Source organism: Streptomyces sp. NPDC006476 (genome assembly GCF_040612015.1).
Taxonomy (GTDB): Bacteria; Actinomycetota; Actinomycetes; order Streptomycetales; family Streptomycetaceae; genus Streptomyces; species Streptomyces griseorubiginosus_B.
Map to the genome: position 1 here is coordinate 1 of NZ_JBEXPK010000036.1, position 54,489 is coordinate 54,489.

General features: G+C 72.1%; 57 protein-coding genes (1 of these 57 only partly in view). 32 read left to right on the forward strand and 25 right to left on the reverse strand.

Annotated features, from left to right (window positions below):
- Window positions 1-164 precede the first annotated feature (164 nt).
- Window positions 165-1,193, reverse strand: coding sequence for an SDR family oxidoreductase (locus ABZZ74_RS33005; RefSeq protein ID WP_356771235.1), 1,029 nt, complete (start codon window positions 1,191-1,193; stop codon window positions 165-167).
- Window positions 1,194-1,331: 138 nt separating this feature from the next.
- Here ABZZ74_RS33005 and ABZZ74_RS33010 point away from each other — a divergent pair, with 138 nt between their 5' ends.
- A complete protein-coding gene (locus tag ABZZ74_RS33010; RefSeq protein WP_356771237.1) occupies window positions 1,332-2,162 on the forward strand; it encodes an alpha/beta hydrolase in 831 nt (276 codons plus the stop codon).
- Window positions 2,163-2,199: 37 nt separating this feature from the next.
- Complete coding sequence (locus tag ABZZ74_RS33015) at window positions 2,200-2,856, forward strand: M15 family metallopeptidase (protein ID WP_356771239.1); 657 nt, start codon at window positions 2,200-2,202, stop codon at window positions 2,854-2,856.
- Here ABZZ74_RS33015 and ABZZ74_RS33020 read toward each other — a convergent pair.
- From ABZZ74_RS33020 to ABZZ74_RS33035, 4 genes are all read right to left on the reverse strand, one after another.
- Window positions 2,853-3,815 carry an SDR family NAD(P)-dependent oxidoreductase gene (locus tag ABZZ74_RS33020; RefSeq protein ID WP_356771241.1) on the reverse strand — a complete coding sequence of 321 codons (963 nt, stop codon included), beginning with the start codon at window positions 3,813-3,815 and terminating at the stop codon, window positions 2,853-2,855. The two genes, ABZZ74_RS33015 and ABZZ74_RS33020, sit on opposite strands and share 4 nt — an antisense overlap.
- Before the next feature lie 285 nt (window positions 3,816-4,100).
- Entirely contained in the window at window positions 4,101-5,264 is a 1,164-nt protein-coding gene (locus tag ABZZ74_RS33025; protein ID WP_356771243.1) for an aromatic acid exporter family protein, read from the reverse strand.
- An 85-nt stretch (window positions 5,265-5,349) separates the two neighbouring features.
- Window positions 5,350-6,006, reverse strand: a complete 657-nt coding sequence (locus ABZZ74_RS33030; RefSeq protein ID WP_356771245.1) for an HAD family hydrolase — start codon at window positions 6,004-6,006, stop codon at window positions 5,350-5,352.
- Between the two features lie 37 nt (window positions 6,007-6,043).
- A complete protein-coding gene (locus tag ABZZ74_RS33035) occupies window positions 6,044-7,084 on the reverse strand; it encodes a PHP domain-containing protein (protein WP_356771247.1) in 1,041 nt (346 codons plus the stop codon).
- Window positions 7,085-7,184: 100 nt separating this feature from the next.
- On the opposite strand from ABZZ74_RS33035, the gene ABZZ74_RS33040 reads away from it, so the two are divergent.
- The 3 genes from ABZZ74_RS33040 to ABZZ74_RS33050 are packed head-to-tail and all read left to right on the forward strand — an operon-like array spanning window position 7,185 to window position 9,304.
- On the forward strand, window positions 7,185-7,988 hold the full coding sequence (locus ABZZ74_RS33040; RefSeq protein ID WP_356771249.1) for an SDR family oxidoreductase: 804 nt from the start codon (window positions 7,185-7,187) through the stop codon (window positions 7,986-7,988).
- A gap of 10 nt (window positions 7,989-7,998) precedes the next feature.
- Window positions 7,999-9,021: a DNA topoisomerase IB gene (locus ABZZ74_RS33045; protein ID WP_356771251.1), complete on the forward strand. Its 1,023-nt coding sequence runs from the start codon at window positions 7,999-8,001 to the stop codon at window positions 9,019-9,021.
- Window positions 9,022-9,058: 37 nt separating this feature from the next.
- Entirely contained in the window at window positions 9,059-9,304 is a 246-nt protein-coding gene (locus tag ABZZ74_RS33050; RefSeq protein WP_356771253.1) for a hypothetical protein, read from the forward strand.
- 9 nt (window positions 9,305-9,313) lie between these two features.
- On the opposite strand, the gene ABZZ74_RS33055 is transcribed toward ABZZ74_RS33050, so the two are convergent.
- Window positions 9,314-10,540: a lectin gene (locus ABZZ74_RS33055; RefSeq protein ID WP_356771255.1), complete on the reverse strand. Its 1,227-nt coding sequence runs from the start codon at window positions 10,538-10,540 to the stop codon at window positions 9,314-9,316.
- A gap of 138 nt (window positions 10,541-10,678) precedes the next feature.
- Window positions 10,679-11,362 (reverse strand): VanZ family protein, encoded by a 684-nt coding sequence (locus ABZZ74_RS33060; RefSeq protein ID WP_356771256.1) that lies wholly within the window; start codon window positions 11,360-11,362, stop codon window positions 10,679-10,681.
- A gap of 246 nt (window positions 11,363-11,608) precedes the next feature.
- On the opposite strand from ABZZ74_RS33060, the gene ABZZ74_RS33065 reads away from it, so the two are divergent.
- Genes ABZZ74_RS33065 through ABZZ74_RS33090 form a run of 6 tightly spaced genes read left to right on the forward strand, consistent with a single transcriptional unit; the run spans window position 11,609 to window position 15,346 of the window.
- On the forward strand, window positions 11,609-11,791 hold the full coding sequence (locus ABZZ74_RS33065; RefSeq protein WP_356771258.1) for a hypothetical protein: 183 nt from the start codon (window positions 11,609-11,611) through the stop codon (window positions 11,789-11,791).
- Window positions 11,788-12,240 carry an MrpF/PhaF family protein gene (locus ABZZ74_RS33070; RefSeq protein WP_356771260.1) on the forward strand — a complete coding sequence of 151 codons (453 nt, stop codon included), beginning with the start codon at window positions 11,788-11,790 and terminating at the stop codon, window positions 12,238-12,240. Before ABZZ74_RS33065 ends, ABZZ74_RS33070 begins: the two co-directional genes overlap by 4 nt.
- Complete coding sequence (locus ABZZ74_RS33075) at window positions 12,233-12,493, forward strand: hydrogenase subunit MbhD domain-containing protein (protein WP_356771262.1); 261 nt, start codon at window positions 12,233-12,235, stop codon at window positions 12,491-12,493. Before ABZZ74_RS33070 ends, ABZZ74_RS33075 begins: the two co-directional genes overlap by 8 nt.
- Window positions 12,490-13,230, forward strand: a complete 741-nt coding sequence (locus ABZZ74_RS33080; protein ID WP_356771264.1) for an MnhB domain-containing protein — start codon at window positions 12,490-12,492, stop codon at window positions 13,228-13,230. Before ABZZ74_RS33075 ends, ABZZ74_RS33080 begins: the two co-directional genes overlap by 4 nt.
- A gap of 8 nt (window positions 13,231-13,238) precedes the next feature.
- Complete coding sequence (locus ABZZ74_RS33085) at window positions 13,239-13,586, forward strand: sodium:proton antiporter (protein ID WP_356771392.1); 348 nt, start codon at window positions 13,239-13,241, stop codon at window positions 13,584-13,586.
- Window positions 13,586-15,346 carry a complex I subunit 5 family protein gene (locus ABZZ74_RS33090; RefSeq protein ID WP_356771266.1) on the forward strand — a complete coding sequence of 587 codons (1,761 nt, stop codon included), beginning with the start codon at window positions 13,586-13,588 and terminating at the stop codon, window positions 15,344-15,346. The genes ABZZ74_RS33085 and ABZZ74_RS33090 overlap by 1 nt, the downstream gene beginning before the upstream one ends.
- Here the strand turns inward: ABZZ74_RS33090 and ABZZ74_RS33095 are convergent, their stop codons facing one another.
- Window positions 15,347-16,009: a DUF4230 domain-containing protein gene (locus tag ABZZ74_RS33095; RefSeq protein WP_356771268.1), complete on the reverse strand. Its 663-nt coding sequence runs from the start codon at window positions 16,007-16,009 to the stop codon at window positions 15,347-15,349.
- Window positions 16,010-16,156: 147 nt separating this feature from the next.
- Between ABZZ74_RS33095 and ABZZ74_RS33100 the strand changes: the two genes are divergently transcribed.
- Window positions 16,157-17,347: a cytochrome P450 gene (locus tag ABZZ74_RS33100; protein ID WP_356771270.1), complete on the forward strand. Its 1,191-nt coding sequence runs from the start codon at window positions 16,157-16,159 to the stop codon at window positions 17,345-17,347.
- A gap of 237 nt (window positions 17,348-17,584) precedes the next feature.
- Here the strand turns inward: ABZZ74_RS33100 and otr(A) are convergent, their stop codons facing one another.
- Complete coding sequence (otr(A), locus tag ABZZ74_RS33105) at window positions 17,585-19,447, reverse strand: tetracycline resistance ribosomal protection protein Otr(A) (RefSeq protein ID WP_356771272.1); 1,863 nt, start codon at window positions 19,445-19,447, stop codon at window positions 17,585-17,587.
- A gap of 208 nt (window positions 19,448-19,655) precedes the next feature.
- Between otr(A) and ABZZ74_RS33110 the strand changes: the two genes are divergently transcribed.
- Together ABZZ74_RS33110 and tuf are read left to right on the forward strand one after the other, a co-directional pair.
- A complete protein-coding gene (locus ABZZ74_RS33110) occupies window positions 19,656-20,609 on the forward strand; it encodes a ribose-phosphate pyrophosphokinase (protein ID WP_133043604.1) in 954 nt (317 codons plus the stop codon).
- A gap of 55 nt (window positions 20,610-20,664) precedes the next feature.
- Window positions 20,665-21,858 (forward strand): elongation factor Tu, encoded by a 1,194-nt coding sequence (gene tuf / locus ABZZ74_RS33115; RefSeq protein ID WP_356771274.1) that lies wholly within the window; start codon window positions 20,665-20,667, stop codon window positions 21,856-21,858.
- Between the two features lie 20 nt (window positions 21,859-21,878).
- On the opposite strand, the gene ABZZ74_RS33120 is transcribed toward tuf, so the two are convergent.
- Complete coding sequence (locus ABZZ74_RS33120) at window positions 21,879-22,259, reverse strand: anti-sigma factor antagonist (protein WP_356771276.1); 381 nt, start codon at window positions 22,257-22,259, stop codon at window positions 21,879-21,881.
- A gap of 159 nt (window positions 22,260-22,418) precedes the next feature.
- A complete protein-coding gene (locus ABZZ74_RS33125; protein ID WP_356771278.1) occupies window positions 22,419-22,856 on the reverse strand; it encodes a MarR family transcriptional regulator in 438 nt (145 codons plus the stop codon).
- A 103-nt stretch (window positions 22,857-22,959) separates the two neighbouring features.
- On the opposite strand from ABZZ74_RS33125, the gene ABZZ74_RS33130 reads away from it, so the two are divergent.
- Both ABZZ74_RS33130 and ABZZ74_RS33135 read left to right on the forward strand, forming a co-directional pair.
- Complete coding sequence (locus tag ABZZ74_RS33130) at window positions 22,960-24,414, forward strand: aldehyde dehydrogenase family protein (protein ID WP_356771280.1); 1,455 nt, start codon at window positions 22,960-22,962, stop codon at window positions 24,412-24,414.
- Window positions 24,415-24,453: 39 nt separating this feature from the next.
- A complete protein-coding gene (locus ABZZ74_RS33135; protein WP_356771282.1) occupies window positions 24,454-25,560 on the forward strand; it encodes an NAD(P)-dependent alcohol dehydrogenase in 1,107 nt (368 codons plus the stop codon).
- A gap of 34 nt (window positions 25,561-25,594) precedes the next feature.
- Here ABZZ74_RS33135 and ABZZ74_RS33140 read toward each other — a convergent pair whose 3' ends face one another.
- The gene (locus ABZZ74_RS33140) at window positions 25,595-26,545 is read right to left on the reverse strand and encodes an NADP-dependent oxidoreductase (RefSeq protein ID WP_356771284.1); all 951 of its coding nucleotides are present in this window, start codon (window positions 26,543-26,545) and stop codon (window positions 25,595-25,597) included.
- Between the two features lie 71 nt (window positions 26,546-26,616).
- On the opposite strand from ABZZ74_RS33140, the gene ABZZ74_RS33145 reads away from it, so the two are divergent.
- Window positions 26,617-27,579: a helix-turn-helix domain-containing protein gene (locus ABZZ74_RS33145; protein WP_356771286.1), complete on the forward strand. Its 963-nt coding sequence runs from the start codon at window positions 26,617-26,619 to the stop codon at window positions 27,577-27,579.
- A gap of 54 nt (window positions 27,580-27,633) precedes the next feature.
- On the opposite strand, the gene ABZZ74_RS33150 is transcribed toward ABZZ74_RS33145, so the two are convergent.
- Genes ABZZ74_RS33150 through ABZZ74_RS33160 form a run of 3 tightly spaced genes read right to left on the reverse strand, consistent with a single transcriptional unit; the run spans window position 27,634 to window position 28,761 of the window.
- The gene (locus ABZZ74_RS33150; RefSeq protein ID WP_356771288.1) at window positions 27,634-28,197 is read right to left on the reverse strand and encodes a TetR/AcrR family transcriptional regulator; all 564 of its coding nucleotides are present in this window, start codon (window positions 28,195-28,197) and stop codon (window positions 27,634-27,636) included.
- On the reverse strand, window positions 28,194-28,556 hold the full coding sequence (locus tag ABZZ74_RS33155; RefSeq protein WP_240859411.1) for a DUF1304 domain-containing protein: 363 nt from the start codon (window positions 28,554-28,556) through the stop codon (window positions 28,194-28,196). Before ABZZ74_RS33155 ends, ABZZ74_RS33150 begins: the two co-directional genes overlap by 4 nt.
- Before the next feature lie 46 nt (window positions 28,557-28,602).
- On the reverse strand, window positions 28,603-28,761 hold the full coding sequence (locus ABZZ74_RS33160) for a helix-turn-helix domain-containing protein (protein ID WP_356771290.1): 159 nt from the start codon (window positions 28,759-28,761) through the stop codon (window positions 28,603-28,605).
- A gap of 67 nt (window positions 28,762-28,828) precedes the next feature.
- Between ABZZ74_RS33160 and ABZZ74_RS33165 the strand changes: the two genes are divergently transcribed.
- The 3 genes from ABZZ74_RS33165 (at window position 28,829) to ABZZ74_RS33175 (ending at window position 29,968) form a co-directional block, all read left to right on the forward strand.
- A complete protein-coding gene (locus ABZZ74_RS33165; protein ID WP_356771292.1) occupies window positions 28,829-29,002 on the forward strand; it encodes a hypothetical protein in 174 nt (57 codons plus the stop codon).
- Window positions 29,003-29,030: 28 nt separating this feature from the next.
- Window positions 29,031-29,495, forward strand: a complete 465-nt coding sequence (locus tag ABZZ74_RS33170; RefSeq protein ID WP_356771294.1) for a pyridoxamine 5'-phosphate oxidase family protein — start codon at window positions 29,031-29,033, stop codon at window positions 29,493-29,495.
- 80 nt (window positions 29,496-29,575) lie between these two features.
- Entirely contained in the window at window positions 29,576-29,968 is a 393-nt protein-coding gene (locus tag ABZZ74_RS33175) for a VOC family protein (protein ID WP_356771296.1), read from the forward strand.
- Between the two features lie 15 nt (window positions 29,969-29,983).
- On the opposite strand, the gene ABZZ74_RS33180 is transcribed toward ABZZ74_RS33175, so the two are convergent.
- Together ABZZ74_RS33180 and ABZZ74_RS33185 are read right to left on the reverse strand one after the other, a co-directional pair.
- Complete coding sequence (locus ABZZ74_RS33180) at window positions 29,984-30,286, reverse strand: DUF4235 domain-containing protein (RefSeq protein ID WP_133043615.1); 303 nt, start codon at window positions 30,284-30,286, stop codon at window positions 29,984-29,986.
- A 17-nt stretch (window positions 30,287-30,303) separates the two neighbouring features.
- Window positions 30,304-31,314, reverse strand: coding sequence for a glutathione S-transferase C-terminal domain-containing protein (locus ABZZ74_RS33185; protein ID WP_356771299.1), 1,011 nt, complete (start codon window positions 31,312-31,314; stop codon window positions 30,304-30,306).
- 98 nt (window positions 31,315-31,412) lie between these two features.
- Between ABZZ74_RS33185 and ABZZ74_RS33190 the strand changes: the two genes are divergently transcribed.
- Window positions 31,413-32,381, forward strand: coding sequence for a cation diffusion facilitator family transporter (locus ABZZ74_RS33190; protein ID WP_356771301.1), 969 nt, complete (start codon window positions 31,413-31,415; stop codon window positions 32,379-32,381).
- Between the two features lie 100 nt (window positions 32,382-32,481).
- Here the strand turns inward: ABZZ74_RS33190 and ABZZ74_RS33195 are convergent, their stop codons facing one another.
- A complete protein-coding gene (locus ABZZ74_RS33195) occupies window positions 32,482-32,934 on the reverse strand; it encodes a nitroreductase family deazaflavin-dependent oxidoreductase (RefSeq protein WP_356771303.1) in 453 nt (150 codons plus the stop codon).
- A 177-nt stretch (window positions 32,935-33,111) separates the two neighbouring features.
- Between ABZZ74_RS33195 and ABZZ74_RS33200 the strand changes: the two genes are divergently transcribed.
- The 3 genes from ABZZ74_RS33200 to ABZZ74_RS33210 all read left to right on the forward strand — a co-directional run bounded on the left by ABZZ74_RS33200 (window position 33,112) and on the right by ABZZ74_RS33210 (window position 35,116).
- Entirely contained in the window at window positions 33,112-33,531 is a 420-nt protein-coding gene (locus ABZZ74_RS33200) for a nuclear transport factor 2 family protein (protein ID WP_356771305.1), read from the forward strand.
- A gap of 165 nt (window positions 33,532-33,696) precedes the next feature.
- Window positions 33,697-34,896, forward strand: a complete 1,200-nt coding sequence (locus ABZZ74_RS33205) for a cytochrome P450 (RefSeq protein WP_356771307.1) — start codon at window positions 33,697-33,699, stop codon at window positions 34,894-34,896.
- Window positions 34,897-34,909: 13 nt separating this feature from the next.
- Complete coding sequence (locus tag ABZZ74_RS33210) at window positions 34,910-35,116, forward strand: ferredoxin (protein ID WP_356771309.1); 207 nt, start codon at window positions 34,910-34,912, stop codon at window positions 35,114-35,116.
- A gap of 3 nt (window positions 35,117-35,119) precedes the next feature.
- Here ABZZ74_RS33210 and ABZZ74_RS33215 read toward each other — a convergent pair whose 3' ends face one another.
- Window positions 35,120-35,671, reverse strand: coding sequence for a TetR/AcrR family transcriptional regulator (locus ABZZ74_RS33215; RefSeq protein WP_356771394.1), 552 nt, complete (start codon window positions 35,669-35,671; stop codon window positions 35,120-35,122).
- A 134-nt stretch (window positions 35,672-35,805) separates the two neighbouring features.
- Here ABZZ74_RS33215 and ABZZ74_RS33220 point away from each other — a divergent pair, with 134 nt between their 5' ends.
- The 3 genes from ABZZ74_RS33220 (at window position 35,806) to ABZZ74_RS33230 (ending at window position 37,916) form a co-directional block, all read left to right on the forward strand.
- Complete coding sequence (locus tag ABZZ74_RS33220) at window positions 35,806-36,267, forward strand: nuclear transport factor 2 family protein (RefSeq protein WP_356771311.1); 462 nt, start codon at window positions 35,806-35,808, stop codon at window positions 36,265-36,267.
- A 72-nt stretch (window positions 36,268-36,339) separates the two neighbouring features.
- Window positions 36,340-36,873, forward strand: coding sequence for a flavoprotein (locus ABZZ74_RS33225; RefSeq protein ID WP_356771313.1), 534 nt, complete (start codon window positions 36,340-36,342; stop codon window positions 36,871-36,873).
- 71 nt (window positions 36,874-36,944) lie between these two features.
- Window positions 36,945-37,916, forward strand: coding sequence for an aldo/keto reductase (locus tag ABZZ74_RS33230; protein ID WP_356771315.1), 972 nt, complete (start codon window positions 36,945-36,947; stop codon window positions 37,914-37,916).
- Between the two features lie 29 nt (window positions 37,917-37,945).
- Here the strand turns inward: ABZZ74_RS33230 and ABZZ74_RS33235 are convergent, their stop codons facing one another.
- Entirely contained in the window at window positions 37,946-38,764 is an 819-nt protein-coding gene (locus tag ABZZ74_RS33235; RefSeq protein WP_356771317.1) for a phytanoyl-CoA dioxygenase family protein, read from the reverse strand.
- A 63-nt stretch (window positions 38,765-38,827) separates the two neighbouring features.
- Here ABZZ74_RS33235 and ABZZ74_RS33240 point away from each other — a divergent pair, with 63 nt between their 5' ends.
- Both ABZZ74_RS33240 and ABZZ74_RS33245 read left to right on the forward strand, forming a co-directional pair.
- Window positions 38,828-39,733 carry a helix-turn-helix domain-containing protein gene (locus tag ABZZ74_RS33240; RefSeq protein WP_356771319.1) on the forward strand — a complete coding sequence of 302 codons (906 nt, stop codon included), beginning with the start codon at window positions 38,828-38,830 and terminating at the stop codon, window positions 39,731-39,733.
- Window positions 39,734-40,123: 390 nt separating this feature from the next.
- A complete protein-coding gene (locus ABZZ74_RS33245) occupies window positions 40,124-42,043 on the forward strand; it encodes a ricin-type beta-trefoil lectin domain protein (protein WP_356771321.1) in 1,920 nt (639 codons plus the stop codon).
- 25 nt (window positions 42,044-42,068) lie between these two features.
- Here ABZZ74_RS33245 and ABZZ74_RS33250 read toward each other — a convergent pair whose 3' ends face one another.
- The 3 genes from ABZZ74_RS33250 to ABZZ74_RS33260 form a co-directional block, all read right to left on the reverse strand.
- Window positions 42,069-43,319, reverse strand: coding sequence for an arsenic transporter (locus tag ABZZ74_RS33250; protein WP_356771396.1), 1,251 nt, complete (start codon window positions 43,317-43,319; stop codon window positions 42,069-42,071).
- An 82-nt stretch (window positions 43,320-43,401) separates the two neighbouring features.
- On the reverse strand, window positions 43,402-44,094 hold the full coding sequence (locus ABZZ74_RS33255; RefSeq protein ID WP_356771323.1) for a DUF4232 domain-containing protein: 693 nt from the start codon (window positions 44,092-44,094) through the stop codon (window positions 43,402-43,404).
- Between the two features lie 112 nt (window positions 44,095-44,206).
- Window positions 44,207-45,577 (reverse strand): serine/threonine-protein kinase, encoded by a 1,371-nt coding sequence (locus ABZZ74_RS33260; RefSeq protein WP_356771325.1) that lies wholly within the window; start codon window positions 45,575-45,577, stop codon window positions 44,207-44,209.
- A gap of 19 nt (window positions 45,578-45,596) precedes the next feature.
- On the opposite strand from ABZZ74_RS33260, the gene ABZZ74_RS33265 reads away from it, so the two are divergent.
- Entirely contained in the window at window positions 45,597-46,166 is a 570-nt protein-coding gene (locus ABZZ74_RS33265) for an RNA polymerase sigma factor (protein WP_356771327.1), read from the forward strand.
- Between the two features lie 4 nt (window positions 46,167-46,170).
- Here ABZZ74_RS33265 and ABZZ74_RS33270 read toward each other — a convergent pair whose 3' ends face one another.
- Window positions 46,171-48,537, reverse strand: coding sequence for a SpoIIE family protein phosphatase (locus ABZZ74_RS33270; protein WP_356771329.1), 2,367 nt, complete (start codon window positions 48,535-48,537; stop codon window positions 46,171-46,173).
- Window positions 48,538-48,794: 257 nt separating this feature from the next.
- Between ABZZ74_RS33270 and ABZZ74_RS33275 the strand changes: the two genes are divergently transcribed.
- Window positions 48,795-51,893 (forward strand): glycoside hydrolase family 2 TIM barrel-domain containing protein, encoded by a 3,099-nt coding sequence (locus tag ABZZ74_RS33275; protein WP_356771331.1) that lies wholly within the window; start codon window positions 48,795-48,797, stop codon window positions 51,891-51,893.
- 150 nt (window positions 51,894-52,043) lie between these two features.
- Complete coding sequence (locus ABZZ74_RS33280) at window positions 52,044-54,287, forward strand: glycoside hydrolase family 9 protein (RefSeq protein ID WP_356771333.1); 2,244 nt, start codon at window positions 52,044-52,046, stop codon at window positions 54,285-54,287.
- Here the strand turns inward: ABZZ74_RS33280 and ABZZ74_RS33285 are convergent.
- Window positions 54,188-54,489 carry the 3' portion of a hypothetical protein gene (locus ABZZ74_RS33285; protein WP_356771335.1) on the reverse strand. It continues 487 nt past the right edge of the window, so 302 of the gene's 789 nt are visible here — the last part of the coding sequence; the start codon falls outside the window, past its right edge; the stop codon is at window positions 54,188-54,190. The two genes, ABZZ74_RS33280 and ABZZ74_RS33285, sit on opposite strands and share 100 nt — an antisense overlap.

Genomic DNA, 54,489 nt, shown 5'->3' on the forward strand with positions numbered 1-54,489 from the left:
GGCCTGGTCTCCGACCGCACCGCCCTGCGCTAATCACCCAACAGCCAACCCGCCAGGCCAGCACGCTCCCACCTCAGTCGTGCACCACGTCGTTAGAGCCACGCCACCTCACGCCCCCTGGCCGCACGCCCCTCGGCGGCCACAACCCCCGGGTCTTCGGGGTCTCATCCGACCTTGCGTCCGTGCAGCGGCTCCGTGTCGGCTCCCGCTCCGTGCTGCAGGCCGTGCAGGAACTCCTGGAGGACCTCCGGCGCCGTGTGCTCGGGCTGCCAGCCCAGCTCAGTGCGGGCGCGGGTGCAGTCCATCAGGGGCAGCCGCAGGACCGCGTCGAAGAGGTGGGGCGAGGCGGGCAACAGGTGCAGTCCCCAGGCGGCGGCGATCGCCCTGCGGGCCGCGGCGCGGGGGAGCCGCACCGGGCGCGTGCCCAGCATCTCGCCCAGCATCTCCGCGTCGACCGGCGGCTCCGCGGCCAGGTTGAAGGCGCCGCGGACCTCTCCGGCGAGCGCGAGGACGTACGCCCGGGCCGCGTCGTCGGTGTGCAGCGCCTGCACCCGCAGCCCCGGAATGTCCGGGAGGAACGGCAGCATCTCCGGACGCGCCAGCGGCCCCGGCAGGAACCGTCCGCCGAAGATCCGGCGCTGCTCGCTCGCCGACTCCCGCTTGAACAGGAACGCCGGCCGCATCCGCACCACCCGCACCTCGGGATGCTCCCGCTCGAAGGTGTCCAGGGCGCGCTCCAGATACGCCTTCTCCCGGCAGTACGCCGCGTCCGGCCAGCCGTGTGTCGGCCATGACTCGTCCACCGCACGTCCCTTCGGCCCCGGCGAGTACGCCCCGACCGACGAGGCGTGCACCAGCGTCGGCACCCCCGCCCTCGCCACCGCCTCGAACACCCGGATACTGCCGAGGACATTGGTCCGCCACGTCACCGCCGGATCGTGCGTGGGCTGGAAGGCCCAGGCCAGATGCACCACCGCGTCGGCGTCCGCGAACACCTTGGCCAGATCCGTGCGCTCCGACGCCAGGTCGACCGGGGACCAGTCCGTCCGGGGCGGGGACCACTCGGGTATCCGCCGGGCCAGCCCCAGCACGGAGCCGACGTCCGATTCCTCGGCCAGGGCGCGCACCACGCTGGTACCGACGTTGCCGGTGGCGCCCGTGACCACGATCCTGCTGCCCGTCGTGCCGCTCACGATCGACTCCCTTCCAGGGGGAGGGACCGAGTACCCGGCTGGTGCGGGGTTCATGACGTCGGAGGTAATCGACCCGCTCGGCGCCGCGCGGAAGCATGAGGGACGTACCCACTGCACCGGATCCCGGGAGGACGTCCCATGCCGTACTTCGCCAGCCCCGCCGACGGTACACGGCTGCACTACGTCGACTACGGACCGGCCGACGGACCCGTGGCCGTCTTCGTCAACAGCGCCTACCTGGGCTCGGAGATGTGGGAGTTCCAGATGCCCCGGCTCGCCGAGGAGGGCCTGCGCTGCGTGGGCCTGGACCGCCGGGGGCACGGCCGCTCCGACGACGTGTGGGGCGGGTTCGACCTCGACACCCTCGCCGACGACCTGCACGGGCTCCTGGACCACCTGGACCTGCGGGAGGCGACCCTGATCGGTCACTCGATGGGCAGCGTCGAGATCACCCGCTGCCTCAGCCGGCACGGCACCGTGCGGGTGGCCCGGGTCGCCTTCGTCGCCGGGATCGCGCCGGGCGTGGTGCGCACCGCCGACAACCCGGACGGGGTGGACCAGGACGTGATGCTGGCCGCGAACGAGGTCTGCCGGCGCGACCGGGCGGCGTTCTTCCGTGACGGCGTCGACGCCTTCTTCGCCGTCGACCGCCCCGGCAACGACGTGTCCCCGGCGTACCGGGACCACATCGTCGACCGCGCGCTGATCTCCACGCCTCGCTCCACGGCCGCGGTCCAGGCGATGATCGCGGTCGTCGACGTCACCGCCGAACTCCCCAAGCTCGACCTGCCGGCCCTGGTGATCCACGGCACCCACGACACCTCGGCCCCCCTGGAGACGACGGCCCACCGGGCCGCCCGCCTCCTGCCCGAGGCCACCCTCAAGGTCTACGAGGACGCCGGCCACGGCCTCTTCGCCACCCACGCCGAGCAACTCACGGCGGATCTGCGGGAGTTCGTGGCCCACTGACGGGGACGGCTCGGCGGTGCCGGGAGATGATCACACCATGACCGAGATCATCCTGATGTCCGACCCGCGGGTCGCCGCCGTCCCCGTCGAGGAGAACGGGGAGCCGCTCGCCGACGTACGACAGGCCCTCATGGTCGACGACCTCAAGCACGAGGACGCCCACGGCGCGGAGTTCTTCCTGCGCCGCGGCGTCCTCGACCGCCTCGTCACCGCCCAGACCCTCCTCCCCGAGGGCCTGCGTCTGCTGTTCGCCGAGGGCTACCGGCCGCCTGCCCTCCAACGCCGCTACTTCGAGGAGTACGCCGGCGAACTGCGCGCAGCGCATCCGGACTGGACCGCCGACGCCGTCCGCACCGCCGCCAGCCGCTATGTCTCCCCGCCCGAGATCGCCCCGCACAGCGCGGGAGCAGCCGTGGACCTGACACTCGCCGACGCCGACGGTCGCGAACTCGACCTGGGGACACGGATGAACGCCAGTCCTGAGGAGAGCGACGGCGGCTGTTACACTGGTGCCGGGAACATCAGCTGCGAGGCCCGGGCCCACCGGGCGGTGCTGGGAGGGGCGCTGAGCGCGGCCGGGCTGGTCAACTATCCGACCGAGTGGTGGCATTGGTCGTACGGCGACCGGTACTGGGCGTTGCTGACCGGGGCTTCGGCCGCGTTGTACGGGCCCAGGGAAGCCGTCGGCCCCTAGGCGAACGCGTTCACGCCCGTCAGTCGCGCGGACAGGTCCCACAGGCGGGCTGCCTGGTCCGGGTCGATCGCCCACTGTTGGACGCCGTTGGTGGTCGACTCGTCCGGCGGGGCGATCTCGGCGATCTCGCAGTCCTCCAGGTAGACGCCGCCCAGGCCGTCCAGTTGGGGGGAGGTCGCCGCCCACACCTGGGTGGCGGCGCCCTGCTCCGGGGTCTTGAAGCCCTGTGGGTTGAGGACGTTGCCGTCCGCGTCGATCCAGCCGCGTTCGATCATCTCCTCCTTGGGGATGTGCCGTTGGAGGGGCGTGAGGATGCCGCCGGGGTGCAGGGAGAAGGCGCGGACACCGGCGTCACGGGCCAGCCGGTCGAGGTGGACGGCGAAGAGGACGTTCGCGGTCTTGGCCTGGCCGTATGCCTCCCACTTGTCGTAGCCGCTCGTCCACTGCACGTCGTCCCAGCGCATGCCGGAGAAGTGGTGGGCGCGGGAGGAGACGGAGACGACGCGGGCGCCGCCCGCGGCGATCGCCGGCCACAGCCGGTTGACGAGGGCGAAGTGACCGAGGTGGTTGGTGGCGAACTGCGCCTCCCAGCCAGGACCCACCCGTGTCTCCGGGCACGCCATGATCCCGGCGCTGTTGATCACGATGTCGACGGTCCGTCCGGAGGTCAGGAACCGGTCGGCGAAGGAACGCACGCTCTCCAGGTCCCCGAGGTCCAGCTCGTCCACCTCGACGCCGGTCACACCGGCCAGCGCCTCCTCGGCGGTGGCCCGGCGCCGCGCCGGGACGACGACATGGGCGCCCGCCCTGGTCAGGGCCCGGGTCGTCGCCAGGCCGAGGCCCGAGTAACCGCCGGTGACCAGCGCGAGCTTCCCCGTGAGATCGACGCCCCGCAGGACGTCGTCGGCGGTGCTGGTCGCGCCGAATCCGGATCCGATCTTGTGCTGTGCAGTGGTCATGCCGTGAACGCTACGAAGTGAAGTGCGCTCGAAGTCAAGCCGGGACCGGGGCCGGACGCGGAAGGGCCCCGACCGGACGGGGGAATCTCGGTCGGGGCCGTCGAAGGGTGGGCACGAATGGCGGTCGCCTCTCGGCGAGGGGCTCCACAGGGCTTCAGCCGAACGATCGTCCCTGTGGGCGAATGGTGAGGCCCGGGGACACTGTCCCATCCGCACCCACGGTTTGTTCAACGGCGAACTACCGTGTGGTGTTCCGCCGTTGGGCCCCTTCCGCGGTGATCTGCGTCACCCGCGCGCGGTGGCCGGAACGGTGTCCGCCCACAGGTTCTCGGCCTGCAGCAGCAGCGACCCGAGAACCGTCGTACGGTCCGCCCCGTACCCGGCCTGCTCCCGCAACCCCTCCTGCAGCCGCCGGTGCAGCTCGCGCCGGGTGTCCTCGACCCGCTCGTCCACCTCCTCCTCGCCGGGCCCGTCGAGGAGTCGGCGCCCCTGCGCGTGGCAGGCCCGCGCGATCAGCTCCAACAGCCGCCCGTAGGTGTGCAGCACCGGGGCGTCGGGCGGCGTGGGCGTCCGTTCGTCCTGGGCGGCGACCGCGAGGGTGCGGGTGAGTGTCACCACGTGTCCGGTGATCCGGCTCCAGCGCTCGTCCTCGCAGTCGGGCGGTATGTCCGAGGGCAGCCGACGCAGCCTGCGCAGCGGCCTGCTCGTCAGGCGCAGACTCTCCCGGCTCCAGCGGCGGGCCGAGCGCACCGCCTCCAGCCGGCGTTCGAGCCGCGCGGCGCCGTGCTCCCAGCCGCCCACGGTCGCCGCGTCCCAGCGCTCGTGCCGCATGTCGTCGGCGACCGTCCGCAGCACGTCCCCCGCCTCCTCGGCGAGGGTCGCGAGGTTCTCCCGGACGTCCCGGAGATGGATCGGCGGCAGCACCAGCGCGTTGACGGCGATCCCGATCACGGCGCCGAGCGCCGCCTGCCCCACCCGGTGCCCGACCGTGGCCGCGGTGACGCTGCCGGCGGCGAGTGTGAACACCGCGGTGGTGGCGCCGTAGATGCCCTGGTCGCCGAAGCGGTACCAGTTCGAGAGCAGCATCAGCACCGGTAGGCACACCGCCAGCGCGCCCAGCGTGTTCCCGGTGACCGCCTGGGCGAGTGAGGCGAACACCGTGCCGGTGCAGATCGCCGCGAACTGCTGCGCCGCGCGCCGCAGGGAGCTGTACACGGTGGCCTGCACCAGGACCATCGCCACCCAGGGAGCCATCAGGGCCATCGGGTCGGCCATGCCGTCGCTCGCCACGAACCACGCCAGCACCGCCGCCCCCGCGGCCTTCAGCGACTGCACGACCAGATCCCGCTCCCGGCCCGGCGAGCGCCAGGCCGCCCGCACGTTGCGTCCGACGCCGGTCCACTGCCCGCCCTGTGCTGATCGTCGTACCGCTTCGGTCACTCGCGTCATCCGGTGCGGGTAACCGAAGATCGGCGGACCACAGCAGGCCGGGCACAGTGACGTGCCGCACTCGGAGCCGGACTGCGGGCCGTACTCAGGCCAGCGGGCTGCCCTCCAGGTCGGCCAGGAGGTGCGCGGGGTCGTCGTACACCGCCTCGGCGCCCGCCTCCTCCAGATCGGCGCGCGGGATTCCGCCGCACAGCACGCCGACACAGCGCACGCCGGCCCGGGTGGCCGCGCGCATGTCCCACACGGTGTCGCCGACGAAGACCGCGCGTTCGGCGGGCACCCCGGCGAGCTCCAGGGCGTGCTCGACGGGCTCGGGGGCCGGCTTGCCCTCCTCGACGTCGTCGGCGCTGGCCGTGGCATGGATCGCCTCGTCGGCGGAGAGCGCGCGCCGCAGCGCGGACAGTTCCGGGCCGCTCGCGGAGGTGGCCAGCACCACCCGCCAGCCGTCGTGATGGAGCCGTCGCAGCAGCCGGCCGGCGTCCTCCAGCGCGGGCAGCCGGTCGAAGTACTGCGCGTACAGCGTCTTGTGCGCGGCGCTCAGCTCGCCGTCCTGGTCCTTGTCCCGCTCCTCGCCCAGCACCCGGGTGATCAGATCCTCCGAGGGCAGGCCGACGGACCGGTGGATGGCGTGCATGGGCACCTGGTGGCCCGCCTGCCGGAACGCCTCCCACCAGGTCGCCACGTGCAGGTGGTTGGTGTCCACGAGGGTTCCGTCGACGTCGAACACGGCCGCCCGTTCCATACGCTCTCCCTTGCTCGCTCCTCGCTCGGGTACCACGTCACCGGCCCGCCACGCCCGCCGGCGTGTGCCGTTGGCGGGTCCAGGCGAGCAGGTCGTCGAGCGCCCAGGTGTTCACCACCCGCTCGGCCGGCACCCCGCACTCCTCGGCGCGGGCGCAGCCGAGGATCTGCCAGTCCAGCTGGCCGGGCGCGTGCGCGTCGGTGTCGATCGAGAAGAGCACGCCCGCCTGAACCGCGCGGCGCAGCAGCCGCCGGGGCGGGTCCAGCCGCTCGGGGCGGCTGTTGATCTCCAGGGCGGTGCCCGTCTCGGCGCACGCGGCGAACACCTCGTCCGCGTCGAACTCCGACTCGGGCCGCCCCCGCCCGGTCACCAGCCTGCCGGTGCAGTGCCCGAGCACGTCGGAGTGCTCGTCGCGGACGGCGGCCACCATGCGCCGGGTCATCGAGCGGGCGTCCATGCGCAGCTTGGAGTGCACCGACACCACGACCACGTCCAGCCGTTCGAGGAGTTCGGGTTCCTGGTCCAGCGAGCCGTCCTCGAGGATGTCGCACTCGATGCCGGTCAGCAGCCGGAACGGCGCCCAGGTCTCGTTCAGCCGCGCCACCACGTCCAGTTGCTCCCTCAGCCGTTCCGGCGACAGCCCGCGCGCGACCGTCAGCCGCGGCGAGTGGTCGGTCAGGGCCGCCCACTCGTGCCCGAGGGCCGCGGCGGCCCGTCCCATCTCCTCGATCGGGCTGCCGCCGTCCGACCAGTCCGAGTGCAGATGGCAGTCCCCGCGCAGCCGCGCCCGCAGCTCCGCCCCCGCCCGGTCCTCGTCCGCCGCCCCGGCCTCGTCCTCCAGCTTGCGCAGATAGCCGGGCACCTGCCCGGCCAGTGCCTCCTGGACGACCTGGGCCGTCTTCGGGCCGACCCCCTTCAGCGACTCCAGCGACCCGGCGGCGGCCCGGTCGCGCACCTCGTCCGCGGGCAGCTTCGCCAGCACGCGGGAGGCCGTACGGAAGGCGCGGACACGGTAGGTCGGCGCCAGGGACCGCTCCAGCAGGAAGGCGATCCGGTCCAGTGCCTCGACGGGATCCATGGCTCCAGGGTTCCCCGGCCGCACGGATCTCGCACGGTTTGTGCCCGCTCACCCGGGGTACTGCGATGCCCCACCCTCAGCGACGATCAGGAGGTCGGCGATGTCCCCATCAGCTTCCGGCAAGGTGGCCGTGGTCACCGGCTCCGACTCGGGGATCGGCCGCGCCACGGCCGTCCGGCTGGCCGAGGCGGGCATGGACGTCGGCATCACCTGGAACACCGACCGCAAGGGCGCCGAGGAGACCGCCGACGAGGTGCGCGCCCACGGGCGCCGGGCCGAGGTGGCCCACCTGGACCTGACCGGCCTGCCCGAGGCCGCCGACACGGTCGACGAGCTGTGCGAACGGCTCGGCCGCCTCGACGTCCTGGTCAACAACTCCGGTACGGGCACCATGACCCCGTTCCTCGATCTGGACCTCGACACCGTGCGCGAGGTCCTCGACGTCGATCTGGTCGGCCCGTTCCTGTGCGGGCAGCGGGCGGCTCGGCAGATGATCCGGCAGGGGGACGGCGGCCGCATCGTCAACGTCACCTCCGTCCACGAGCACCAGCCGAGGGTCGGCGCGGCCCCGTACTGCGCGGCCAAGGGCGGTCTGGGACTGCTCACCCAGGTGATGGCCCTGGAACTCGCCGAGTACGGCATCACCGTCAACGCCGTCGCGCCGGGTGAGATCGCCACGCCGATGACCGGCCAGGAGGACGGCGACGTGCACACCGAGCCCCGTCCCGGCATCCCGCTCGGCCGGCCCGGTGACGCCCGCGAGGTGGCCGCCGTCATCGCCTTCCTCGCGAGCCCCGACGCCGGCTACGTCACCGGCGCGTCCTGGAGCGTGGACGGCGGCATGCTGCGGATGGGCCCGCAGGCGGGCTCGCATCTCCGCAGCGACGACTGGCGGCGGCCCTGAGCGGGCGGCCGTGAGACTGCGCACCAGCCACTGCGACCGTCCCGGCTTCAGCCGCGTCCGCTGCGGGCGCGGCTTCCGCTACCGGGACGAGACCGGCGCGCCCCTGAAGGACCCGGCCCATCTCGACCGCATCCGCGGCCTGGTCATCCCGAGGGCCTGGCGGGACGTGTGGATCTGCCCCTGGCCCAACGGGCATCTGCAGGCCGTCGGCACCGACGACGCCGGACGCCGCCAGTACCTCCACCACGAGCGGTTCCGCGCGCGTCAGGAGCAGGCCAAGCACGAACACGTCCGCCAGGTCGCCCGTACCCTGCCCGAACTGCGCGCCGAGGTGGCGGCCGACCTGGCCGGACGCGGACTGAGCCGGGCCCGGGTCACCGCCTGCGCCGTGCGCCTGCTGGACCTGGGCTTCTTCCGCATCGGCAGCGACCGGCACACCAGGCAGAGCGAGACCTACGGCCTGACGACGATGCTGCGCGAGCATGTCACCTGCCGCCGTGGTGAGATCGAGTTCGGTTACCCGGCCAAGGGGGGCGTCGAGCTCGTACGGGCCCTCGTCGACGAACAGGCGCACGCCGTCGTACGGTCCCTGGCGCGTCGCCGGCGTCGTGAGGAGCGGCTGTTCGTGCACCGGGACCGGGGCTCCTGGCACGATCTGCACGGCGACGACCTGAACGAGGCGCTGCGGCGGCTGTCCGGGACGGAGATCACCGCGAAGGACTTCCGCACCTGGCCCGCCACGGTCCTCGCCGCCGTCGCGCTGTCCGTCCCCACCGCGCGGGCCCGTGCCACCGCCGCGGCCCGCCGGCGGCAGATCGCCCGCGCGGTCCGCGAGGTCAGCCACTACCTGGGCAACACGCCTGCCGTGTGCCGGGCCTCCTACATCGACCCGAAGGTGTTCGAGCTGTTCGAGCAGGACGTCACGATCGCCGACGCGCTCACCCGGCTGGGCGAGCACGGCGAGTTCGGCCGCCCGGCCACGCAAGGCGCCGTCGAGCGGGCGGTGCTGGATCTGCTGGGGAGCGGGCGATGACGGGTCGCCGTCCGCCTCGCGTTCTACGCTCTATGGCATGACCGAACAAGGAGTTCCGCACATCGCCCATCCGCGGGTTCTGGTGCTCGGGGTGTGCCCGGGCAGGCCGGGCGAGGCCCCCTTCCGGATCGTGGAGATCGACGGTCAGGTCATCGGCGAGGCCCGGGCCCTCACCGACGTGCTGGAGGCCGCCGCCTCGTACGGCATCCCCATCCACGACCTCGACGACCCGGACCTGATCCGCTGGGTGGGAGGCGACAAGTACACCTGGACGAAGCACTGAGCAGACGGCTCAGCCGACCGTCCACTTCTGGTTGGCGCCGCCCGTGCACGTCCAGATCTGCAGCCGGGTGCCGTTGGCGGCGTTGTTGTCGGTCACGTCCAGGCACTTGTTCGCCTGTGGGTTGACGATGTCGTGCGCCCCGGTGACGGTCCACTTCTGGTTGGGGCCGCCGGTGCAGTCCCACAGCTGGACGGTCGAGCCGTCCGCGGTGCCGTTGCCGGTGACGTCCAGGCACTTGCCGAGCGCGCGAACGGTGCCGTCGGAGCCGACGGTCCACTCCTGCGCGGCGGTGCCGTTGCAGTCGTAGAGCTGAACGGGCGTGCCGTTGGCGGGGTTCGCGCCGGCGACGTCCACGCACTTGCCGGCCAGGCCCCGGATCGCCGTCCCCGTGGGGGTGTCGCCGGTCGTGACCGACACCGAGTCGACGACCAGCGTTTGCGGGAAGGAGGTCGAGCCGTCCGGGTCGCCGGGCCAGTAGCCGCCCACGGCCAGGTTCAGGATCAGGAAGAACGGCTTGTTGAACACCCAGGTCCTGCCGCCGAGATCGGCGGGGGTGCGCCGCTGGTAGACGGTGCCGTCCACGGACCAGGTGATCGAGTCCGGTGCCCAGTCGACGGCGAAGGTGTGGAAGGCGTCCGCGAAGACCTGCCCGCCCGGCAGGGAGTAGGCGGCGCCGATGCCGCCCGAGCCGGAGTAGCCGGGCCCGTGGATGGTGCCGTGCACGGTGGAGGGCTCGAAGCCGACGTTCTCCATGACGTCGATCTCGCCGGAGTCCGGCCAGTTCACCGGCGTGCCCAGCATCCAGAACGCGGGCCACATGCCCTGCCCCCGCGGGATCTTCATCCGCGCCTCGACGTGCCCGTACTGGGCGGTGAACCTGCCGGAGGTGTTGAGCCGGGCCGAGGTGTACTGGCAGGTGCCGTACCAGCACGGGTAGTTGGCCGGGTTCTCACGCCGGGCGGTGATCACCAGATGACCCTGGCCGTCCAGGGCCGCGTTGCGGGTGCCGGGCGTGTAGTACTGCCGCTCGTGGTTGTTGACGTTGTCGCCGGTCTCGGTCTGCCACTTGGCGGGGTCGACGGCGGCACCGGCGGGCCCGTCGAACGTGTCGGAAAAGGCCACCACGGCGGCGGCCGTGGGCGGATCCGCGTGCGCCGCTCCGGTCGCGGCGGACGCGACCAGCACGGCGGACAGGGCGGCGAACAGACATCGGCGCAGCAGTCGTGGGGAGGCCACGGCACTTCCTTCCATGCGGCGGCCGGGCGCACGGATGCGCCCGGCCGAGGTGGGGGTGAAGGCGTCGCCTCTTGATTTAAGGAGTGAGATAAGGAGGGCGTCAATACCTTGGTACGGACCAGGGGTTGAGGTGTCCGGCTAAGCGCTCTTTGTCCCCTTGGCGGGCCGGCGCGGGACCCGTTCCCGTGCGTGCACCCTGCCCATCCGCCGCCCCAGGACGATCCAGCCGATGAGCGCGCCGCTGGTGTTGAGGATGACGTCGTCGATGTCGAAGGCGCGTCCGTCGACCAGCGCACCCTGGGCGAACTCCACGAGCAGCATGACCGCGGCGGTCAGCAGCAGCACGCGCAGCAGCCCGCGTGCTCGCGGCGCGACGACGGGGATGAGAACCCCGAACGGGACGCCCAGCAGAATGTTGCCGCCGATCTGCTTCACGGCGTCGCGCAGCGCCGGCTGTTCGATGTAGGCCCGGATCGAGCGGCCCGGATGCAGATTGGTGTGCACCAGCGAGGTCGAGGCGGGCGAGGGCTCCAGCGTCAGCTTGGCCAGCACCACGGCGAAGGCCACCATGAACCCGAAGGCGACCAGCATCGCCAGCAGCCGGATCGGCAGGGGCAGGACATGCCGCTCGCGCGGCTCAGGACGGGAGGCCGGCTCGGCCCTCGCCCTCCTCCAGAATGTGCCGCCCTTGGCCGGTGCGCCGCTCTTCGCGGGCTTCGCGGTCTTCTCCGCTCTGCCGTTCTTCGCGGGCTTCGCGGCCTTGTCGGATTTGGCGAAACCCAGGCGCCATGCGGAACGTGGACGCAAGGCTGCACGGGCCATCCGGTCCTCCAGTCTTCAACTTCCCAGTGTCGTAAGGCGGTTACCCCCACATCCGCCGACGATGCCGCCGTGCCCGGTTCCGGGGTGGTGCGCCCGCACGGTTTTTCTTCCCGCTGTCGGGGCAACCGGGCGGTGAGCCGAGCGCGCCGCCCCCCGCGGCGCCCACCGCGATGCTTGGATGCCGCGGAAGGACGGACCGGACCTCTCGCCGCGACGGCGTGCGAGCTGAGCCCGAGGAGGTGGCGCATGACCCCGCGGACCGCGCTCCTCGCGGCGGCCGAACTGCTGGGCTGGTGGATCGCGCTCGCCCTGCTCTGGCTGGTCCTCATCAGCACCGTCGACACCCTCGAACTCGCGGTCGGCGCGGCCTCGGCCCTTGTCGGCGCCCTCGCCGCGCGGGCCGCGCGACGGGCGGTGACCGGATCGTGAACGGCTGGCTGCTCGCCGCGACCGTCGGTCTCGCCGGCGGCCTGGGCGCGGCCCTGTGGGGCGTCGCCACCGGCCCGCTGCGCCGCCGCGTCGTGGCGCAGAACCTGTCCACCGCCCTCGCCTGCCCGGGCCTGCTGCTCCTCTCCCAGGCCTACAACCGGCCGTCGTACGTCGACCTCGGTCTGGTCCTCGCCTTGCTCGGCCCGGTCGGCACCCTGGTCTTCGCTCGGCTGCTCGCCGACGAACTGGCCGAGGACCCGCCGCGCGCCTGGGGCCTGACCTGGACGGTCGCCGGCCTCGGCGCGGCCGCGGTGACCGCCCTGTGCGTGGCGACCGGCCCCAGCCGGGCGATGGTCAAGCTACTGGTCATCGGTGCCCTGCTGATCAGCGGCAACGTCATCGCCTCCCGTGCCCTGTCCGGCGGCTTCCGGGGAGTCCGCGGTGGCTGACGCGGTGATCGTCGTCGCGCTGCTGCTGGTCGCGGCGTCCGCCACGGTGGCCGTGGCGACCCGCGACCCGATGCGCCAGGCCCTCGTCCTGTCCGTCCTCGGCGTCGTCCTCGCCGTGCTGTTCACCGTCCTGCAGGCACCGGACGTCGGCCTCTCCCAGCTCGCCGTGGGTTCCGCCCTCACCCCGCTGCTGCTGATGCTCGCCGTGCGCAAGATCGGACGGCGCGGCCGGGAGAAGGAAGGCGAGCGGTGACCCGGCGCGCCCGACTGTGGGTCCTGCTGACCGGCGGCGCGGGCCTGGCCGTCCTGCTGGTCGCCGCCTGCCTGAGACTGCCGCACTTCGGCGGCGACCGGCACCCCTACGGCGACCGCGCGGTCCACGCCTCCCTGGCCCGGCGCACCGCCAACACCATCTCCTCCGTCAACTTCGACCAACGCGCCTTCGACACCCTCGGCGAGATGACCATCCTCTTCGCGGCCGTCCTGGGCTGCGTGGTGCTGCTGCGCCAGACCCAGGACGAGCGGCGCGCCCGCCCCGAACCCGCCGAGGTGGCCCGGCCGGTGCGCCGCTACGCCCTGCTCGTCCTGCCCGTCGCCCTGCTGACCGGCCTCTACATCGTCGCCCACGGCCAGCTCAGCCCCGGCGGCGGCTTCCAGGGCGGGGTCGTCGCCGCGACCGCCCTGCACCTGCTCTACCTCGGCGCCGACTACGCCGCCCTGGAACGCGTCCGCCCGGTCGGCAGATACGAGGTCGGCGACGCGCTGGCCTCCTCCGCCTACGTCGTCACCGGCATCGCCGGCCTCATCGGCGGCACGGCCTTCCTGGCCAACACCCTGCTGCCGTACGGCACCTTCAACACCCTGTCCTCCGGCGGCACCGTGCCGCTGCTGAACGCGGCCATCGGCATGGAGGTCGCCTGCGCGGTCGTCGTCCTGCTCGCCCGCTTCCTGGACCAGGCCGTCGAGATCGAGGAGGAGAGCGGGAGATGAGATCCGTGATGGACGTGCTGCCGTACCTGGTGGCCGCGTGGGTCTTCCTGGCCGGCTGTTACGGCCTGGCCACCAGCCGCAACCTCATCCACGCCGTGGGCTGTCTGTCCGTCTGCCAGGCCGGCACCTATGTCCTGCTGCTGGCCGTCGGCTACCGGGACAAGGCCACCGCCCCGGTCTTCTCCGACATCAAGCCCGGCTCCCGCCCGGTCGTCGACCCGATCGTCCAGGCGCTGACCCTCACCGACGTCGTCGTCGGCGCCACCGTCACCGCCCTGCTCCTCGCGCTCGTCGTCCAGATCGCCAAACGCCACGGCACCGTCGACCCCGACGAACTCTCCGAGCTGCGCGGCTGATGAACGACCTGCTGCCGCTCCTGGCCGCCGTCCCCCTCCTCGGGGCCGCCCTGCTCGTCGCCGTCGGCCGCCGGCTGCCCCGGGTCGCCGCCGAGTCCGCGGGCTGCGCGGTGTCGGCCGCGACGGCCGGACTCGCCCTTGTGCTGCTGCTCGGCTCCTCGCCGCCGATGACGGAATGGGTGGGCGGCTGGACGCCCGTCGACGGCCACAGCGTCGGGATCGTCCTGACCGGCGACGGACCCGGCCTCGGCATGGCCGCGCTCGCCTCGCTGCTGACCCTGGCGGCGCTGGTCTACTCCTGGCACTACTTCGACGAACCGCCACGCCGCCACGCCGGCTCCTTCCCGGCGCTGATGCTGCTGTTCCAGGGCGGCATGTGCGGGTTCGCGATCGCCGGCGACCTGTTCAACATGTTCGTCTGGTTCGAGCTGATGAGCGTCGTCGCCTACGCGCTGACCGGCACCCGGGTCGAGGAGGCCAGGGCCGTGCAGGGCGCGCTGAGTTTCGCCGTCGTCAACTCCCTCGGCGCGTACGCCATGCTGATGGGCATCGGACTGCTGTACGCGCGCACCGGCGAGCTGGCGCTGACGCAGATCGGGCGCGGTCTCGACGCGCACGGCGCGCCGGACGCGCTCACCCTCGCGGGCTTCGTCCTCGTCCTGACCGGTCTGCTGGTCAAGGCCGCCGCCGTCCCCTTCCACTTCTGGCTCCCGGACGCACACGCCGTCGCCCCCACCCCCGTGTGCATGCTGCTGTCCGGTGTCATGGTCGAACTCGGCGCCTACGGCGTCTGGCGCGTGTACGGCACCGTCTTCGCCGGCCCCGGCGGCGTCCCGCCCCACGACCTGCGGCGCGCTCTGGTGATGCTCGGCGTGCTCACGGTGGTGATCGGCGCGGTGATGTGCTGGTACCAGCGGCACATCAAACGGCTGCTCGCCTACTCGACGGTCGCCCACACCGGGCTCTTCCTCATCGGCATCGGTGTGCTGACCCCCGAGGCCGACGACGGGGTCGCGCTGTACGTCCTCGGACACGCCGGCGTGAAGGCCGCCCTGTTCGCCCTCACGGGCATCCTCCTCGACCGCTACGGCAGCGTCGACGAGCACGCCCTGCACGGGCGCGCCCGCACGTTGCGCGGGGTGGCCGTGATGTACGTCCTCGGGGGCCTCGCCCTCGCGGGGCTGCCGCCGTTCGGCACCGCGCTCGGCAAGTCCGTCGCCGAGGAGGCGGGGGGCGGCCCGCTGACCGTGCTGTACGTCGTGGGGAGCGCCGTGACCGCCGCGGCCGTGCTGCGCGTCGCCGCCGGGGTGTTCCTCGGCCTCGGCCCCACACCGCCGGACCAGGGCGACTTCGAGACGACCGGCTCGGGCGAACAGCCGGAGACGCGACACCGCATCCGGCGGATCCCGGACACCATGACGGCGGTGCCGGCCGTGCTGCTGGCCGCAGCGCTCGCCGTGGGCGTGGGCCCCGGCTTCGGCGACGTCGTGGCGCGCTCGGTGAACGAGGCCGGGTCCGGCGGGGTGATCGGCTCCGTGGAGTGGACGGGACCGGGCGTGCTGCTCGGCCTGCTGTCGACCGGGCTCGCCGTGGGCCTTGCCGCCCTCGCCGCCGTCCGCCCGAAACTGCTGACGTGCCCGGACTGGGCGCTGCCGCTGCGGCGCCTGCAGTCCGGGCACGTCGGGGACTACGTGGCATGGGTGCTGGTCGGGGCCGCCCTGCTCGGCGCACTGGCGCTGCCGGGAGTGCTGGGCGGCTGATCAGCTCTGGTAGGAGACGTGCACCTCCTTGAAGCCGAGCGAGTGCAGCAGTCCCTGGAGCATGTCGACGGTGTTGGTCTCGGCGCGCTGGGTCAGCCCGCTGTCCTTGGCGGCCTCGCCGATGTGCTTCACCGCGAGCTTCTGCACCGCCTGCTCACCGTTGGGGTTGTCCGAGAAGAAGTCGCCGAGGCGGTCCAGCAGACCGCGCTGCTTGGAGACGGCGTAGGAGCGGTCGGGGTCGAGGGCCGGCTTGCCGAGCGCCGCGTGCGGCAACCGGATGGTGGCGGACGTACGGTCGCCGTTGACCGTCACGTCGTCCTTGCCGACCTTGCCCAGGTCGACATAGGCGTCGACGGTGCCCGCCCCGACGTACAGGGTGCGGCTGCCGCGGATCGCGTCGGGCAGATACTTGGTGTCCTTCTCCAGATCCACCACGACCTGGAAGTTGCCGGATGCGGCGTCGTAACGGCTCATGTCCTGAATGGACTGCAGCAGCGCGGGACCGGTGCGGTCGTGCGTCTGCGTCCCGAACAGGTCCTTGAGACCGGGCAGCACACTCAGCCGGATCCCGGCGAAGAACACCACGAGCACCAGCACGACGGCGCTCACCGCCTTCGCCCAGCCGGGCATGCGCCTGGACACGCGCCTGATGGGAGTCGTCATGGCCGCGGTCCTCCTTCCTGACTACTTCCACGGATGCCCGCCAAATCCCTTGGCAGACCGTGTCGTTGGCCGATCGATATCTGGTGGGGGCACACGGCGCGCACTAGCGTGGGAGAACTGTCCGTGCCGGCACCCCTGGAGTCCCGGATGAGTACAGACAGCACATCCCTCTCCCGCTGCCCCATGCACCGCATCGACCTCCCCGAGGCCGGTCCGCCCCGGCGCACCGCGCTGGCCACCGGCACCCCGGTCTGGCTCGTGACCCGCTACGCCGACGTCCGCCAGGTGCTCATGGACCACCGCTTCGACAGGCGTTCGCTGCACGCGGACGACGCGCCGCCGCTGCTCGTCGTGCCGAACCTGCTGGGGGACCCGGACGGGATGGTCAACCTCGACGGCGAACCGCACCAGCGGCTGCGCGGCACCGTGCAACGGGCGTTCACGCCCCGTGCGATCGCCCGCTGGCGGCCCTGGGTGGCCTCGGTCGTCGACACGCTCCTCGACGACTTCGCGGCCCGGGAGCGGCCGGCCGACATCGTCGAGGGGTTCACCCGTCCGCTGCCCGTCTCGGTGATCTGCCGGCTGATGGGCCTCGACCACCTCGACCGCGAGCGCATCCGGCACTGGGCCGACCACGCCCTCTCCGGGGGCGCGCACACGCGGGAGGAGGTCGTGGCCGCGATGTCGGAGTTCGCGGAGTTCGGCGCCCGTCTGGTCGCCGAACGGCGCGAGGCCCCCGGCGACGACCTGGTCAGCGGTCTGGTGGCGGCGGGCGACACCCTCGGCATCGACGAACGGCAGCTCGTGCGGCTGGTGTGCGGTCTGGTGGTGGCCGGGCACGAGACGACCATGACGGCGCTCGGCAACCTCGTCGTCTACCTCCTCACCGACGGACGGGACGTCTACGCCGGTCTTGCCGAGGGGGAGGAGACGGCCGCCACCGCCGCCGAGCAACTGCTGCGCGCCGTCCCGCTCAGCGAGGGCCGCGTCCTGCCCGGGCTGCTCCGGCGGGCCGTCGAGGACACCGAGGTCGGCGGTGTCAGCATCCCGGCGGGCAGCGTGGTCGCCGTACAGACCAACTCCGCCAGCCGCGACACCGCCGTCTTCCCGCCCGGCCCGCCGGATCCCTTCACCCCGCTGCCCGCGCCCACCGTCGTCTTCGGCGCCGGCCCCCACCACTGCCTCGGAGCCTGGCTCGCCCGCCTGGAACTCGGCCTCGCCCTGCACCGCCTCGCCTCCCGCTTCCCCGGCCTGCGTGCCGAGTTCACCCCGGAGACGATCGACTGGCGTGAGGGCCAGATGACCCGGAGCCCACGCACCCTGCCGGTGTCGTGGTGAAGCGGTTCGGGGGAGTGAGCCGGCGCGGCCGCCCCTGCCCCGCCCGCTCCGGCCAGGCCCCCCGGCCACCGCGCCGCCCCGGATCCACACGCCGACCGGGCAGCACATGCGCCGCGCGGCCGCTTCCCGGAGGCCGTCGGCACCTTCCGCCCGCACCGGGCCGCCCGGCACGCAGTGCCCGGAGAGGGCACGCCGGCAGTCACCGGCCACCTCGGCGCGGGCACGGCCGAATGGGGGCTAGTGCGCCCGCAGCTCCCGGTCGCCCGACGGGCGGGACCACCACACGCCCTCGCCGTGGGTGAGGCCGGGCAGGCGCAGCTCGATCTCGCGCACCCGGCGGGCCGGCAGCTCGCCGGTGATCAGCCAGGAGGACGGGCCGGGCGTGGTCCCGGTGAACTCCGCGCCGTGTGAGGCGAGTTCGGCGGTCACCGGGGCCAGGGCGTCGAGCGGAACCTCCGTCTCGAACGCGTGGTACGGCTCGTACAGCCGCGTCCGCGCTGCCTGAAGCGCGCGGCGCAGCACCACCGGGGTGAGACCCCGGAAGTCGGCCGCCGTGCTGATCGGCGAGCAGTAGCCGGAGCGGATCAGCGTCACCCGGTAGTCGGTGACCGGCGCGCCCGACAGCCCGGTCAGCATGCCGGCGTGCACCGCGTCCTCGATGGCCTGGTGGAAGGCGCGGGGGAGTGCGCCCAGTTCCGTCTCGTACGTGAACACCCCGCCGGAGTCGCGCGGTCCCGGCGCCACCCGCAACCCGATCGTCGCCCAGTAACGGGTGCCCAGGTGCCACGGCATCTCGGCGCAGGCCTCGCCCACGCCCCGCGGCCGCTCCAGGAACCGCACCCGGCCCGGCTCGAAGTCCGCCTCGACGCCGAAGTCCTGGGCCAGCGTCGCCGCGATCACCTCCATCTGGACCTCGCCGTACAGCAGCAGCGCGGTGGCTCCCCCGGGCGCCGGCCGGGCGTGGATCAGCGGGTCCTGGTCGGCGAGGGCCAGGAGGGCCTCACGCAGTCGCGCCGCCTGCTCCGGGCGCCGGGCACGGGCCACGGTCTCCAGTGTCGGGGGCGCGAACTGCGCCGCGCGGTCGCTGAGTTCACCGAGCCGGTCACCCACGCGCACTCCACCCAGCCCGCCGATCGCCGCGATGTTCCCGGCGGTCAGGGGCCCCTCCCGGCCGACGACGTCCAGGCGGTGGGCCCGACCGGCGACCTCGGTGGTCCGGCCGTCGGCCTCGCGCCGCAGGAACGTCAGCCGCTGGCGCTGCGCCACCTCACCGTCGTACAACCGCAGGTACGCCGTCCGCTCGCCGCCCGGGCCGGGCCGTACGGCGAACATGGTGCCGCGTGGTCCGGCGGCACCGGACGTCGGGGCCGGGGGGATCAGGCGGATCACCGTGTCCACGAGACCGGCGACGCCCTGGCCGCCGAGCGCCGAGCCGAACAGGACGGGGTGGAAGGAGCCGCCGGCCGTGTGCGCCGCGAGGGCCTTGGAGAGGTCGTCGGCGGTCGGCTCGGGGCCGTCGACGAGCGCCGCGAGGATGCCCGGGTCGACCTCGGCGAGCCCCCCGGCCAGCCGCTGATCCCCGGCCGGGCGGGATGTCACGCGCGCGTCGGGGGTGCCGATGCCCGTCACGTCCGTGAGCGGGGCGACGTACGGCGTCAGCTTGCTGCGGATGTCGGCGAGCAGGCCCTCACCGCGGGCACCCGCCCGGTCGATCTTGTTGACGAAGACCAGGGTGGGCAGCCGCAGCCGCCGCAGTGTCCTCATCAGCACCCGCGTCTGCGCCTGCACGCCCTCCACGGCGGACAGCAGCAGGATCGCGCCGTCGAGGACCTCCAGGGCCCGCTCGACCTCGGCGATGAAGTCGGAGTGACCGGGTGTGTCGATCAGGTTGACCTGGGTGTCACCGACGGTGAACGCGGCGACTGCGGAGCGGATGGTGATGCCGCGCTGCCGCTCGATCTCCCCGTCGTCCGTACGGGTGTCACCCTTGTCGACGCTGCCGAGACGGTCGATCGCTCCGTGGTCGAACAGCAGCCGCTCGGTCAGGCTGGTCTTACCGGCGTCGACGTGGGCCAGAATTCCGATGTTCAGGGTGTGCATGCGGGGTCGAGTCCTCGAGAACCGTGGGCCAGTGGGGGCGCTGGTTGATTCCGAGGAGTCGGCGCATGCGAGGAATCCTGACGTGAGAGAACACGGACGGCGCCATCATGGCGCGCGGCCGGGGGCGGTCCGCAACCGAATATCCGGCCCGAAGGCGGGCCCGTAGCATGATGCCGTCCCCCCGTCATGATCATGCGAGGAGCGGATCGTGCGAGACATCTCCGTGTTCAGCGGCAGCGCCCACCCCGAGCTCGCCGCCGAGGTGTGCGCGCATCTGGGTGTGCCGCTCAGTCCCACCCGGGTCAGCCGCTTCGCCAACGACTGCCTCGAGGTGCAGCTGCAGGCCAACTGCCGCGAGCGTGACGTCTTCCTGATCCAGCCGCTGGTCAAGCCGGTCCAGGAGAACCTGGTCGAGCTGCTGCTGATGTGCGACGCCGCGCGCGGGGCCTCGGCGGCCCGGATCAGCGTCGTCATGCCGCACTACTCCTACGCCCGCTCCGACAAGAAGGACGCGCCGCGCATCTCCCTCGGCGGCCGGCTCGTCGCCGACCTGATGGTGGCGGCGGGCGCGAGCCGTGTCCTGACCATGACCCTGCACTCGCCGCAGGTGCACGGCTTCTTCTCCGTTCCGGTCGACCATCTGCACGCCCGGCGCGAGCTCGCCGCGTACTTCCGGCGGTACGACCTGACCCGCACCACCGTCGTCTCGCCCGACCTCGGCAACGCCAAGGAGGCCGCCGCCTTCGCCCGGATGATCGGCGCCCAGGTCGCCGCCGGCGCCAAGCAGCGGTACGCGGACGACCGGGTCACCATCAGCTCGGTGATCGGCGAGGTCGCCGACCGGGACGTGATCATCCTGGACGACGAGATCGCCAAGGGCAGTACCGTCCTCGAACTCCTGGAGCGGCTACGGGAGTTGGGGCCGCGTTCGATCCGGGTCGCCTGCACCCACGGACTCTTCGCGGCCGGTGCGCTGAAACGGATCGGGGAGCAGCCGGACGTCCTGGAGATCGTGTGCACCAACACCGTGCCGGTCCCGGAGGAGGAGCGCACCGAGAAACTGCAGATCCTGACCGTCGCCCCGGCGCTCGCCGAGGCCGTACGGCGCATTCACAACGGCGAGTCCGTCAGCGCCCTGTTCGACGCGCCGCGGAACGAATAGACATGAGGTGACGGAGCAACGCTCGGCATCACAGGGATGCGCAGGAGGGGTTGCGGTGGCGAAGGCGAAGTTCGAGCGGACCAAGCCGCACGTGAACATCGGGACCATCGGTCACATCGACCACGTAAAGACCACGCTCACGGCGGCCATCACCAAGGTGTTGCACGACAGGTTTCCCGACCTGAACCCGTTCACGCCGTTCGACCAGATCGACAAGGCTCCCGAGGAGCGGCAGCGCGGCATCACGATCTCGATCGCCCATGTCGAGTACCAGACCGAGCGCCGCCACTACGCGCACGTCGACTGCCCAGGACACGCGGACTACATCAAGAACATGATCACCGGCGCGGCCCAGATGGACGGCGCGATCCTGGTCGTCGCCGCCACGGACGGGCCGATGCCCCAGACCAAGGAGCACGTCCTGCTGGCCCGGCAGGTCGGCGTGCCGTACATCGTGGTCGCCCTCAACAAGACCGACATGGTCGACGACGAGGAGATCCTGGAGCTGGTGGAGCTGGAGGTGCGCGAGCTGCTGACGGAGTACGAGTTCCCCGGCGACGACGTCCCGGTCGTCAAGGTCTCCGCCCTCCGGGCCCTCGAAGGGGACCCGCAGTGGACGCAGTCGGTGCTCGACCTGCTCGACGCGGTCGACACCGCGATCCCCGAGCCGGAACGGGACGTCGACAAACCGTTCCTGATGCCGATCGAGGACGTCTTCACGATCACCGGCCGCGGCACCGTCGTCACCGGACGGATCGAGCGCGGGGTGCTGCACGTCAACAACGAGGTCGAGATCATCGGCATCCACGACACCAAGACGAGGACCACCGTCACCGGCATCGAGATGTTCCGCAAGCTGCTCGACGAGGGCCGGGCGGGCGAGAACGTCGGACTGCTGCTGCGCGGGGTCAAACGGGAGGACGTGGAGCGCGGACAGGTCGTCATTAAGCCCGGGACGGTCACCCCGCACACGGAGTTCGAGGGGCAGGCGTACATCCTGTCCAAGGACGAGGGCGGCCGGCACACGCCGTTCTTCGAGAACTACCGCCCCCAGTTCTACTTCCGCACCACGGACGTGACGGGCGTGGTGACCCTGCCCAGGGGCACGGAGATGGTGATGCCGGGTGACAACACCGGCATGCGTGTGCAGCTGATCCAGCCCATCGCGATGGAGGAGGGCCTGAAGTTCGCCATTCGCGAGGGCGGGCGCACGGTGGGCGCCGGGCAGGTGACGAAGATCCTGAAGTGAGGATTCTCCAGCAGGGAGCCTCATAACGTCCCGGACGTGGCCTCGGGCTGCCCCAGGGCCGCGTCCAGGGTCGGATGGGCGGGCAGCAGCCGGGACAGGCCGGTGACGCGCATGATCCGCAGGGTGAGCGGGTGGGTGCACACGAGCCGCAGCTCGCCGTCGTGCTCCAGACAGCGGCTACGGGCCCGGTAGAGCAGGCGCAGCCCGGAGCAGTCGAAGAACTCGGTCGGGCGGAGGTCGATCACCAGCCGGGCCGCGGGCTGCGCCGTCACCTCGTCCAGATACGGGGCGATCTCCGTCGCGGCGGCGATGTCGATCTCACCCCGGAACTCCAGCACCGTGTGGCCCCGGTCCTGGTGGACGCGCAGATGCCGGGTGAGCGGCGCAGGCTCCTGCTGCACGACGACCTCGCCTCCAACATGCTCCTGATGGTGCCCCCGGGTACCGAGCGGGCGCACATCCCTTCCCCGCCCTGCAAGTTACCCTCGAACGAGTGAATTTGAGCATGTTCGATTGACATATGTCTTCGAATTGCGAGGAAGGATTGCGCCGGCGTACGCCTACGACAGGGCGTGCCACGCCTTGGACAGGGCCTGGCGGAACTGCTCGGTCTGGTGTGCCGTGAGTTCCCGGACCATCCGCTCCTCCAACTCCCTTACGGGAGCCGCGTGTTGGGCGAGCAGCTCGCGCCCGGCGTCGGTCAGCAGGATCAGCAGTTCGCGGCGGTTGTGGGGGTTGCGCTCCCGGCGCACGAGGCCGCGGTTCTCCAGGGACCGCACGAGGTCCGCGATGGACTGCGCGGTGACGAACGAGTCCCGGGCGAGCTGTGCGGCGGACAGTCCGTCGTGCCGCTCCAGGACGGTCAGTGCGGTGTACTGCAGTGCGGTGATCCCGGACGGCTTGACCAGCTCGTCCAGATGGGAGCGCACCACGAGCTCCACCTGCTTGACCATGTAGAGCAGGGACGGAGAAGTCTTCGTAGCCTGGGTGTCGAGCATGAATCCAGCCTAGAGCATTGACAGGAAACCTGTCTGTAATGAAACTGCGAACCAACAGGAATCCTGTTTGTTGAAATCTTGGCGAAGAGGCTGAGGAGTGGTGATGACCACCTTCGAGATCGAACCCGGACGGCTGTTCATCGGGGGGCAGTGGCGCGAGGCCGCGGACGGAGCGCGCACCGAGGTGGTCGACCCGTCCCGGGGCGCGGTCGTCACCACCGTCGCGGAGGCGGGCGCCGCCGACGTGGACGCGGCCGTACGCGCGGCCCGCGAGGCCTTCGACAGCGGGACCTGGTCCGGGCTGAGCGGCCGTGAGCGCGGCCGGATCCTGCACCGGGTGGCCGAGCTGATCCGCGAGAACGCCGACGAACTCGCCCGGCTGGAGAGCCTGGACGTCGGCAAGCCCATCTCGCTGTGCCACGCCGTCGACATCACCAACGCGGCCAACGACTACGAGCACTTCGCCGCCCTGGCCTACTCGCTGGACGGCTCCGTGCGCGACACTCCCATGAACGCCCTCGCATACACCAGGCGCGAGCCGCTCGGCGTGGTCGCCGCGATCACTCCCTTCAACTTCCCGCTGATCCTGGCCGGTTCGAAGCTCGGCCCCGCGCTCGCCGCCGGCAACACCGTGGTCCACAAGCCGGCCGACGAGACCCCGCTCAGCGCCCTGTACATGGCCCGGCTGCTGCAGAAGGCGGGCGTCCCCGACGGCGTGGTCAACGTCGTCACCGGTGCCGGCCCGGTAGCCGGTGAGGCACTGCTGCGCCACCGCGGGGTCGACAAGGTCGCCTTCACCGGCTCCACCGCCATCGGCCGGCATGTCGCGAGCGTGGCCGGCGAGGCCCTCAAGCCCGTGACCATGGAGCTCGGCGGCAACGCGGCCCACATCGTCTTCGAGGACGCCGACCTGGAGAAGGCGGTCGGCGCGATCATCAAGGCGTTCGTCTTCAACACCGGCCAGTTCTGCATGGGCGGCCCGCGTCTGCTCGTCTCCCGCCCGGTCTACGCCACCCTGCTCGGCATCCTCGCCGACGCCGTGCCCAGCGTCCCGGTCGGCGACCCCCGGCAGCCCGAGACCGTCGTCGGACCGATGGCGGGGGAGAAGCACCTGAAGAAGGTCGAGGAGTACATCGACCTCGCGCGTAAGGAGGGCGGCCGCATCGTCTGCGGCGGCGAGCGCCTCGACCTCGACGGCGGCTACTACTACAAGCCGACCGTCGTCGCCGACCTGTCGAACGACTCCCGCGTGGTCCAGGAGGAGATCTTCGGCCCCGTCCTGACCGTGCAGCCCTTCGACACCGAGGACGAGGCGATCGAGCTCGCCAACTCCACGCCCTACGGCCTGGCCTCGGGCATCCAGACGCAGAACCTCGCCCGCGCCCACCGTATCGCCGGCCGCCTCCAGGCGGGCATCGTCTGGATCAACGACTGGGCGATGCTCGACCCCGCGGTGCCCTTCGGCGGTGTGAAGGACTCCGGCTACGGCCGCGAGTACGGCCCCGAGGCCCTCGACGCCTACACCAAGGTCAAGTCCGTCGTCGTCTCGCTCGACTGAGCCCGCTGAACGCGCCCGAAAGCAAAGGGAGTACGTACGATGTCCATCTCCACCCGCGCCGCGGTCGTCGAGTCCGGCGGAGCACCGTTCACCCTCTCCGAGGTCGAGCTCGACGAGCCCGGACCCCACGAGGCACTGGTCCGCATGGTGGCGACCGGCCTGTGCCACACCGACCTCGGCGTCGCCAGCGGCGGCCTGCCCTTCCCGCTGCCCGGGGTCCTCGGCCACGAGGGCGCCGGCGTCGTGGAGGCCGTCGGCCCGGCGGTCACCGGTGTGGCACCCGGAGACCATGTGGTGCTGTCCTTCACCTCCTGCGGTGAGTGCCGCAACTGCAACGGCGGCCACCCCGCGTACTGCGCGACCTGGCTGCCGCTGAACCTGATCGGCGGTCGCCGCGCCGACGGCAGCAGCACCATCAGCCGGGACGGGGAGCCGCTGGGCGGCCACTTCTTCGGCCAGTCCTCCTTCGCGGAACGGGCGCTGGTGGACGAGCGCAGCCTCGTCAAGGTCGACGCGGACGTCCCGCTGGAGTCCATCGCCCCGCTGGGCTGCGGTGTGCAGACCGGAGTCGGCGCCGTCTGGAACGTGCTGAAGCCGGTGACCGGCAGCACGATCGTCGTCCTCGGCGCCGGCGCCGTCGGCCTCTCCGCCGTCATGGCCGCCGCCCTCACCCCCGCCACCCGGATCGTCGCCGTCGACCGGGTCGGCGAACGGCTGTCCCTGGCCGAGGAGTTGGGCGCGACCCACACCGTCGACGCCGGCCAGAGCGATCTCGGCGAGGCGCTCGCCGGGATCACCGGCGGACAGGGCGCCGACGGCATCGTGGAGACCACCGGCAACGTCGCCGTCCTGCGCCAGGGCGTCGACGCGCTCGCCGCCCGCGGCACCCTGGTCGTCGTGGGCGCCCCGCCCTTCGGCACCGAGGTCGCCCTGGACGTCAACGGGCTGCTGGGCGGCAAGCGGGTCGTCGGCCTCACCCTCGGCGACGCCGAGACCCAGTCCTTCATCCCCTCCCTGGTGCGCCTGGTCAAGGAGGGCCGGCTGCCGCTGCACCGCCTGATCAGCACGTATCCGTTCGCGGACATCGACCAGGCGGTGCGGGACATGGGCGCGGGCAAGGCGATCAAGCCCGTGCTGACGTTCTGACCGAGCTGACGTCCGACCGTGCCGAAGGTCTGACTCACTCGACCGTCAGGACCAGCTTCCCCGTGGTCCGGCCGGTGTCGCCGAGCCTGTGTGCCTCGGCGGCATCGGCCAGCGGGAAGGTCCCGGCGATCGTGGCGCTCAGCTTCCCCGCCTCCACCAGCGCCGCGATCGCCGCCATACCGCTGTGCGAGGCGTCGACCAGCATCCGCAGCGACCGCACGCCCAGCCGCTCGGCCTCCTCGTGGAAGTCCGGCGAGCCGACCGGCAGGATCGACACCACGATGCCGCCCGGGCGCAGTACGCGCAGTGAACGCGTCGAGGTGTCGCCGCCGATCGTGTCCAGGACGACGTCGACGTCCTTCACGGCCTCGGCGAAGTCCGTCTCCCGGTAGTCGATCGCCTCGTCGACGCCGATGCCGCGCAGGAACTCGTGCTTGCCCGCGCTGGCCGTGCCGATCACGTACGCGCCGCGCGCCTTGGCGATCTGCGCCGCCACATGCCCGACCCCGCCGGCCGCCGCGTGGATCAGCACCCGCTGCCCCGGTCGCACGTCCGCGTACTCCACCAGGGCCTGCCATGCGGTCAGCGACACCAGCGGCAGCGCGCCCGCCTGGACGTGGTCGATCGAGGCCGGCTTGTGCGCGAACCAGCGCGCCGGACCGGTGACGTACTCGGCGTGCGAGCCGTGGCCGAACGGGTACGACAGCATGCCGAAGACCTCGTCGCCGGGCTGGAAGCGGGCCACGCCCACCCCGACCGCCTCGACCACGCCGGACACGTCCCAGCCCAGGACGAAGGGCGGTTCGCCCAGGAAGCCGCCGGTCGCGCGGTGCTTCCAGTCGGTCGGGTTGACGCCGGCCGCGCGCACCCGCACCAGCACCTCGTTCGTACGCGGCTCGGGCCGCTCCAACTCCACTTCCCTGAGGACCTCGGGACCGCCGAGGACGTCCTGGCTGATGGCTCGCATCGTCTTCACATCGCTCATGGTGAACCAGCCTGCCGGGGTCCGCCCGCCAGGAAAATGGCACGATTGCCAACCTTCGATAGAATCATGCCATGAGCGATCAGCGGCGGGTGGAACGGGTCGTGGTGCTGGCCCTGGACGGTGTGTACCCCTTCGAGCTGGGCATCCCCAGCCGGATCTTCGGCGCGGCCGACGGCCGGTACGAGGTGCTGACGTGCAGCGTCGACGGCCAACCGGTGCGCAGCTGCGCCGACTTCACCATCGGCGTCGAGCACGGACCCGAGATCCTCGCCACCGCCGACACGGTGGTGGTCGCCTCCATGACGACCACGCACATCCCCGCGGAGCTGCCCGCCGAGGTCGCCGCCGCGCTCGCCCGGATCCGCCCGGACGCCCGGATCGTCTCCATCTGCACCGCCGCCTTCGTGCTCGCCGCGGCAGGTCTGCTCGACGGCCGCAGAGCCACCACGCACTGGCAGGTCACCGACGCCTTCCGGCGCCGCTATCCGCACGTCGACCTCGACCCCGACGTCCTCTTCGTGCACGACGGCCGGATCCTCACCTCGGCCGGCGCCGCCTCCGGTGTCGACGTCTGTCTGCACATCGTGCGCACCGACCACGGCAGCGAACTGGCGAACGCCGTGGCCCGGCGCTGTGTGGTGCCCCCGTTCCGGGACGGCGGCCAGGCCCAGTACATCGAGCAGCCGGTGCCGGAGAGCGGCGCCGCGAGCACGGCCGCCACGCGCGCGTGGGCCCTGGAGCACCTCGACGAACCGCTCACCCTGGCGGACCTGGCCGCGCACGCCCGGATGAGCCTGCGCACCTTCGCCCGCCGCTTCAACGACGAGGTGGGCCTGAGCCCCGGCCGCTGGCTGATCCAGCAGCGCGTCGCCCGCGCCCGGCACCTGCTGGAGTCCAGCGATCTGTCCGTCGACCAGATCGCCGGCCAGGTCGGCTTCGCCACCGGCGCCTCCCTGCGCCAGCATCTGCACGCCGCGATCGGGGTGTCGCCGCAGGCGTACCGGCGCACGTTCCAGGCGACGGCCGTCGGCTGAGCAAGTCGGGTGACAGCAGATCGACGGCACATCGCGGTGCTTCCGGCTCAGCACTCAGCGGCTGGCGTGCAGCGCCACCAGCAATTGCCACACCTGATCGGCGATGGCAGCCGCGTCCGCGTCCAGGAGGCCGTGCAGCCAGTCCGCCAGTACCCCGGCGAAGGTGGCGGCCACCGCCGAGGCGACCAGCGGAGCGTCCGCCGCGCCCGCGCGTTCACGCTCGCGCAGGCTGTAGGCGCGCAGATCCCGGTGGAGCACCCGGCCCAGCGGACCGCCGCCGCCCGGGGTCAGCAACTCGCGGTACAGACCGGCGTGCGGGGCGAGCGAGGCGAAGAACTCCCCGAGCGCGGGCGGCGCGTGGACCGGGTCGGGGCGGCCCGTCCAGGAGTGCAGCGCCTCCACGGCCTCGCGTACGACATCCGCGCAGGCGTCGACCGCCAGCGCCTCCAGGTCGGCGTAGTGGACGTAGAACGTGGCCCGGCCGACCCCGGCCCGGCGCACCAGCGCCGCCACCCCCACCTCCGTGAGCGGGCGTTCCGCGCACTCGGCGAGCAGGGCCTGGCGCAGCCGCGCCCGGGTGCGCGCGGCCCGCGGGTCCTCGGGCGCCGGCCGGGTCACCGCGCGATCAGCACGGCGGCCAGGGCGAGCGCGCCGGGCAGGGCCTGGGCGAACAGGATGCGGCGGTTGGCCGTGACGGCGCCGAAGACGCCCGCGACCACGACGCAGGAGAGGAAGAACACCTGGGCACGGTAACCCGTCGGGTCCGCCGCGATCAGGCCCCAGACCAGCCCGGCGGCCAGAAAGCCGTTGTAGAGGCCCTGGTTGGCGGCCATTGGAGCGGTCGCCCGCGCCATCTCCCGGTCGAACCCGTGCAGGGCCCGCCCCGGCTTCTTCTGCCAGAGGAACATCTCCATCACGAGGATGTAGGCGTGCAGGGCGGCCACCAGGCCGACCAGCACGTTCGCGACCGTCTGCATTGCTGGGCTCCGAGTTCTCCGAACCAATTTCCTGGACAGGTGTCCACTATAGCTGGACATCCGTCCAGGAAGTGACGGTGTCCCCGCGCAGCTCCATTGCCCGTAACGCCAGCTGCATCTCGAACTGGGCCGCCGTGTCGTGCAGTTGGGCGCCGAAGAGATCGTCCAGCTGCCGCATCCGGTAGCGCACCGTCTGCGAGTGCACGGCCGGCCGCACCGCGACTCGCTCGCGTTGTGCCCGCACTGCAGCCAGCTGAGCAGGGTCTCGGCGAGTGCCCGCGACCACCCACCCGCACATCGCCGCGAGCGCCCGCCATCTGGTCGCCGACATGGCCCACAGCGCCTACCCGGCCGCCCTGGACCTGTTGTTGGACGCGGCGGCGGCCCGGCTCGCGGAGACGCGGGCGCCGGAGACGATCACCGACCACACTGGACAGGCCAGTTGACCAGGACCGCGAGGAGGCCCGCCGCACCATGACCGCACCCGCCCCACGCACCCCCGAGCAGCGCAAGAACGACACCCTGCACCGGCTGGAGAACGATGTCGACGCCTGGGTCGCCAGCGCCGGCGCCGCCGGGGGAGCGCCGTACCTCGTACCGCTCTCCTACCGCTGGGACGGCGAGACCCTGCTGTTCGCGACCCCCGCCGCGAGCCCCACCGGCCGCAACCTGCGGGCGACCGGCACCGCGCGCGTCGGGATCGGCCCCACCCGGGACGTCGTGATGGTCGAGGGCACCGTCCTGACCGTGTCCCAGGCCGAGTTGAGCCAGGAGGAGGGCGACCTCTTCGCCGCCGACACGGGCTTCGACCCACGCCGACTCGCCACGCCCTACCTGTACTTCCGCGTCCGGCCGAGCCGCATCCAGGCCTGGCGGGAGGCCGACGAGCTCCAGGGACGGGAGGTGATGCGGGACGGGGAGTGGCTGGTCGCCGACTGAATCGGCGGGCGCGGGATATCCGACAGGGTGAGGGCGGCGGGACACGACCTGCCCCGCTCCCGGGACCCTTCGGAGGAGACATGCCACTGGTCGAAGCGGGTTACGTGGTGCTCGACTGTGCCGAGCCCGAGAAGCTCGCCGTGTTCTACAAGGAACTGCTGGAGGCGGAGGAGACGGACGCGACCGCCAACCGCGTGGAGATCAGGAGCGCCGACGGCTCCCGGATGGCCTTCCGCCGCGATGTCAACGCCACGCCGCCGAGCTGGCCGCGCCCGGAGAACTCGCTCCAGGCGCACCTCGACTTCCTGGTGACGGACCTGGACGCGGCCGAGCGCAAGGTGGTGGAGCTCGGCGGGCGCCCGCTGGAGACCAAGGACGCCGCCGGGCCGTACGAGGAACGCGGGTACGCCGACCCGGCCGGCCACTCCTTCACCCTGCGCCGCACCACACCGACAGCCCCGAAGCAGGGCTGAGGCACAGGGGCCGCGTCAGTCCCGGCCGCCGTCGTCGGCGGCCGGCCAGACGCCGGTCGAGCGCTCGATGGCCTTGGCCCCGCCGCGGTCCACCGCGCTGCGCACCACCGCGAAGATCGCGCCCTGCACCGCGGCGGCCAGCAGGATCTCCCCCCAGCCGCGGTCCTTGTCCAGCGCGTCGGGTGCGTCCTCCTCGTGCCGGATCGCCATCCACGTCTTGCGGAAGGCGAGCCCCGCGAGGGAACCGCTCACCCAGCCGAGCGCGAAACCGAGCGGCTTGTAGGCGAGGGGCAGTTTCAGTTTCTTCTTCTTGGCCATGTCCTACTCCTTCGTCGTCAGGGGCGCCCGGTCGCAGCCACCCGCTCGTCCGCCGGCACGGGTCCCGGCGGGGTGCCGTCACCGAACGGCCGGCCACCCAGCTCCTCGCGGTGATGGGCCGCCAGCCAGCCGGACAGGTCCGGGCCCAGGGGCACGATCCGGGTCGGGTTGATACCGGTGTGCACCTGGTAGTAGTGCCGTTTGATGTGATCGAAGTCGACGGTGTCCCCGAAGCCGGGCGTTTGGTAGAGGTCGCGGGCGTAGGCCCACAGCACCGGATTCTCCGTGAGCTTCCAGCGGTTGCACTTGAAGTGGCCGTGGTAGACGGCGTCGAACCGCACCAGCGTGGTGAACAGCCGGATGTCCGCCTCGGTGATCGTGTCCCCGACCAGGTACCGCTGCCGCTCCAGCCGCGGCACCAGCAGTTCCAGCCGCCGGAACACACCGGCGCAGGCGGCCTCGTACTCCTCCTGGTCGGTGGCGAAACCCGCCCGGTACACACCGTTGTTGACGTCCTCGTAGACGTCCGCCATCACCGTGTCGATCTCGTCGCGCAGGGCCTGCGGATACAGGTCGGGCGCGCCGGGGCGGTGCAGGGCCGTCCACTCGGTGGCGAGGTCCAGGGTGAGCTGCTGGTAGTCGTTGGTCACCAGCTTCCCGCTGGGTACGTCGACGATCGCGGGCACGCTGACCCCGCCCGGGTAGTCGCTCTCCCGCCGGTCGTAGGCCTCGCTGAGGAAGTGGATGCCGAGGACGGGGTCACGGCCGTCGGGGTCGAGGGTGAAGCGCCAGCTGCGGTCGTCCTGGATCGGGTCGGCGATGCCCATCGACAGCGCGCCCTCCAGACCCAGCAGCCGGCGCGAGATCACCGCACGGCTCGCCCACGGACAGGCACGGCTGACCACCAGCCGGTAACGCCCCGCCTCCACGGGCCAGCCGTCCCGGCCGTCCGCGGTGATTCGGTCCGTGAAATGGCTCTTGGACCGCTTGAACGCCTTCGTGCCGTACGCCTCATTGCCCCCGCCCATGCCTCCTCCTCCCACTGCGCCGGTGCTCTGACAACCGCGTTCCCCGAATTCCGCCGCCCGCACGGTGTGATCCGAACCGTCAGGGGCAGTCGGCGAACGTGAGTAGGACATCCTCGGACAACCAGGCGGATCGAAGGACACGCGTCACGGTACTCGTGGCGCTCGCGGCCAACCTCGTGATCGCGGCGGCCAAGGCGGCGGGCGGCCTGATCGCCGGATCGCCGGCCCTGCTGTCGGAGGCGGCGCACTCGGTGGCGGACAGCCTCAACGAGGTCTTCCTGCTGGCCGCGCTGCGCCGCAGCAGAAGGCCGGCCGACCGGCGCCACCCCTTCGGCTACGGCAAGGAGCGCTTCTTCTGGTCCCTTCTCGCGGCCGTCGGCATCTTCGTGATGGGCGGCTGCTTCTCCTTCTTCCAGGGCGTCGAGGCGTTCCGCAACGGCGCCGAGGAGAAGACCAGCGGCTATGTGGCGGGTCTTATCGTGCTCGGCGTCGCCTTCCTCGCGGAGGGCGCCTCCCTGCTGCGGGCCCTGCACCAGGTGCGCCGGCAGGGCGGCAAGGGCGGGCTGCGCGATCCGGCGCTGCGCACGGTGGTCGCCGAGGACGGCACGGCGGTGCTCGGTGTGACGGTGGCCGCCATCGGCATGGCGCTGCACATGGTCACCGGGCAGGTGGTCTGGGAGGCGTCGGCCTCGATCATGATCGGCGCGCTGCTCGTGTACGTCGCCTACCACCTGGGTCGTGAGGCACGCGACCAGCTGATCGGGGAGGCCGCCGACCCGGAGGCGGCCGACCGGATCCGGGAGGTGCTGGAGGCACAGCCCGAGATCGACAGCGTGGAGGCGCTGTTCACCATGAAGACCGGCCTCGACAAGGCCCTGGTCGCCGCCCGGGTCGACCTGGTGCCCGGACTGGACAGTGAGCGGGTGGAGGAGGTCGCCGTACGCATCAAGCGGTCCGTGGCGAGCAGCGTGCCGGAGGCCGACCAGATCTTCCTCGACATCACCGACCGGCCGGCCGAGGAGGCGTGGGAAAGCCCCGCCGCGACGGGGGAACGCGGCGGGGCCTGACGCACGCGTGCCCGGCACTCACCGGAACATGCGTCTTCCCGGAGAATTTCCCCGAGATTTTCTCCCGGCATGGTCGACCAGCGACCGGGCCGGGCCCGGATCACCCCTTCGCGTCGTCCGGCTCCAGCACGAACAACGGGATCTCCCGGTCGGTCTTCTTCTGGTAGTCGGCGTACGGCGGATAGGCCGCGACCGCGCGCTCCCACCACTCGTCCTTCTCCGCGCCGGTCACCTCGCGGGCCGTGTAGTCCCGCTTCACCGGGCCGTCCTGGAGCTCCACGTGGGGATCGCCCTTGATGTTGTGGTACCAGACGGGGTGTTCGGGAGCGCCGCCCTTGGAGGCCACCACCGCGTACCGCCCGTCGTGCTCGACACGCATCAGCGGCGTCTTGCGGATCTTGCCGCTCTTCGCGCCGCGGGTGGTCAGCACGATGACGGGCATCCCGGTGTCCATCAGGGTCGTGCCCTTCGTGCCACCGGAGCTCTCGTACAGCTCCACCTGATCGCGAACCCACTGCTCCGGACTCGGTACGTACTCGCCCTCGAGAGGCATGGCATCCGTCCCATCGTCGTGTTCTGGTGCTCGACTGGCACTGTGCTTCAACACAGGTGCCCGCATGGTTCATCCCTATCGCAACGCCCGCGGAACCACACCATTACCCCCCGGGTCATCGCGTTCACCGCACGGGCGCGGCACAGTGTCGACGACACCCACCGGAAGGGAACGCCCATGACCGTCACGACCCGGGCCGTGGTCGAGGAACTGCTGCGCCGCATCGGCGAGGGGGACCCGGACCGCATCGCCGAGCTCTACGCTCCCGAAGTCGACTGGCTGGTGAACTGGCCCGAGGACGAGCACGGCCGCCCCGCCACGCCCTGGATCCGCCACCGCGCCACCCGCGCCGAGGCCGCCGCCCATTTCCGGGAACTGGCCGCCCAGCACGTCCCGGAGCGCGCGGCGACGCGGATCGAGCGGATCCTGGTCGACGGCGAGCACGCCGTCGTACTCGGCGAGATCCGGCAGACCGCCAGGCCCACCGGACGCCCCTATCAGGCCAGGTTCGCGCTGCACCTCACGGCGGCGGACGGCCGTATCACCCGCCACCACGTCTACGAGGACAGCCTCGCCGTCAGCCGGGCGTTCGGCTGAGGAGCCGACCGGTCCCCGACCACGGCCGGGCCGCCGGAGCCCGAGCGAGCATCCTCGGCCAGAATCCCCGCGTCACCGATCTGGCCGAACTGTTCGTCGCCCCATAGATGCCCCGGGCATCTAATGAAGATCTGCACGACGCACTCATCGTCTGCGAGGTCTTCCATGACGGAAACGGAACCTGTGGCCTTCCCCCAGGACCGGACCTGTCCCTACCACCCGCCCACCGGCTACGACGCCCTGCGTGCCGCCCGCCCGCTCGCCCGCATCACCCTCTACGACGGCCGTCCCGCCTGGCTGGTGACCGGACACGCCCTGGCCCGCCAACTGCTCGCCGACCCCCGCCTGTCGACCGACCGCAACCATCCCGGCTTCCCGGCCCCCACCGAGCGCTTCGCGGCGGTGAAGAACCGGAGGGTCGCGCTGCTCGGCGTCGACGACCCCGAGCACCATGTCCAACGACGCATGATGGTGCCCAGCTTCACCCTCCGGCGCGCCGCCGAACTGCGACCGCGGATCCAACGGATCGTCGACGGGCTGCTGGACGCGATGACCGAGAAGGGGCCGCCCGCCGAGCTGGTGAGCGCCTTCGCCCTCCCCGTGCCATCGATGGTGATCTGCGAACTGCTCGGCGTCCCGTACGAGGACCACGACTTCTTCGAGGCGCAGTCACGGCGGCTGCTGCGTGGCCCCGCGGTCACGGACGTCCAGGACGCACGCGACCAACTGGACGGCTACTTCGACGAGTTGATCGACCGCAAGCAGAAGCAGTCCGAGCCCGGCGACGGGGTGCTGGACGAACTCGTCCACGGGCAGCTGCGCGAGGGTGTGCTGGATCGCCGGGGAGTCATCTCGTTCGCGACCATCCTGCTGGTCGCGGGCCACGAGACGACCGCCAACATGATCTCGCTGGGTACCTTCACCCTCCTCCAGCACCCGGGGCAACTGGCCGAGTTGCGGGCCGACCCGGGGCTGCTCCCGGACGCCGTCGAGGAGTTGCTGCGTCTGCTGTCCATCGCGGACGGGCTGCTGCGCAGGGCCACGGAGGACATCGAGGCCGGCTCCACGACCATCCGGGCCGGTGACGGCGTGGTCTTCTCCACCTCGGTCATCAACCGCGACGCGGACGTCTACTCCGCCCCCGACACCCTCGACTGGCACCGCCCCGCCCGTCACCATGTCGCCTTCGGCTTCGGCATCCACCAGTGCCTCGGCCAGAACCTGGCCCGGGCCGAGCTGGAGATCGCCCTGCACACCCTCTTCGACCGGCTGCCCGGACTACGCCTGGCCGCCCCGCCCGAGGAGATCCCCTTCAAGCCCGGCGACACCATCCAGGGGATGCTGGAACTCCCCGTGACCTGGTAAGAGGCTCGAGGCCATGCACACCGACACCCGTATCGAGATCGACAGGGACGTCTGTATCGGCGCCGGCCAGTGTGCCCTCGCCGCCCCGAAGGTCTTCGCCCAGGACGACGACGGCTTCAGCACGCTGCTGCCGGGCCGGGAGGAAGGCGGCGGCGACCCGATGGTCCGGGAGGCCGCCCGCGCCTGCCCGGTGAGCGCGATCACCGTGGCCGAGAGGTGAGGCTCAGCCGGCCCGCACCAGCAGCCGCGCGGCCTCACGGGCCTCGCGCGCGGGCTCGGTCTCCCCGGTGATGCCCGCGGTGACCATGGCGCCCTCCGCCAGCAGGAACAGCTGCCCGGCCAGCGTGCCGGGCAGCTCCGCGTCCGCCACCAGCCCGGCGAGGTAGCCGCGGAACGCCTGTTTGTGCGCCCGCACCTGGGCCGCCACCCGGGTCGACGTGGCGCCCAGCTCGCCGTAGGAGTTGATCCACGCACACCCGCGGAAGCCGTCCTCGCCGAACCACTCCTCCAGCCAGTCGAACACCGCGAGGATCCGCTCCCGGGGATCCTCGCGCCGCGCCACGAACGCGGCCAGCCGATCCCGCCAGCGCACGTCCCGCCGCTCCAGATATGCCTCCACCAACTGCTCCTTGGCCGGGAACAGCTGATACAGCCGCTTGAGGGAGACCCCGGAGGCACCCCGGATGTCGTCCATGCCGACGGTCTGGACGCCCCGCCCGTAGAACAACTCCTCGGCGGCGTCCAGCGCCTGCTCCCGGGCGACTGCGCTGTCCATGACGGCCATGCGGTGTACGACCTCCTCGTGCGCGGCGTTCCTTGACGTGAGAACGAGCGTTCTCCTACGGTAGCAGCCAAGCCGGAGAACGCTCGTTCTCCACCCCTGCCCGCCCATCCGCCGAGGAGCAACCCATGGCCACCGACCGCCCGCCCCTGCCCCCGTACACCCGCGAGACCGCGGCACAGAAGGTCCAGGCCGCCGAGGACGCCTGGAACACCCGCGACCCGCACAAGGTGGCGCTCGCCTACTCGGAGGATTCGGTCTGGCGCAACCGCGACACCTTCGTCACCGGACGCGCCGAGATCGTCGGCTTCCTCACCGCGAAGTGGGAGCGCGAGCTGGACTACGCCCTGCGCAAGGACCTGTGGGCCTTCGACGGCAACCGCATCGCCGTCCGCTTCCAGTACGAGTGCCGGGACGCCGGCGGCCAGTGGTGGCGCTCCTACGGCAACGAGCTCTGGGAGTTCGACGAGCACGGACTGATGACCCGGCGCGAGGCCAGCATCAACGACGTGCCCATCGAGGAGAAGGAGCGCCGCATCCACGGCCCGCGCCCCGAGGCCGAACGCGGGGAGAGCTTCCCGCTTCAGTAGGGCATCCGTTCAGGAGCGTTCCCGTTCAGCAGGGCTCCCGTTCAGCAGGCTCCCGTTCAGTAGAGTCTCGGGATGACCGAACAGGCCGGGAGGCCCTTCCTCTACGTCGTCGTCTGCGCCGCCGGGATCGCCGCGGACGTGGGCAGGCTGATCACCGCCGCGCAGGAACGGGACTGGGAGGTCGGCGTCATCGCCACCCCGGTCGCCATGAACGGCTTCTTCGACACCGCGGCCGTCGAGGCGCGCACCGGCCGCCCCATACGCTCCGCCTGGCGCAGCCCCGGCGACCCGCGTCCCTTTCCGCCCCCGGACGCGGTCGTGGTCGCGCCCGCTACCTTCAACACGGTCAACAAGTGGGCGGCCGGCCTCGCCGACACCCTCGCCGTGGCCACCCTCTGCGAGTCCTACGGCCTCGGCGTCCCGGTCGCCGTCCTCCCGTGCGTGGCCGACTCCCTGGCCGCCCATCCCGCCTACCAGGACAGCCTGATCCGACTGCGCGCCATGGGCGTCCGGTTCGGCGAGCCGTACTCCGGCGAGGTGGGAGCGGACGGCGCGCGACCGGAGTTCGGCTGGGAGACGGCGCTGGACCTGCTCGGTCGGCGATGACGTTCAGCCCTCCGGCACGAGGACGTACGCTCCCCTCGGGTACCCCCATACCGAAGGCAGGAGCGGCAACGATGGAGTACGTGAAGCTCGGTTCGACGGGCCTGGACGTCTCGAGGATCTGTCTGGGCTGCATGACCTACGGCCTGCCCGACCGAGGCACGCACGAGTGGACGCTCGACGAGGAGGCGTCCCGGCCGTTGATCCGGCAGGCGCTCGACGCCGGGATCAACTTCTTCGACACGGCCAACGTCTACTCGGACGGCACCAGCGAGGAGATCGTCGGCAAGGCGCTGCGCGACTTCGCGAACCGCGACGAGATCGTGCTCGCCACGAAGGTGCACGGCCGGACCCGGCCCGGGCCCAACGGCGCCGGCCTGTCCCGCAAGGCGATCCTGAGCGAACTCGACCACAGCCTCAGCCGGCTCGGCACCGACTACGTCGACCTGTACCAGATACACCGCTTCGACCCGCACACCCCGGTCGAGGAGACCATGGAGGCCCTGCACGACGTGGTCAAGGCGGGCAAGGTCCGCTACATCGGGGCCAGTTCGATGTTCGCCTGGCAGTTCTCCAAGATGCAGTACGTCGCCGAGCGGCACGGCTGGACCAGGTTCGTGTCCATGCAGAACCACTACAACCTCCTCTACCGCGAGGAGGAGCGCGAGATGCTGCCCCTCTGCGCCGACCAGGGCGTCGGCGTGCTGCCCTGGAGCCCACTGGCCCGTGGCCGGCTCACCCGGGACTGGGGCACGGTCACCGAGCGCAGCGCGGGCGACAACTTCGGCAGCCGTCTGTACCCGGACAGCGACCGCACCGTCGTCGAGGCCGTGACCCGGATCGCGGACGACCGGGGCGTCCCGCGCGCCCAGGTCGCCCTGGCCTGGCTGCTGCACCAGGACACGGTGGCGGCCCCGATCGTCGGCGCCGCCAAGCCGCACCACATCGAGGACGCGGTGGCCGCGGTCGACCTCGAACTCAGCGACAAGGAGATCGAGGAACTCCAGCAGCCCTACACCCCGCACCCGATCGTCGGGCACAGCTGACCGGTGCGGATCCGACCAGGGGGATGCGCCTAGTGGGGCCCCTGAGGTGCGAACTCCGTGCCGCAGGGGCCCGCTCCCTCGCTCTCGGCGAGCCGCACGGGCTCGCCGCTCATGGTCAGCGTGCGGTAGTAGACCCCGATGCGCTCGGCCGAGCGGCCCACGTAGTGGCCGATGAACGAGCGGCGGAACCGGTCGGCCGTGCGGTTGGGTCCGGAGCCGTGCACCAGGCTGCCGTTGAAGAACAGGACGTCCCCCGGCGCCATGTCGACCGGCACGGCCGCGAGACCCGGCGGCGGAGGGACGTACTCCCGGGCGAACGACACCTCGCGGTCCGCCTCCTCCGGACAGAACAGATCCATGAGGTGAGTGCCGGGTACCACCTCGAGGCCGCCGTTGTCCCGGTCGATCACGTCACAGGCGACCCACGCCGCCACACAGGTGCCCGGTTCCACCCGCAGATAGAAGTTGTCCTGGTGCAATGCCTGCCCCCGGGCCCCTGGCGGCTTGAAGTAGAACATGCTCTGCGCGGCCAGCACCTCCTCGCCCAGCAGGACCTGAAGCACGGTCCGCAGCCGTGCGTCGAGCAGCACGCTCCGCGCGAGGTCGTCGATCTCGTGCGGGTGCATCACCCTCGGGTACGCGGCGAGCGGATCCTCCGACTCCCGCGGCTCGAAGTGTCCCGGCACCGGCCCGCCCGCGTGCAGCGCCGCGAACCGCTCACGCAGCCGCTCGATCTCGTCGTACCCGAACAGCCCGCGCACCACCGTGAAGCCGTCCTCCGCGAACCGCCGCAGCCCGTCCTGGCTCAGGATCTCCGCGCCGGACGCGCCCTTGTCCGTGACTGTCATCAGTCCTCTCCTCGGTCGGGTTCCTGCCACTGGTCACGTTAGGCTGCGGCCCTCACCAGGAGGATGCCCGTGAACGCTGACCACTTGCCCGGGACTGCTGCGCCGCCGCCCGGTCTGGTCGTGATCGGCCACTACGACGAAGGACCGGGCTACGTCATCAGCCGGCCCCGCGGCGCGCGGAGCTGGCTGTTCACCTGGACGACCGGCGGTCGGGGCCGGCTGCGCCAGGGCGACGCGGAGGCGGGCGCCCGCGCCGGGGACCTGGTGGTGCTCGCCCCGGGCGTCGGGCACCAGTACGGCGTCGAACCGGGCGCCCCCGGCTGGCGGTTCTGGTGGGCGCACTGCCAGGCACGGCCCTCCTGGACTCCGTGGCTGCGCCCGTACGGCGCCGGGGACGGGCTGTACGCCGTCACACCGACCCCGGCCGCACTGCACGGCCGCGTCGAGGCGGCGTTCCGCCGGATGCTCGCCGACGCCCGTTGGACGGGAACCGAGGCGCCGCCCGCCGCCGCGCCGGACGACGACCGGGTCGCCGTGGCGCACGGCACCGCAGCCCGGGAACTCGCCCTGACGGCGCTGGAGGAGGTCGTCCTGCTCACGGCCGCCGGTGCGCGCCCGGCCCCGCCCGGCTCCGGTGTCGACACCCGGGTACGCCGGGCCGAGGCGCTGATCGCCGCCGACCCGGCCGCCCCGCACACCGTCCGCTCGCTGGCCGCGAGCGTCTCCCTCTCGCCCTCCCGCTTCGCCCATCTGTTCACCGAGCAACTCGGCCAGTCCCCGATGCGCGCCCTGCGCGAGGCGCGGCTGCGGCACGCCGCCCGGCTGCTGGAGGGCAGTGACCTCTCGGTCGAGCGGGTGGCCGCGGTTTCGGGGTTCGCGAGCCCGTTCCACTTCAACCGCGTCTTCCGCGCCCGCTACGGGGTGCCGCCCGGCGCGTACCGGGCGAACGGCTCAATGGTTGGGGAGTGAACCGGCGTACGCCGGCGCGACCGGCAGCGCGTCTGGTGGGGGAGGTCGCTCAATGGTTTTGGTCCGGCGTCCCGGCCCGGCGACTGGAAATTTCTTCCCGCGGATTGACGATTCGTCAAACTCCGGCGCCCCGCACGGAATGCACAAAACCGCGAGATCCCTTGTTCCGGTTCGCTGACCTGTGAAAAGGTGTGCGTCGTCGGCGCACAGAAAATGCACGTTTTCACTGTGTGCGCGAGGTCACTCCCGTTCGTTCCCGAGCTCCAAAAGAGCTGTCTCCGGCGGACGTTCGAGATGCCGAACCCGTACGAGTGGACTCGTCGCCTTGCCGACGGGTCGCCATGCCAATTGGTATGGACTTTATGCGCATGCCCCGAGAGGAATGCAGCCGTGAAAGACGTCGGCCTGTCGAATTCCCCCACATCTGCCCGTCGGTTCGAGGTGACGGACGAGCAACTGAGTGCCGAACTCAAGAAGTGGACGGGAACGACGCCCGCGCTGCAGCCCGTCGGTGAGCTCCTCGACCGGCACTGGGAGGCCGGGTTCGCCTACGCGCGGCTGTGCACCGACGGCGCTCCCGCCGCGGGCATGCTGACCACCGCGGCGTTCACCCGCCTCTTCGGCGAGACCCTGCGGCAGAACGGCCCCACCTCCGCCTGGCGGCCCCAACTCCTCGTCACCGTGCGCCGGATCGTGGCCGAGTGGGACAACGACCACCGCCGCGAACACCTCCACCCCGAACTGCGCTCCGCGGCCGAGGGTGGCGACCGGGTCGTCGCCCATCTGCTGCCCTCGGCCGAACGGCGCCTGCTGTCGGGGGCGTTCCAGCGGCTGCCCCAGTCGCTCCGCTGCGTGCTGTGGCACGTGGAGGTGGAGGCCGAACCGCTGGAGATACCCGGCGGGCTGCTCGGCCTGGAGGTGGCGGACGCGCGCGTCGAGCTGGGGCGGGCCCGCGACCGGCTGCGCGAGGAGTGCCTGCAGGTCCACCGCGAACTCGCGCCCGAGCAGGAGTGCCGACGCTACTTGCGGATGCTGGACGTCACCTATCGGCGCGGCGGCATCGACGTCGACCCCGACCTCGCCGCGCACCTTGCGCGCTGCACGCACTGCCGGCACACCGCGGACCAGCTGGCCCAGTTCAACCACGGCCTCGGCCTGGCGCTGGCCGAGGCGGTCCTGGGCTGGGGCGCCCAGGCCTATGTGCAGTCCCGGATCGCGGGCCCCCTGCGGGACGGCACCCCGCCGCCCGTCGAGGCCCGGCCGCCCAAGCCCCAGGGGATCGTGGGCGAGTCGTTCACCATGGCGGGCGAACCCTTCACGACGCCGGGCACGCCGTTCATGCGGGCGCGTGAGGCCTTCCCGGCGGCCGCCGCCCCCGCCGACACCGCGCCGGGCGCCCGTCCCGCCTCCCGCCGCTCGGCGCACAAGGCCGCACGGCGTGCCGCTGTCCGCCGCCGCAACCTCACCGCGGCCGTGCTGACCGTGAGCGGACTGGTCGTCCTCCCGGTGGTCCTGTGGTCCGTCCTCGGCTCCGGTGACGACTCCGCCCCGACCGCCGGGGGCCACGCCTCCCCGACCCCCCAGCCCGGCCGGAGCACCGCCGCCGACCACCCCTCCTGGATCAGCGCCGCCGAGGCCGCGCAGGGCGACGTCCAGGGCCGGCTGCACAACCTCGACTCGGGTCTGTGCATCGGGGTCGTCGGCAAGAAGGTCGTCCAGGGCGCCGAGACCGAACTCGCCACCTGCTCCTCGGCCACCGGCCAGCAGTGGGCGTACGAGACGGACGGCCGGCTGCGCAGTGTCGCCGACCCCGAGCTCTGCCTCGACTCCCACCTCGCCTACTCGGTGCAGCTCGCCCCGTGCACGGGCGGCAACCCGAAGAACATCCGCTACGACTTCACCCTGCAGGGCACCGTCGTGCCGCGCTGGAACCAGAACCTGGCCCTGAGCCCCGCGGCCACCGACGGTTCGGGCGCGCTCGTCGTCAAGACCCGCGACGACACCGACGCCCAGCGCTGGGCGTTCGACACCTCCCGCGCCGACCTGCAGATGCAGGTCGTCAACTGGGACGCGGACACCAGGGCCGAGGCGTCGCCTTCCGTCAAGAAGGCCGCCCCCAAGGCCTCGAGCACGCCGACCGCCACACCGACGCCGAGCGCGAAGCCGACCACCGCCCGGCCGACGCCGTCGAACCCGTACCCCTCGAACCCGTACTGCTCCTACAACCCCGCCTATTGCCAAGGCCCGCCCGGCTACGGCGGCCCGGGCGGCGGCTACGGCTGGGGCGGCTACGGAGGCGACCGCCACTGACCGCCCGGCCCGGGCCCGCTCGGCCTCAGACCACCTGAAGCGACAGCCACAGCGCCGCAACGGCCGACACCAGCGCGGCCGGCGTGGCGATCAGGCCGAGCCGGGTGAAGTGCCCGAGGTGCACGTCCTGCCCGTGCCCGTGCACGATGCGCCGCCACAGCAGCGTCGCCAGGGACCCGGCGTAGGTCAGGTTCGGGCCGATGTTCACCCCGAGCAGCACCGCCAGCACCGCGCCGGGTCCGGCCGCAGCGGACAGCGGCAGCAGGACCAGCACGGCCGGCAGATTGTTGATCAGGTTGGCGAGGACGGCCGCCAGCGCGGCGATCCCGAGCAGCGCCGGCAGCCCCGAACCGGTGGGCACCACATGGCCGAGCGCGTCGGCGAGCCCGTTGTCCACCACGGCCCGCACCACGACCCCGAGCGCCAGCACGAACGCCAGGAACGCGGGCGAGGCGGCCTTCACCACCGCCAGTGGGGTGGCGCGCCGCCGTACCAGCGCCCGGCCGGCCAGCACCAGCGCGCCCGCGGCGGCCACCCACGCCGGCTCCACGCCGAGCGTCGAGGCGACCACGAACCCGGCCAGCGTGCAGCCGACGGTGATCAGCGCGAACAGCGGCAGCTCGGGCGTCTCGCCGGGCTCGGGGGAGTGGGCGGCGGCGCTCAGGTCGTCACGGAAGAAGCGCCGGAAGACCAGGTACTCGACGCCGATCGCCACCACCCACGGCAGCGCCATGAGCGCGGCGAACCGGGTGAAGCTCAGGCCGCTCGTCTCGAACGCCAGCAGGTTGGTCAGGTTGGACACCGGCAGCAGCAGCGAGGCGGTGTTCGACAGATGGGCGCACGCGTACAGGTGCGGCCTGGCCCGTACGCCCGCCCGGGCTGCCGTCGCGAACACCACCGGCGTCAGCAGCACCACCGTGGCGTCCAGGCTGAGCACCGCGGTGATCACCGAGGCAAGCGCGAACACCGCGGTCAGCAGCCGCCCGGGCGACCCGGCCGCCCAGCGGGCCATCCACGCCCCGCACGCCTGGAACAGTCCCTCGACGTCACAGAAGTGGGCCAGCACCAGCACCGCCGCCAGAAAGCCGACGACCGGGCCGAGCCGCGCCGCCTCCTCCCTGGCGTGGTCGAGCGGGATCGCGCCGGTGGCGATCACGATCCCCGCCGCCGGCACGGCCAGCACCGCCTCGGGCAGCCCCTTCGGGCGGACGACGGCGAAGCCGAGGACGGCGGCGAGCAGGACGACGGACAGGGCTTCGGCGAGCGGGGTGTTCAGGGCAGGGTCCTTCAGGGCGACGCGAGGCGGGAGGGCTTCATGAAATCAGGCCCCGGTAAGAGGCCCGTCAGGCCCCCGCTGGTCAGGGGCCCGTCCCGGGGGCGAAGACCATCAGGCGTACGGAGGACGCGTTACCGGAGACCGGCACCGGACCGCCCGTCCACGTCACCTTCAACGGGTCCCGCTCGTCCGGCGGGGTCACCAGCAGCGCAGCGGGGGTGGCGGCGTGCGCGCCGCTGACGCCGGGGTTGGAGAACGTCATCCCGGCCCAGGCGCTCCTGCCAGGCGCCAGGGTCACCGTCGTGGGTGTCCCCGACTCGCGCACCGGGTCCCGTCCGAGCTGCTTGCCCGACGCGTCGAGGAAGGCGGCACCGGGATAGCCGCGCACCGTGCAGGTGCGCGAGGACGTGTTGGTCAGCACGATCGGGAAGTTCTCCTGCCCGGCACCGGGGTCGTTGCGCCCGACGCTCGCCCGCAGCTCGGAGGTGTGACAGCGGCTCTTGGAGGGGACCGACGAGGGCTGCGACGGTGGCTTGCCCACGGTGAGAGTGGCCTTGCCGGCCGTGCTGCCCGGCGCGGAGGCCGAGGCGGTGACGGACGCGCTCGCCGAGCCGGTGGTGGCGCCGCCGGTGGCCGGCGCGGCCGTGCCGCTCAGCGTCTGCGGAGAGCTCGCGCCGCTGTCACCGCCACTGCCGCAGGCCGTCAGCGTGCCCAGCAGCAGGGCCGCGCCCGCCACCAGGGCCGCCCGGTGGACGGAGGGGGACTTGTTCGCCATGGTCCTCAACACTCCCGGAGTTTGCCCGCACACGCCACAGCGCGTGCGTACGGCGCTCTGTGCCCCGTCATACATGTCCGATGCGCGCCCGGACGAAAAAGTTCGCGCGTGTTCAGGGTGCGCCCTGCCGGCCCGCCACGCGCACGGAGGCCAGCACGCGGTCGGCGGCGGAGGCCTTGCCGTGGGTACGGATCTGGACGTACACCCGGGGCTGCCCGGCCCCGTCCGCCGGTGCCAGCGCGGCCTCCGTGACCGTCCCCGGCCGGCCGGAGCAGTCGCTCCAGACGCGGACCCTGCCGCGCCACGCCGTGCCGGTGTAGGGGTGGCCGCCGTCGTAGTGGCAGCCGGGGTGGTCGAGGGCGTTGACCGCGGCCGTGAGGTCCCCGTGCTCGCTCAGCCCGACGAAGGCACCGTTCACCGCTGCCGCGAGGTCCGGCCACCGCGCCAGGTCGTCCGCGACGGCGAACCCCGGCTCGTGCCCGCCGGGCAGGCCGAGCGCCCGCGGATCCCAGCCCGAGTCGCGCAGCTGGCGATCCCAGGAGGCGGGGACCTCGGCCGTGACCCGCCCGCCGGTGTCGGCGACCCGCACGGCGGACGCCGGCGCGGACCGGTGGACGAGCGCCGGAATCACCCCGATGGCCGCGGCCACCGCCACCACCCCGGTGACGGCGAGGGCCCGGCGGTGCCGCCGGGGCCGTCGACCCGTCGAGGTGAGCCCTTCCAGCTCCTGGGCGAAGGCCCGCGCGGTGGGCCAGCGCCGTTCCCGGTCCGGCTCCAGCGCCCGCATCAGGGCGCGCCGGACCGCCGGGTCCAGGTCCGGGCGCAGCCGGTCGGGCGGTACGACCTTGCCGGGCTCGCCGGGCACCGTGCCGGTGACCAGGTGGTAGCCGACCGCGCCCAGGCTGTACACGTCGGCCCGTTCGTCGATCCCCGCACCGGCTTCGGCCTGCTCCGGCGGACGGTAGCCGGCCGAGCCCGCGGCCAGGGTGAGTCCGGACGCCTGCGCCAGGCTCTTGGCCAGCCCCAGGTCGGCGAGCAGCACCCGCGGACCGCTCCCGGACAGCAGTACGTTGGTCGGCTTGATGTCCCGGTGCACGATCCCCGCCTCGTGCAGTGCCGCCGCGCCCCGGGCGGCCAGCGCCGTCAGCCGCAGCGCCTCGGGGACCGGCAGCGGACCGTCGGCGACCAGGTCGGCGAGGGTGCCGCCGTCGGCGTACTCCATGACGAAGTACGGCCGCTCGTCGGGCAGTTCACCGATGTCGTAGACCTGCACCACCCGCTCGGAGCCGGCCCGGCGCAGCATGCGCGCCTCCTCCAGGAAGCGCTCGCGCACATCGAGGCGGTGGGCCCAGTTGTCGGCGAGGACCTTGACCGCCACGGGCGCTCGCAGCACGTCGTCGTGGGCGAGCCAGACCGTGCCGAACGCGCCCGTGCCCAGGCGTCGTTCGAGACGGTAGCGCCCGATCCGCTCCACGGAGTGCATACGACTATCATGCCTGGACGTGGATCGATCCCGAGCCGAGCACCTGGTCGTGCCCACCGAGGAACTCGCCCGTCTGGCCGCCACGGGCGACCCGGCGGCACTGGAGGAACTGCTCCAGGTGATCCGGCCCGAGATCCTCAGGCGCTGCGGCCGCTTCCTGCCCTGTCGCGAGGACGCCGAGGAGGCGGCCCAGGACGTCCTGCTGCAGCTGTCCCGGAAGATCGGCACCTTCGAGGGACGCAGCCGCTTCAGCACCTGGCTGCACACGGTCGTCGCCAACTGCTGCCGTCAGAAGTACCGGGAGCTCAGGCGACGGGCCGCCGAGCAGCCGGCTCCTCTCGACGCCGACCGGTCCGTCGACCCCCGCACCACGAGCGTGATCGCCGGCTCCCGGATCGACCTGCTGGAGGCCCTGGAGCGGCTGGAGCGCGAACACCCGCAGCTGGTCGAGCCGTTGGTCTACCGGGACATCTGCCAGCTGGATTACGCGGAGGCCGCGGAGCGCGCCGGGATCCCCCTCGGCACCTTCAAGTCCCGCCTGCACGAGGCCCGCCGCCAGGTCCGCCCCTGGCTGGCGGAGCGGGCCTGAGCGCTCAGTCCTCCTCGAGCAGGCCGATCTCCGCCCAGATCGTCTTGCCCTCGCCGGTGTGCCGGCTGCCCCAGCGCTGGGTGAGCTGGGCGACCAGCAGCAGCCCCCGGCCGCCCTCGTCCCACGTCTTGGCGCGGCGCAGATGCGGGGCCGTGTGGCTGGTGTCGGACACCTCGCAGATCAGCGTGGACTCGTCGTGGATCAGCCGCAGCCGGATGGGGTGGGCGCCGTAGCGGATCGCGTTGGTGACCAGCTCGCTCACCACCAGCTCGGCGGTGAACGCCGCCTCCTGCAGCTCCCAGGTGTCCAGCTGCTCGACGACCTGCTTGCGGATGGGCGCCACCAGCGCCGGGTCGGCGGGGATGTGCCAGGTCGCCACCCGGGCGGCGGGCAGCCCCCGGGTACGGGCCAGCAGCAGGGCCACGTCGTCCGGCGCGCCGCCCGGGGGCAGCAGCGCGTGCAGGATCCGGTCGCACGTCTCGTCCAGCGAGTCCACGTGCCGGGACAGGGCGTCGCACAGCAGCCGGTGACTGGCGTCGACGTCCCGCTCGCGGGTCTCGATCAGGCCGTCGGTGAAGAACGACAGCACGCTGCCCTCGCGCAGCTCCAGCTCCGTGGACTCGAACGGCAGCCCGCCCAGGCCCAGTGGCGGTCCGGCCGGCAGCTCGACCTGCTGCGGCTCGCCGCCGGGCGGCAGCACGACCGGCGGGGGGTGCCCGGCCCGGGCCAGCGTGCAGCGCCGTGACACCGGGTCGTAGACCGCGTACAGACAGGTCGCCCCGACCTCGCCGGTGCCGTCGCTGCCGGACTCCGCGGACAGCCGCACCACCAGGTCGTCCAGATGGGTGAGCAGCTCGTCCGGGGCCAGGTCGATGTCGGCGAGGGTGCGTACGGCGGTGCGCAGCCGTCCCATCGTGGCCGAGGCCTGGATGCCGTGGCCGACGACGTCCCCGACGACCATGGCGACCCGCATCCCCGACAGCGGGATCACGTCGAACCAGTCGCCGCCCACCCCGGCGCGCGCGGCGGGCAGATAGCGGGAGGCGGCGTCCACGGCGGCCGTGTGCGGAAGTGAGCGGGGCAGCAGGCTGCGCTGCAGGGCGAGGGCGGTCTCGCGCTCGCGGGAGAAACGGCGGGCGTTGTCGATGCAGACGGCGGCCCGGGTGGTGATCTCCTCGGCGAGCAGCACGTCGTCGGCCGTGAAGGGGTCCGGCCGCCGGAAGCGGGTGAGGACCGCGACGCCCAGGGTCAGCCCGCGGGCCCGCATCGGCACGGCCATCGTGGAGTGGATGCCGTACTCCTTGACCCGGTCTGCGCGTGCCTTGTGCCAGCTCAGCCACTGGGCGAGCTCGGAGACGGAGGCGACGATGGTGCGGCCCGCGACCAGTGAGTCGGCCTGGGGCGAGCCGGCGGGGTAGTGCTCCGTCTGCCCGGGCTTGAGAAGGGCCTCGGGTGTGCCCGGGGTGACCGAGCCGTGCGCGGCCCGGCGCAGGGCGATCGGCGCGCTGAGCCGGGGCGGTGGCTCACCGCCGTACTCCTGGAGGTCCAGCAGGTCGATGCTGACCAGGTCGGCCAGCGCGGGCACGAAGACGTCCGCCAGTTCCTGAGCCGTCCGGGTGACGTCGAGGGTGGTGCCGACGCGCACGCTGGCCTCGTTGACCAGGCGGAGGCGCTCGCGGGCGAGGTAGTGCTGAGTGAAGTCATGGCCGGTCAGACAGACGCCCCGCACCTGTCCCGAGGCATCGGTGAGCGGGGCGAGCCGGGTGAGGAAGGCGGAGGAGTGGTCGAGACCGCTGGGGCGGAGGTAGGTCTCGACGTCGCGCGGCTGTCCGGTTGTGAGCACCTCGCTCAGCAGGTCCTCGAGGTCCTGGTTGTCCTTGCGGACGCCGATGTCGGTGATCCGCAGCCCGGTCACCTTTTCGACGGGCAGATCGATCATCCCGACCATGCGCTCGTTGAGCCAGCGCAGGCGCAACTCCCCGTCGCAGACCAGCATCGGACACGGGGACTGGGCCAGTGCCGCCGTGGTCAGCGCGCCGTCGGACGGACGGAGCTCCGCGTCGTCCGGCGGGACCACGACCTGCCAGCCGGCCGGGTTCCCCTCGGGCGGTCTGCGCAGCGCGAGCAGCCGGACGGACAGGGTGCGACCGTCCCGGTGGCGCAGGTCGAGACCGCCGCTCCACCGGGGACCCGGGGGAGGGGCGAGTTGCTCCGCGTCGGCCAGGAGCGTGGCCGCCGGACGGCCCACGATCTCGGCGGCCTCGAACCCCAGCAGTCGTCGGGCCCCGGCCCCCCATCGGACCACGAGTCCCCGCTCGTCGATGACGGCCCTCGCGGTCGAGGCATCGTCGAACGGATCCACCGGGCTCATCGTCGCCACCCATCGCGCCTACGCACAGTGAACAAGTGCGTCACCGGAGTCCCAGCGTAGTGCGAAGCGGTCCGCGGTGAACGAGGAACCCCCGAGTGTGTGCGTGCGGCCGGTCAAGGGGCAAAACCGGCCGTTGTCGCCCGCGAACCAGAACGGCGCCCGCCGCACCCTTGACGGGCGCGCGTGGCAGCCCGTCAGAATCTGTTTGTTCACGATCAGTTGTGAGTACTTCTGGGCCCTGATGAGGGAGAGCCGCCATGACGGTCACTCGCAGATCGGTTCTGCTCGCCTCCACCGCCGCACCCGCGGCCGGTGTGCTCCTGGCCACCCCGGCGGCCCGTGCCGCCGCGGCGGCCGGGGGCGCGTCCGGCCGGCACACGGTCCCGCTGCGCGACGGCTGGCGCTTCGCGCTGGTCGATCCGGGCGGCATCACCGATCCGACCGGTGCCTACACCAACGCCCCCGACCCCGGCTACGACGACTCGGCCTGGCGCGAGGTGGCCGTTCCGCACGACTGGAGCATCGAACAGACCCCCACCACCCAGTACGGCACCACCAGCGGCACCGGATTCTTCCCCGGCGGCCTCGGCTGGTACCGGCTGGCCTTCACCCTGCCGCCCGCCTTCGCCGGCAAGCGGATCTCGGTGGAGTTCGACGGCGTCTACATGGACTCCTACGTCTACTGCAACGGCACCCAGGTCGGCCGCCACCCCTACGGCTACACCGGCTTCGCCCTCGATCTGACCGGTCTCGTGCACACCGACGGCAGTACCGAGAACGTGCTCGCGGTCAAGGTGCAGAACCAGCTGCCCAGCAGCCGCTGGTACTCCGGCAGCGGCATCTACCGTGAGGCCCGCCTGGTCATCACCGAGCCGGTGCACGTGGAGCGCTGGGGCACGTACGTCACCACGCCGGACATCAGCGGTGAGCGGGCTGTCGTACGGGCCCGGACCTCGGTGGTCGACGAGTCGGGCGCCACGACCCAGGTGGAGATCCGCTCGACGGTGAAGGACCCCTCCGGCCGTACGGTCGCCCGCGCGGCCACCACGGCCACCGTCACCGACAAGGCCGCCGAGACACACGAACTCACCGTCCCGAAGCCGAAGTTGTGGGACTTCGCGACCCCGCACCACCGCTACACCCTGGAGACCGAACTGCGCGTCGGCGGCAGGACCGTCGACACCTGCCGCACCGCCTTCGGTATCCGCGAGTACCGCTTCGACCCCGACGAGGGCTTCTCCCTCAACGGCACCCACACCAAGATCAAGGGCGTCGACCTCCACCACGACCAGGGCGCCCTCGGCTCCGCGATCAGCACCGACGCGGTGCGCAGACAGCTGACCATCATGAAGTCGATGGGCGTCAACGCCTTCCGCACCTCCCACAACCCGCCCTCGCCCGAGATCGTCCAGGTCTGCGAGGAACTGGGCATCGTGATGATGGTGGAGGCCTTCGACTGCTGGAGGACCGGCAAGACGAAGTACGACTACGGCCGCTTCTTCGACGAGTGGTGCGAGCGGGACGCCACCGAGATGGTCCTCGCGCACCGCAACTCACCGGCCGTGGTGCTGTGGTCCATCGGCAACGAGATCCCCGACTCCACCTCCACGGCGGGGCTGGCGATGGCCGACCGGATCATCGGCGCGATCAAGGCGGCCGACGACACGCGGCCGGTCGTCATCGGCTCCAACAAGTACCACTCCGTGCCCGCCGCCGGTTCCGCGGCCGACCTCATGCTCGCCAAGCTGGACGGCCTCGGACTCAACTACAACACGGCGAAGTCGGTGGACGCCCTGCACGCGAGGTACCCGAAGCTGTTCCTCTTCGAGTCGGAGTCCTCCTCGGAGACCTCGACGCGCGGCACCTACCAGGAGCCCGAGCACCTCAACACCGGCGAGAACCACACGCCGGGCAGGCGGGAGGTCTCCTCCTACGACAACAACCTCGCCTCCTGGACCATGAGCGGCGAGTACGGCCACAAGAAGGACCGTGACCGCAAGTGGTTCGCCGGGCAGTTCCTGTGGTCCGGCATCGACTACATCGGCGAGCCGACCCCGTACGACGTCTTCCCGGTGAAGGCGTCCTTCTTCGGAGCGGTCGACACGGCCGGCTTCCCCAAGGACATGTACCACCTCTTCCGCAGCCAGTGGGTCGACGAGCCGATGGTCCATCTGCTGCCGATGACCTGGAACCACGAGGAGGGTGACACGGTCGAGGTCTGGGCGTACTCCAACGTGGAGACCGTCGAGCTCTTCCTCAACGGGACGTCCCTCGGCACCCGGAGCTTCGACACCAAGACGACCACCGACGGCCGCACCTATCTGGAGACCACCGAGGCCACCGGCGACGACAAGACCGTCACCGGCGGCCCCTATCCGGGCAGTTACACCAGCCCGAACGGCAGCGCGGGCAAGCTCCACCTGACCTGGAAGGTGCCGTACGCACCGGGCGAACTGAAGGCGGTGGCGCGGCGGAACGGGAAGGCGGTGGCCACCGACGTGCTGCGCACCGCGGGTGAGGCGCACGCGGTACGCCTCACCGCCGACCGTACGTCGCTCGCCGCGGACGGGCGTTCACTGGTGTTCGTGACCGCGGAGATCGTCGACGCGCGGGGCGTGGTGGTGCCCGACGCCGAGCATCTGATCACCTTCGACGTGAAGGGCGGCTCGCTGGCCGGACTCGACAACGGCCGCGAGGAGAGCGCCGAGCGCTACCAGGCCACCACCCGCACCGCGTTCCACGGCAAGGCCCTCGCCATCGTCCGCTCCGGGACCAGGCCCGGCTCGCTGAAGGTGACCGCGCGGGCGGCGGGTCTGCGGACCGGTACGGCGACCGTGCGCACCACGCCCGCCCGCTCGGTCGCGGCCACACCGGCCCCCGCGTTCGAGCCCGACTACCCGGCGGCCCCGAACTACCCGTACGCGGACGCCAGTTACTCCGGCCGCCCGGACACCCTTCCCGCGGCGATGCTTGACGGCGACCCCGCCACCGGCTGGTCCAATGCCTTCGCCAAGTCGGCCACCGCCCTGCTGCCCGCCTTCAACGGGGCCCGGACGCGGGACTGGGTCTCCGTCGACTTCGGACGCACCCGGAACCTCGGCCGGGTGGAGGCGTCCTTCACCGTCGACGCCACCCACAGCCTGCCCGCCTCCGTCGAGGTCGCCGTGTGGAACGGGCACACGTATGTGCCGGTGACCGGGGCGTCGACCGACTGGGCCACCGCCTCGGACGCGCCCACCGTCATCACCTTCGACGCGAGCAGCGGCTCCCGGCTGCGGCTGACGCTGACCAGCGCGCACCCCGGCACCGCCGCGGGCGCGGTGCGCATCAGCAAGCTGGAGGTACCGGCCGGCTGACCCCGGGCCACGGTCCGGACGGAACCCGTCCCGTCCGGACCGTTGACGGGGTGTCATGGCGCGAACAAACATGAGCTGCGTCCGCATCTGGGAGCGCTCCCACCCAGTTCCTGGGAGCGTCACCCGCCCCTCCACCCGAGGAGCCCAGACGTGAAACGACGCAGAACCATCCTGCTGACCCTGGCCGCCCTGCTGGGCGCGACCCTCACCGGGCTGCCCGCCGGCCCGGCGGCGGCCGACGAGGTGGAGCAGCTGAAGAACGGCACCTTCGACACCACCACCGCCCCCTGGTGGACGACGAGCAACGTCACCGCGGGCCTGTCCGACGGACAGCTCTGCGCGGACGTCCCCGGCGGCACCGCGAACCGCTGGGACGCCGCCGTCGGCCAGAACGACGTCACCCTGGTGAAGGGGGAGTCGTACCGGTTCGCCTTCAAGGCCTCCGGTTCGCCCGAGGGGCACGTGGTGCGGGCGATCGTGGGGCTCCAGGTGTCGCCGTACGACACCTACTTCGAGATCAGCCCGCAGCTGACGGTCTCCGGGGACACCTACGCGTACACCTTCACCTCGCCCGTCGACACCACCCAGGCGCAGGTCGCCTTCCAGGCCGGCGGCAGCGCGGACGCGTGGCGGATGTGCATGGACGACGTGTCGCTGCTGGGCGGGGTGCCGCCGGAGGTGTACCACCCCGACACGGGACCGCGGGTGCGCGTCAACCAGGTCGGCTATCTGCCCTCCGGCCCGAAGAACGCCACCCTCGTCACCGACGCCACCTCCAGGCTGCCCTGGCAGCTGAAGAACGCCGGCGGAACCACCGTGGCGCACGGCTGGAGCGCGCCGCGCGGGGTCGACGTCTCCTCCGGGCAGAACGTCCACTCCATCGACTTCGGCGCCTACCGCAAGCCGGGCAAGGGCTTCACGCTGGTGGCCGACGGGGAGACCAGCCGCCCGTTCGACATCGGCACCGGTGACTACGAGCAGCTGCGGCTGGACTCGCTTAAGTACTACTACACCCAGCGCAGCGGCATCGCGATCCGCGACGACCTGCGCCCGGGCTACGGCAGGCCCGCCGGCCATGTCGACGTCCCGCCCAACCAGGGCGACTCGAACGTCCCCTGTCAGCCCGGCGTCTGCGACTACACGCTCGACGTCACCGGCGGCTGGTACGACGCGGGCGACCACGGCAAGTACGTCGTCAACGGCGGCATCGCCACCTGGGAGCTGCTGAGCACGTACGAACGCGAACTCCTGGCCCGCACAGGGGAGTCGGGCAGACTGCGCGACGGGACCCTCGCCGTCCCGGAGAGCGGCAACAAGGTGCCGGACGTCCTCGACGAGGCGCGCTGGGAGCTGGAGTTCCTGCTGAAGATGCAGGTGCCGGACGGCGGGCCGCTGGCCGGGATGGCCCACCACAAGGTCCACGACGAGCAGTGGACGGGCCTGCCGCTGCTGCCCAGCGACGACCCGCAGAAGCGTGAGCTGCACCCGCCGTCCACCCAGGCCACCCTCAACCTGGCGGCGACCGCGGCCCAGGCGGCCCGGCTGTACCGGCCCTACGACCGCGCGTTCGCCGCGAAGGCCCTGACCGCCGCGCGCAAGGCGTGGACCGCCGCACTCGCCCATCCCGCGATGTACGCCTCCGCGAGCGACGGCACGGGAGGCGGTACCTACGACGACACCAACGCCACCGACGAGTTCTACTGGGCGGCCGTCGAGCTGTATCTCACCACGGGGGAGAAGCAGTTCGCCGACTACGTCCGCACCTCGCCCCTGAACACCGCCGACATCTTCGGCCCGACCGGCTTCGACTGGGGCCGGACGGCGGCGGCCGGGCGGCTCGACCTGGCCACGGTGCCCAGCAAGTTCCCCGGGCGGGACAAGGTGCGCCAGTCCGTCGTGAAGGGCGCCGACCGCTATCTGGCCACGCTCACGTCCCAGCCGTACGGGATGCCCTACGCCCCCGACGGCAACGTCTACGACTGGGGCTCCAGCGCCCAGGTCCTCAACAACGCGGTCGTCCTGGCCACGGCGTACGACATCACCGGCGCCGCGAAGTACCGGGACGGGGCGACGCAGAGCATGGACTACATCCTCGGCCGCAACGCCCTGAACATCTCGTACGTCACCGGCTACGGCGAGGCCAACTCGCACAACCAGCACAGCCGTTGGTACGCCCACGAACTCGACCCGACCCTGCCGAATCCGCCCAAGGGGACCCTCGCGGGCGGACCGAACTCCTCCATCCAGGACCCCTACGCACAGAGCAAACTCCAGGGCTGCGTCGGCCAGTTCTGCTACATCGACGACATCCAGTCCTGGTCGACCAACGAGACCGCCATCAACTGGAACGCGGCCCTGGCCCGCATGGCGTCCTTCGTCGCCGACCAGGGCTGACCACCCCTACGGCCTTTTGTGAAAGTCCCGCCTGCCCCGCGACGCCCCGCACGCCGAGAGCGCGCACCCACACGCTCGAACAACCTTGCGCCGGGCGACTCCATGACGCCACAGGCCCCGCCCTCCGGGCGGACGGCGGGACTTTCGCAGCAGGCCCTGCGCGCCGGCCCACTTGCGGAGCAGCGCCTCGCGGTCCTCGCGG

What these genes read in the sequence shown, in the direction of transcription:
- ABZZ74_RS33040 (WP_356771249.1), top strand. Translation starts at nt 7,185, where the DNA reads ATGTCCCCATCAGCTTCCGGCAAGGTGGCCGTGGTCACCGGCTCCGAC.
- ABZZ74_RS33155 (WP_240859411.1), bottom strand. Translation starts at nt 28,556, where the DNA reads ATGCAGACGGTCGCGAACGTGCTGGTCGGCCTGGTGGCCGCCCTGCAC.
- ABZZ74_RS33145 (WP_356771286.1), top strand. Translation starts at nt 26,617, where the DNA reads ATGAGCGATCAGCGGCGGGTGGAACGGGTCGTGGTGCTGGCCCTGGAC.
- ABZZ74_RS33130 (WP_356771280.1), top strand. Translation starts at nt 22,960, where the DNA reads ATGACCACCTTCGAGATCGAACCCGGACGGCTGTTCATCGGGGGGCAG.
- ABZZ74_RS33275 (WP_356771331.1), top strand. Translation starts at nt 48,795, where the DNA reads ATGACGGTCACTCGCAGATCGGTTCTGCTCGCCTCCACCGCCGCACCC.
- ABZZ74_RS33270 (WP_356771329.1), bottom strand. Translation starts at nt 48,537, where the DNA reads ATGAGCCCGGTGGATCCGTTCGACGATGCCTCGACCGCGAGGGCCGTC.
- ABZZ74_RS33215 (WP_356771394.1), bottom strand. Translation starts at nt 35,671, where the DNA reads ATGGACAGCGCAGTCGCCCGGGAGCAGGCGCTGGACGCCGCCGAGGAG.
- ABZZ74_RS33090 (WP_356771266.1), top strand. Translation starts at nt 13,586, where the DNA reads ATGAACGACCTGCTGCCGCTCCTGGCCGCCGTCCCCCTCCTCGGGGCC.
- ABZZ74_RS33025 (WP_356771243.1), bottom strand. Translation starts at nt 5,264, where the DNA reads ATGACGCGAGTGACCGAAGCGGTACGACGATCAGCACAGGGCGGGCAG.
- ABZZ74_RS33030 (WP_356771245.1), bottom strand. Translation starts at nt 6,006, where the DNA reads ATGGAACGGGCGGCCGTGTTCGACGTCGACGGAACCCTCGTGGACACC.
- ABZZ74_RS33235 (WP_356771317.1), bottom strand. Translation starts at nt 38,764, where the DNA reads ATGACAGTCACGGACAAGGGCGCGTCCGGCGCGGAGATCCTGAGCCAG.
- ABZZ74_RS33195 (WP_356771303.1), bottom strand. Translation starts at nt 32,934, where the DNA reads ATGCCTCTCGAGGGCGAGTACGTACCGAGTCCGGAGCAGTGGGTTCGC.
- ABZZ74_RS33220 (WP_356771311.1), top strand. Translation starts at nt 35,806, where the DNA reads ATGGCCACCGACCGCCCGCCCCTGCCCCCGTACACCCGCGAGACCGCG.
- ABZZ74_RS33170 (WP_356771294.1), top strand. Translation starts at nt 29,031, where the DNA reads ATGACCGCACCCGCCCCACGCACCCCCGAGCAGCGCAAGAACGACACC.
- ABZZ74_RS33020 (WP_356771241.1), bottom strand. Translation starts at nt 3,815, where the DNA reads ATGACCACTGCACAGCACAAGATCGGATCCGGATTCGGCGCGACCAGC.
- ABZZ74_RS33230 (WP_356771315.1), top strand. Translation starts at nt 36,945, where the DNA reads ATGGAGTACGTGAAGCTCGGTTCGACGGGCCTGGACGTCTCGAGGATC.
- ABZZ74_RS33060 (WP_356771256.1), bottom strand. Translation starts at nt 11,362, where the DNA reads ATGGCCCGTGCAGCCTTGCGTCCACGTTCCGCATGGCGCCTGGGTTTC.
- ABZZ74_RS33185 (WP_356771299.1), bottom strand. Translation starts at nt 31,314, where the DNA reads ATGGGCGGGGGCAATGAGGCGTACGGCACGAAGGCGTTCAAGCGGTCC.
- ABZZ74_RS33200 (WP_356771305.1), top strand. Translation starts at nt 33,112, where the DNA reads ATGACCGTCACGACCCGGGCCGTGGTCGAGGAACTGCTGCGCCGCATC.
- ABZZ74_RS33015 (WP_356771239.1), top strand. Translation starts at nt 2,200, where the DNA reads ATGACCGAGATCATCCTGATGTCCGACCCGCGGGTCGCCGCCGTCCCC.
- ABZZ74_RS33180 (WP_133043615.1), bottom strand. Translation starts at nt 30,286, where the DNA reads ATGGCCAAGAAGAAGAAACTGAAACTGCCCCTCGCCTACAAGCCGCTC.
- ABZZ74_RS33010 (WP_356771237.1), top strand. Translation starts at nt 1,332, where the DNA reads ATGCCGTACTTCGCCAGCCCCGCCGACGGTACACGGCTGCACTACGTC.
- ABZZ74_RS33260 (WP_356771325.1), bottom strand. Translation starts at nt 45,577, where the DNA reads ATGCACTCCGTGGAGCGGATCGGGCGCTACCGTCTCGAACGACGCCTG.
- ABZZ74_RS33205 (WP_356771307.1), top strand. Translation starts at nt 33,697, where the DNA reads ATGACGGAAACGGAACCTGTGGCCTTCCCCCAGGACCGGACCTGTCCC.
- ABZZ74_RS33100 (WP_356771270.1), top strand. Translation starts at nt 16,157, where the DNA reads ATGAGTACAGACAGCACATCCCTCTCCCGCTGCCCCATGCACCGCATC.
- ABZZ74_RS33140 (WP_356771284.1), bottom strand. Translation starts at nt 26,545, where the DNA reads ATGAGCGATGTGAAGACGATGCGAGCCATCAGCCAGGACGTCCTCGGC.
- ABZZ74_RS33175 (WP_356771296.1), top strand. Translation starts at nt 29,576, where the DNA reads ATGCCACTGGTCGAAGCGGGTTACGTGGTGCTCGACTGTGCCGAGCCC.
- ABZZ74_RS33135 (WP_356771282.1), top strand. Translation starts at nt 24,454, where the DNA reads ATGTCCATCTCCACCCGCGCCGCGGTCGTCGAGTCCGGCGGAGCACCG.
- ABZZ74_RS33240 (WP_356771319.1), top strand. Translation starts at nt 38,828, where the DNA reads ATGCCCGTGAACGCTGACCACTTGCCCGGGACTGCTGCGCCGCCGCCC.
- ABZZ74_RS33125 (WP_356771278.1), bottom strand. Translation starts at nt 22,856, where the DNA reads ATGCTCGACACCCAGGCTACGAAGACTTCTCCGTCCCTGCTCTACATG.
- ABZZ74_RS33225 (WP_356771313.1), top strand. Translation starts at nt 36,340, where the DNA reads ATGACCGAACAGGCCGGGAGGCCCTTCCTCTACGTCGTCGTCTGCGCC.
- ABZZ74_RS33065 (WP_356771258.1), top strand. Translation starts at nt 11,609, where the DNA reads ATGACCCCGCGGACCGCGCTCCTCGCGGCGGCCGAACTGCTGGGCTGG.
- ABZZ74_RS33210 (WP_356771309.1), top strand. Translation starts at nt 34,910, where the DNA reads ATGCACACCGACACCCGTATCGAGATCGACAGGGACGTCTGTATCGGC.
- ABZZ74_RS33050 (WP_356771253.1), top strand. Translation starts at nt 9,059, where the DNA reads ATGACCGAACAAGGAGTTCCGCACATCGCCCATCCGCGGGTTCTGGTG.
- ABZZ74_RS33035 (WP_356771247.1), bottom strand. Translation starts at nt 7,084, where the DNA reads ATGGATCCCGTCGAGGCACTGGACCGGATCGCCTTCCTGCTGGAGCGG.
- ABZZ74_RS33085 (WP_356771392.1), top strand. Translation starts at nt 13,239, where the DNA reads ATGGACGTGCTGCCGTACCTGGTGGCCGCGTGGGTCTTCCTGGCCGGC.
- ABZZ74_RS33255 (WP_356771323.1), bottom strand. Translation starts at nt 44,094, where the DNA reads ATGGCGAACAAGTCCCCCTCCGTCCACCGGGCGGCCCTGGTGGCGGGC.
- ABZZ74_RS33095 (WP_356771268.1), bottom strand. Translation starts at nt 16,009, where the DNA reads ATGACGACTCCCATCAGGCGCGTGTCCAGGCGCATGCCCGGCTGGGCG.